Origin of the sequence: Vibrio sp. M260112 (assembly GCF_036533775.1) — a bacterium.
Classification (GTDB): domain Bacteria; phylum Pseudomonadota; class Gammaproteobacteria; order Enterobacterales; family Vibrionaceae; genus Vibrio.
The window spans coordinates 1-47,013 of record NZ_JATABH010000025.1; the positions used below are offsets into that span (position 1 = coordinate 1).

The 47,013-nt window shown below is 45.1% G+C and carries 37 protein-coding genes and 5 tRNA genes; 14 read left to right on the forward strand and 28 right to left on the reverse strand.

Translation table 11 applies throughout. The features are described from left to right. Nucleotides 1–183 precede the first annotated feature (183 nt). From fre to trxA, 6 genes are all read right to left on the reverse strand, one after another. The gene (gene fre / locus QTN95_RS11925) at nt 184–897 is read right to left on the reverse strand and encodes an NAD(P)H-flavin reductase (RefSeq protein ID WP_331417624.1); all 714 of its coding nucleotides are present in this window, start codon (nt 895–897) and stop codon (nt 184–186) included. 14 nt (nt 898–911) lie between these two features. Further along, nucleotides 912–1,181 (reverse strand): 2Fe-2S iron-sulfur cluster-binding protein, encoded by a 270-nt coding sequence (locus tag QTN95_RS11930; RefSeq protein WP_269378092.1) that lies wholly within the window; start codon nt 1,179–1,181, stop codon nt 912–914. Beyond that, nucleotides 1,178–3,034: a 4-hydroxy-3-polyprenylbenzoate decarboxylase gene (gene ubiD / locus QTN95_RS11935; protein WP_331417625.1), complete on the reverse strand. Its 1,857-nt coding sequence runs from the start codon at nt 3,032–3,034 to the stop codon at nt 1,178–1,180. The genes QTN95_RS11930 and ubiD overlap by 4 nt, the downstream gene beginning before the upstream one ends. A 93-nt stretch (nt 3,035–3,127) precedes the next feature. Continuing rightward, nucleotides 3,128–4,123 carry a hypothetical protein gene (locus tag QTN95_RS11940; RefSeq protein ID WP_331417626.1) on the reverse strand — a complete coding sequence of 332 codons (996 nt, stop codon included), beginning with the start codon at nt 4,121–4,123 and terminating at the stop codon, nt 3,128–3,130. A gap of 105 nt (nt 4,124–4,228) precedes the next feature. Beyond that, nucleotides 4,229–5,488, reverse strand: a complete 1,260-nt coding sequence (rho, locus tag QTN95_RS11945) for a transcription termination factor Rho (protein ID WP_138971480.1) — start codon at nt 5,486–5,488, stop codon at nt 4,229–4,231. A gap of 201 nt (nt 5,489–5,689) precedes the next feature. Beyond that, on the reverse strand, nt 5,690–6,016 hold the full coding sequence (gene trxA / locus QTN95_RS11950) for a thioredoxin TrxA (protein WP_138971474.1): 327 nt from the start codon (nt 6,014–6,016) through the stop codon (nt 5,690–5,692). 112 nt (nt 6,017–6,128) lie between these two features. Here trxA and rhlB point away from each other — a divergent pair, with 112 nt between their 5' ends. Next, entirely contained in the window at nt 6,129–7,433 is a 1,305-nt protein-coding gene (gene rhlB / locus QTN95_RS11955) for an ATP-dependent RNA helicase RhlB (protein ID WP_331417627.1), read from the forward strand. A 7-nt stretch (nt 7,434–7,440) separates the two neighbouring features. Beyond that, nucleotides 7,441–8,931, forward strand: a complete 1,491-nt coding sequence (gene gppA / locus QTN95_RS11960; RefSeq protein WP_331417628.1) for a guanosine-5'-triphosphate,3'-diphosphate diphosphatase — start codon at nt 7,441–7,443, stop codon at nt 8,929–8,931. A 68-nt stretch (nt 8,932–8,999) separates the two neighbouring features. Here the strand turns inward: gppA and QTN95_RS11965 are convergent, their stop codons facing one another. The 3 genes from QTN95_RS11965 to recQ all read right to left on the reverse strand — a co-directional run bounded on the left by QTN95_RS11965 (nt 9,000) and on the right by recQ (nt 12,040). After that, nucleotides 9,000–9,668: a 7-cyano-7-deazaguanine/7-aminomethyl-7-deazaguanine transporter gene (locus tag QTN95_RS11965; protein ID WP_138971471.1), complete on the reverse strand. Its 669-nt coding sequence runs from the start codon at nt 9,666–9,668 to the stop codon at nt 9,000–9,002. A gap of 208 nt (nt 9,669–9,876) precedes the next feature. Beyond that, on the reverse strand, nt 9,877–10,209 hold the full coding sequence (locus tag QTN95_RS11970; protein WP_269378098.1) for a DUF3630 family protein: 333 nt from the start codon (nt 10,207–10,209) through the stop codon (nt 9,877–9,879). Beyond that, a complete protein-coding gene (gene recQ / locus QTN95_RS11975) occupies nt 10,202–12,040 on the reverse strand; it encodes an ATP-dependent DNA helicase RecQ (RefSeq protein WP_331417629.1) in 1,839 nt (612 codons plus the stop codon). Before recQ ends, QTN95_RS11970 begins: the two co-directional genes overlap by 8 nt. A 163-nt stretch (nt 12,041–12,203) precedes the next feature. Here recQ and rarD point away from each other — a divergent pair, with 163 nt between their 5' ends. From rarD to QTN95_RS11990, 3 genes are all read left to right on the forward strand, one after another. Next, nucleotides 12,204–13,124 (forward strand): EamA family transporter RarD, encoded by a 921-nt coding sequence (gene rarD / locus QTN95_RS11980; protein ID WP_331417630.1) that lies wholly within the window; start codon nt 12,204–12,206, stop codon nt 13,122–13,124. Between the two features lie 71 nt (nt 13,125–13,195). Continuing rightward, entirely contained in the window at nt 13,196–13,990 is a 795-nt protein-coding gene (locus QTN95_RS11985; RefSeq protein ID WP_331417631.1) for an AraC family transcriptional regulator, read from the forward strand. A 74-nt stretch (nt 13,991–14,064) separates the two neighbouring features. Continuing rightward, entirely contained in the window at nt 14,065–14,733 is a 669-nt protein-coding gene (locus QTN95_RS11990; RefSeq protein WP_331417632.1) for a LysE family translocator, read from the forward strand. A 710-nt stretch (nt 14,734–15,443) separates the two neighbouring features. On the opposite strand, the gene uvrD is transcribed toward QTN95_RS11990, so the two are convergent. Both uvrD and prlC read right to left on the reverse strand, forming a co-directional pair. Continuing rightward, complete coding sequence (uvrD, locus tag QTN95_RS11995) at nt 15,444–17,615, reverse strand: DNA helicase II (protein ID WP_331417633.1); 2,172 nt, start codon at nt 17,613–17,615, stop codon at nt 15,444–15,446. Nucleotides 17,616–17,912: 297 nt separating this feature from the next. After that, nucleotides 17,913–19,955 (reverse strand): oligopeptidase A, encoded by a 2,043-nt coding sequence (gene prlC / locus QTN95_RS12000; RefSeq protein ID WP_331417634.1) that lies wholly within the window; start codon nt 19,953–19,955, stop codon nt 17,913–17,915. A 184-nt stretch (nt 19,956–20,139) separates the two neighbouring features. Between prlC and QTN95_RS12005 the strand changes: the two genes are divergently transcribed. Together QTN95_RS12005 and gorA are read left to right on the forward strand one after the other, a co-directional pair. Beyond that, nucleotides 20,140–20,979 (forward strand): 23S rRNA (adenine(2030)-N(6))-methyltransferase RlmJ, encoded by an 840-nt coding sequence (locus QTN95_RS12005; RefSeq protein WP_331417635.1) that lies wholly within the window; start codon nt 20,140–20,142, stop codon nt 20,977–20,979. Nucleotides 20,980–21,163: 184 nt separating this feature from the next. After that, nucleotides 21,164–22,519, forward strand: a complete 1,356-nt coding sequence (gene gorA, locus QTN95_RS12010; RefSeq protein WP_331417636.1) for a glutathione-disulfide reductase — start codon at nt 21,164–21,166, stop codon at nt 22,517–22,519. 56 nt (nt 22,520–22,575) lie between these two features. Here gorA and QTN95_RS12015 read toward each other — a convergent pair whose 3' ends face one another. Then, nucleotides 22,576–23,436: a response regulator gene (locus QTN95_RS12015; RefSeq protein ID WP_443088869.1), complete on the reverse strand. Its 861-nt coding sequence runs from the start codon at nt 23,434–23,436 to the stop codon at nt 22,576–22,578. A 28-nt stretch (nt 23,437–23,464) separates the two neighbouring features. Here QTN95_RS12015 and QTN95_RS12020 point away from each other — a divergent pair, with 28 nt between their 5' ends. Continuing rightward, nucleotides 23,465–23,641: a hypothetical protein gene (locus tag QTN95_RS12020; protein ID WP_206208564.1), complete on the forward strand. Its 177-nt coding sequence runs from the start codon at nt 23,465–23,467 to the stop codon at nt 23,639–23,641. 21 nt (nt 23,642–23,662) lie between these two features. On the opposite strand, the gene QTN95_RS12025 is transcribed toward QTN95_RS12020, so the two are convergent. The 10 genes from QTN95_RS12025 to QTN95_RS12070 form a co-directional block, all read right to left on the reverse strand. Further along, a complete protein-coding gene (locus QTN95_RS12025; protein ID WP_331417638.1) occupies nt 23,663–24,601 on the reverse strand; it encodes an SPOR domain-containing protein in 939 nt (312 codons plus the stop codon). Between the two features lie 169 nt (nt 24,602–24,770). Further along, a complete protein-coding gene (locus tag QTN95_RS12030) occupies nt 24,771–25,709 on the reverse strand; it encodes an ABC transporter permease (RefSeq protein ID WP_331417639.1) in 939 nt (312 codons plus the stop codon). Between the two features lie 2 nt (nt 25,710–25,711). After that, nucleotides 25,712–26,689 carry an ABC transporter permease gene (locus tag QTN95_RS12035; RefSeq protein ID WP_138972067.1) on the reverse strand — a complete coding sequence of 326 codons (978 nt, stop codon included), beginning with the start codon at nt 26,687–26,689 and terminating at the stop codon, nt 25,712–25,714. Between the two features lie 184 nt (nt 26,690–26,873). Further along, complete coding sequence (locus tag QTN95_RS12040) at nt 26,874–28,427, reverse strand: ABC transporter substrate-binding protein (RefSeq protein ID WP_331417640.1); 1,554 nt, start codon at nt 28,425–28,427, stop codon at nt 26,874–26,876. A gap of 91 nt (nt 28,428–28,518) precedes the next feature. Continuing rightward, the gene (locus tag QTN95_RS12045) at nt 28,519–30,234 is read right to left on the reverse strand and encodes a dipeptide ABC transporter ATP-binding protein (RefSeq protein ID WP_138972065.1); all 1,716 of its coding nucleotides are present in this window, start codon (nt 30,232–30,234) and stop codon (nt 28,519–28,521) included. 805 nt (nt 30,235–31,039) lie between these two features. Then, a tRNA-Pro gene (locus tag QTN95_RS12050) sits at nt 31,040–31,116 on the reverse strand. Nucleotides 31,117–31,170: 54 nt separating this feature from the next. Continuing rightward, nucleotides 31,171–31,246, reverse strand: a tRNA-His gene (locus QTN95_RS12055). Between the two features lie 47 nt (nt 31,247–31,293). After that, nucleotides 31,294–31,370: transfer RNA gene (locus QTN95_RS12060), tRNA-Pro, on the reverse strand. 9 nt (nt 31,371–31,379) lie between these two features. Next, nucleotides 31,380–31,455, reverse strand: a tRNA-His gene (locus QTN95_RS12065). 34 nt (nt 31,456–31,489) lie between these two features. Then, nucleotides 31,490–31,566, reverse strand: a tRNA-Arg gene (locus QTN95_RS12070). Nucleotides 31,567–31,864: 298 nt separating this feature from the next. Here QTN95_RS12070 and QTN95_RS12075 point away from each other — a divergent pair. Further along, nucleotides 31,865–32,278, forward strand: coding sequence for a c-type cytochrome (locus tag QTN95_RS12075; protein ID WP_331417641.1), 414 nt, complete (start codon nt 31,865–31,867; stop codon nt 32,276–32,278). Nucleotides 32,279–32,337: 59 nt separating this feature from the next. Here the strand turns inward: QTN95_RS12075 and rep are convergent, their stop codons facing one another. After that, nucleotides 32,338–34,353 (reverse strand): DNA helicase Rep, encoded by a 2,016-nt coding sequence (gene rep / locus QTN95_RS12080; protein WP_331417642.1) that lies wholly within the window; start codon nt 34,351–34,353, stop codon nt 32,338–32,340. Between the two features lie 174 nt (nt 34,354–34,527). Between rep and QTN95_RS12085 the strand changes: the two genes are divergently transcribed. The 4 genes from QTN95_RS12085 to ubiK all read left to right on the forward strand — a co-directional run bounded on the left by QTN95_RS12085 (nt 34,528) and on the right by ubiK (nt 39,775). Continuing rightward, complete coding sequence (locus QTN95_RS12085; protein ID WP_331417643.1) at nt 34,528–35,112, forward strand: TetR/AcrR family transcriptional regulator; 585 nt, start codon at nt 34,528–34,530, stop codon at nt 35,110–35,112. 18 nt (nt 35,113–35,130) lie between these two features. Then, entirely contained in the window at nt 35,131–36,237 is a 1,107-nt protein-coding gene (locus QTN95_RS12090) for an efflux RND transporter periplasmic adaptor subunit (RefSeq protein WP_331417644.1), read from the forward strand. 11 nt (nt 36,238–36,248) lie between these two features. Beyond that, complete coding sequence (locus QTN95_RS12095; protein ID WP_331417645.1) at nt 36,249–39,371, forward strand: multidrug efflux RND transporter permease subunit; 3,123 nt, start codon at nt 36,249–36,251, stop codon at nt 39,369–39,371. A 149-nt stretch (nt 39,372–39,520) separates the two neighbouring features. Then, a complete protein-coding gene (gene ubiK / locus QTN95_RS12100) occupies nt 39,521–39,775 on the forward strand; it encodes a ubiquinone biosynthesis accessory factor UbiK (protein ID WP_138972059.1) in 255 nt (84 codons plus the stop codon). Nucleotides 39,776–39,937: 162 nt separating this feature from the next. Here the strand turns inward: ubiK and ilvC are convergent, their stop codons facing one another. Then, nucleotides 39,938–41,422: a ketol-acid reductoisomerase gene (ilvC, locus tag QTN95_RS12105; protein ID WP_138972058.1), complete on the reverse strand. Its 1,485-nt coding sequence runs from the start codon at nt 41,420–41,422 to the stop codon at nt 39,938–39,940. Nucleotides 41,423–41,567: 145 nt separating this feature from the next. Between ilvC and ilvY the strand changes: the two genes are divergently transcribed. Beyond that, entirely contained in the window at nt 41,568–42,458 is an 891-nt protein-coding gene (gene ilvY / locus QTN95_RS12110; protein WP_138972057.1) for an HTH-type transcriptional activator IlvY, read from the forward strand. A 128-nt stretch (nt 42,459–42,586) separates the two neighbouring features. Here ilvY and QTN95_RS12115 read toward each other — a convergent pair whose 3' ends face one another. The 4 genes from QTN95_RS12115 to QTN95_RS12130 form a co-directional block, all read right to left on the reverse strand. Next, nucleotides 42,587–43,588 (reverse strand): tetratricopeptide repeat protein, encoded by a 1,002-nt coding sequence (locus QTN95_RS12115; RefSeq protein ID WP_331417646.1) that lies wholly within the window; start codon nt 43,586–43,588, stop codon nt 42,587–42,589. Nucleotides 43,589–43,591: 3 nt separating this feature from the next. Next, a complete protein-coding gene (locus QTN95_RS12120; RefSeq protein WP_331417647.1) occupies nt 43,592–44,155 on the reverse strand; it encodes a hypothetical protein in 564 nt (187 codons plus the stop codon). 96 nt (nt 44,156–44,251) lie between these two features. Continuing rightward, on the reverse strand, nt 44,252–44,953 hold the full coding sequence (locus QTN95_RS12125; protein WP_331417648.1) for a hypothetical protein: 702 nt from the start codon (nt 44,951–44,953) through the stop codon (nt 44,252–44,254). Beyond that, nucleotides 44,950–47,013: lipase family protein (locus QTN95_RS12130; protein ID WP_331417649.1), on the reverse strand; the 2,064-nt coding region annotated here is incomplete at its 5' end. The genes QTN95_RS12130 and QTN95_RS12125, both read right to left, overlap by 4 nt.

Genomic DNA, 47,013 nt, shown 5'->3' on the forward strand with positions numbered 1-47,013 from the left:
AGAGTTGCTCAACAGAGAATTGATGAACTTGGTTAAGTGCTTGTCTTAGAAACATAAAAAAATCCGAGTGTCTGGAATACACTCGGATTTTGACACCTTGAAAGGATCGTTCAACCGATCATTTAAGCCTTAACTGATCGGCATTAAGCGAAACGCTCCCTTTTTAACCATCTTATCTAGGTTTTAGATAAAGGCATACGCATCAGCAAACATGTTTTCAGCTAACGCCTGCTTGTTAAGCGTGAATTGTTCTCGCGCTGCGCCTGCCATTTCAAAGCGTCCCGCTATATAGATGTCGTACTGTGCAAGCGACTCGAAGTCTTGAGCAACTGCTTGTAAGACATTACCAACCTTCCCTTGCCACTCTTGCCCAGCGTCTTCTACAACAGGGATAAAGTGAACATGGCTGTTCTTGCTAGCAATCTCTTCTAATTCTTGTTTTGCATAAAGTTGGCGTTCATCACGCCCACCCCAGTATAGATGGATTTCGTTCTCTCGATTTTGAGCCAAGCAATGATCTAGGATTGAACGAACGTAACTAAAGCCTGTGCCACCAGCAATGAGCAATATTGGTCGTTCACTCGCTTCTCTCACCCACGCATCACCATGAGGCGCGTCTATTGTCACTTCGCCATCATTTTCCATTGCTGCTTTCATTGCTTCGACAACTTCCTGGGCATAAGCATTGTGCTCGGCAGCACCAATATGAAGTTCTAATTCTCCTTCATGTCGGCATGGGCTGCTGGCGATTGAAAATGGGCGTTTGTCTTTTTCTCCCATTACAACCATTAGATATTGGCCAGCTTTAAAGCTAACAGGGCTCTCTGGATGTAATAAGATCTGGTAAGTATTGCAAGCCAACGGCTGAATTGACTTTACTTTGCATTGAATAGTCATGGTCTTCCTCTCGCTTACTCTTCAAAAGTAAGCACTAATCTACTTTCTGCGAAGGCTTGGCAGGCAAATATCCAACCCTGCTGTTGCTCTTTCTCTGTGAGCATTGGTTCCAGGTGATAAGAGACTTTCCCTTCGAGTTTACGACATAAACAGGCGGCGCATGCGCCAACCTGGCAGCGGTGGGGGAAGCGAATGTTATTGTTGAGCGCGGCTTCCAACACCGTTTGTCCATTCTGTACTTCAAATTGTATATTGTCTGGAAGCAGAATGACGGAATGGCTCATAGAATACTCAACTTATCCCAAAACGCATCGATTTTCGCCACAAGTTGTGGATCTTTCTTGATAGGTGTACCCCATTCTCGCACGACTTCCTCACCTTCAATCTTATTGGTTGCATCAAAAACAAGTCGAGAAAGGTGTTTATCCGTTTGCTGAACTTGTTTGGTATCACGAGCAGGATCCATACGTGTCGTGACAGCCCAAATAATATCGTTCCAGTCTTTGGCGTTGACATCTTGATCGCAAAGAATGACAAACTTAGGTTCCCCATGCTGCAATAAGTAGTCTTCTACTTTCTGGACGAGTTCTTGCGATTGGCCTGAACGGGTCTTTTTCATCGTTACGATGGCAAAGCCGTTGTTACGTGCTTTCTCTGGAATATAGAAATCAACGACTTCAGGGTGGCTGTCGATAAATGCGGCAATCGCCGCCTCATCAAGTGCGGTATGCTGACTCTCGCTACCCTGCGATGACGCAAGTTCTGCATCCCATTTAATTGTTGCGTCGAGCCCCATCTTAGAGCCTAGGCCAACAACCGGAGACGCAAAATCTAATGAGTCGATGGGTGTATTTTCGATAAACAAGGTATCACGAGTCGGCTCCATATGCTGCGTCATCGCTTCAACGACTTGATTCCAGTCGCGTGCGTTCACCTTTTCATCGCATACAATAACGAATTTGGTATACATGAACTGACGTAGGAACGACCATACTCCCATCATGACTCGCTTAGCATGACCTGGATATTGTTTCTTCATCGTCACTACTGCCATTCGATATGAACAGCCCTCAGGTGGCAGATAGAAATCTTCTATCTCAGGGAACTGTTTTTGCAGTATCGGTACAAAGACTTCGTTGAGAGCGACACCTAATACGGCAGGTTCATCTGGCGGACGACCTGTGTAAGTACTGTGATAAATGGCGTCTCTGCGCATACTGATATGAGTAATGGTAAAGACGTGGTGCTTTTCCTTTTCGTTATAGTATCCAGTATGATCACCGTACGGCCCTTCATCGGCAAACTCGTTCGGATCAATGTAGCCCTCCATGACGATTTCAGCACTAGCAGGAACTTCAAGATCATTGCTGAGTGATTTCACCACTTCTGTCTTCTTCCCACGTAGCAGACCGGCAAACGCATACTCAGATAAAGTATCTGGTACAGGCGTTACCGCACCTAAGATAGTCGCAGGATCTGCACCAAAGGCAACGGATACAGGGAAGGGTTTACCTGGATGAGTTTCCATCCAATCACGTAGGTCTAAAGCACCACCGCGATGCGCTAACCAGCGCATGATAATTTTGTTCTTCGCTATTTTCTGTTGGCGATAGATACCTAAGTTTTGGCGTTTTTTATTTGGCCCTTTAGTAACGGTCAACCCCCAAGTAAGCAATGGCGCCACATCATCTTGCCAGCAACTCATTACTGGAATTTTATCAAGATCAACATCGTCACCCTGCCAAACGATCTCCTGACACGGTGCCTTGCGCAAGCGTTTAGCGGGCATATTCAGAACTTGTTTGAAGACCGGCAACTTATCGAGTGCGTCTTTAAAGCCTTTAGGCGGCTCAGGCTCTTTTAGATACGCAAGCAACTTTCCAACTTCTCGCAACTCTTTGACATCCTGACGTCCCATACCAATAGCCACTCGTTCCGGTGTGCCAAATAGGTTGGTTAAGACTGGCATGTCATAGCCAATGGGATTTTCAAACAACAGTGCAGGACCACCCGCTCTAAGCGTTCGATCGCTGATCTCTGTCATTTCATAGTGAGGGTCAACAGGATGGTAAATTCGTTTCAGCTTCCCTTCTTGCTCTAGATGAGCGATAAAATCGCGTAAATCCTTAAAACTCATAGGCCTACTAATGGGCTGGTTAATCTGCATGCAGTATAACAAAAAAGAGGAATCGACCGATCCCTCTTTTTTATGTGGTTATTTCATCAATGATTACTGGCCGATAACAGTTAAAATTGCTCGACTGTTTACTTGTTGGTTGGTACTAGCCAACTCTTCTAGCCAAGATGAGTAGCCCTGACGAGCTAACTCGCCAGCAATAAATCTCGCATCATCAGAAATCGCCATTCGAGTAATTAAAAACTCTTTTACCTCTTTAGACATCGGTCTTATCTTGGTCAACTCTGTAATTGCAGCTTCTTTCAAGCTCGGATTCTGCGTAGCTTGGATCACCTGATTTAGCGAAAAATCATTACCAACCTTAGCTAAGCGAACCAATTCAGATTCACTGTTAAAGTCTGCCTTCATTAACCAGAGCAACTTATACACTTCTGGATCTTCACTTACTTGCGCTAGACGAACCATTACTGCCGAAGATGGCAGCCAGCTGATTACCGCTTCACGAGTCAGCTGTTGGCAAAGACGAGTAATGGCTTCTGGTGATAGGCTATCGAGCTCTCTAATCAGCAAAGCTTCTCTAGCCTGAACCTGATATTCACTTCCTTGTAACCATTGCTTAAGAACCAACTCTCCTCTTTCTGCCTCTAATACGAATGCCAGTGTGGATTGGTCTTGGTGCCATTGTTTTAACAGTCGATTGGCGATGGCAGGATAGTTGAAAGCAGGCACCGTAAACTCATAGCCCTCACCTCTTTCTAGGAGCTGATAGGTAGGCACCATTGATTTTTGTTGCTCAACAAACAGTGCCATTTTAGGCGTCATGATCAGGTTTTGGTCTTCAATCTTTTTGAGCAATAGATAACGAGACACTTCTTGGACAGGAAGTGAGAGTCTTTGTAGAGCGAAGTTAAGGCCATCAATATCATCTTCGATAGCCAAAGAGAGTAGCTCAGCCACTTTATCATGCACTTGTGGCTCTTGAAGCCATTGTTCTATACGCTGCGGCTGCATCTCAGTTGCAGTGACAGGCGGAACCCCAAGCAGTATCAAGACAGACAGGAGTACCGACGACAACATTCCTTGTTGCATGTTAACCTCCTTGTAACATTTCAATCCATTGTGCTCGCAATCACTGGATAATGCAAACAAAAACGCCACCTAGCAAAGGTGGCGTTTATCAAGATCATTTAATGCTTATTGACGACGCATCGCGTCAAAGAATTCATCATTCGTCTTGGTCATAGCAAGCTTATCGATTAGGAATTCCATCGCATCGGTTTCACCCATTGGATGAACAATCTTACGTAGGATCCACATTTTCTGTAGCTCTTCGTTCTTAGTTAGCAACTCTTCACGACGAGTACCTGAGCGGTTGAAGTCAATCGCTGGGAAAACGCGTTTTTCTGCAATCTTACGGTTCAGGTGTATTTCCATGTTACCTGTACCTTTAAACTCTTCGTAGATAACTTCGTCCATCTTAGAACCCGTATCCACAAGTGCCGTTGCTAGAATAGTTAGGCTTCCGCCCTCTTCTACGTTACGAGCTGCACCGAAGAAGCGCTTAGGACGGTGCAATGCGTTAGCATCAACACCACCAGTCAGAACTTTACCTGATGAAGGAACAACTGTGTTGTACGCACGTGCTAGACGAGTAATCGAATCAAGCAGGATTACAACGTCTTTCTTGTGTTCAACAAGACGTTTCGCTTTTTCGATAACCATTTCAGCAACCTGAACGTGACGAGACGCTGGCTCATCAAACGTTGATGCAACCACTTCACCTTTAACTAGGCGTTGCATCTCAGTTACTTCTTCTGGACGTTCATCAATAAGAAGAACCATCAGCACACACTCTGGGTGATTGTAAGCAATGCTCTGTGCAATGTTTTGCAGCAGCATTGTTTTACCCGCTTTAGGTGGCGCTACAATCAGACCACGCTGGCCTTTACCGATTGGCGAAGCAAGGTCTAGAACACGAGCAGTAATATCTTCTGTCGAACCGTTACCACGCTCCATCACCATACGCTCGTTAGCGTGTAGTGGCGTCAAGTTTTCAAATAGAATCTTGTTACGCGCGTTGTCTGGTTTGTCATCGTTAACAGTATTGACTTTTAAAAGTGCAAAATAACGTTCACCGTCTTTAGGTGGACGAATTTTACCGGCAATAGAGTCACCTGTACGTAAGTTAAAGCGACGGATCTGGCTTGGTGATACATAAATATCGTCTGGGCCAGCTAAGTACGAACTATCCGCACTACGTAAGAAACCAAAGCCGTCTTGAAGTATTTCCAGAACCCCGTCGCCAAAAATATCTTCACCGCTTTTCGCGTGCGCTTTAAGGATCGCGAAGATAATGTCTTGTTTTCTTAGGCGCGCAAGGTTTTCAAGGCCTAAGCTCTCGCCAAGTTTGACAAGATCAGACACAGGTCTGTTCTTCAGTTCTGTTAGATTCATGGTGGTGGATACTTGTTTAGTCAAAATAGGATCTGTTTTTTTGGTTAAGATGGATTTGGTCACAGGATCGACCAAGAAGAGAAACTTGTTTATTTAACGTGCGATAAACTAGCACTAAATACTAGCCTAGTCTAGATTTTGTTGGTGTTCAAAAACAAAACCGTGCATTAGATAAAATGCACGGCCTTATTGGGTAACTGATTATAGGTTTGCGTCCAAGAACTCTTTTAGTTGAGTTTTTGATAGCGCACCTACTTTCGTTGCAGCCACGTTACCATCTTTGAATAGAAGCAACGTTGGGATACCACGAATACCAAACTTAGGTGGAGTACCTGCGTTTTGGTCGATATTTAGTTTACCGATAGTGAGTTTGCCTTCGTACTCGTCAGCGATTTCGTCCAAAATAGGCGCGATCATCTTACATGGACCACACCATTCTGCCCAAAAATCTACAAGAACTGGGCCTGCAGCGTTAATTACATCGGCTTCAAAACCGTCATCAGTTAGCTGCAAAATCTTATCACTCATCTTCCACTCCAATGTGTTTTTTCGGAACTGGTTGGATGATAACCAGTATTTAGATGCCCTATTGGAATGTATTTACTTCCGTATTGCAAGTGTAAGCTGATATTCTATAGCAATGAAAAAGACGCATATCACAGAGCAAAAGTTCGCCGATTTAGGTTTACACCCTAAAATTACTGAAGGTTTGGAGAAAAAAGGGTTCGATTTTTGTACCCCAATCCAAGCTTTGGCGTTGCCGGTACTGCTCACCGGCCAAGACATCGCAGGACAAGCCCAAACGGGTACAGGTAAGACATTGGCTTTCCTTACTGCTACTTTTAACCACTTACTGACGACGCCTGAACATGAGGGTCGCAAGCCAAATCAGCCTAGAGCAATTATTATGGCTCCAACGCGTGAACTGGCTATTCAGATTTACAACGATGCAGAACCTTTGATCGCTAGTACTGGTATCAAAGCTGCACTCGCTTATGGTGGCGAAAGCTACGATAAGCAATTAGCAACGCTTGAGAATGGTGTCGATATCCTGATCGGTACAACCGGTCGTATTATCGATTTTTACAAGCAACGTGTATTTAACCTAAACAACATCCAAGCTGTCGTTTTAGACGAAGCTGATCGCATGTTCGATCTTGGTTTTATTAAAGATATTCGTTTCTTGTTCCGTCGCATGCCTGAGCCAAAAGAACGTTTGAATATGCTGTTCTCTGCAACACTGTCTTACCGTGTTCAAGAGCTGGCGTTCGAGCATATGCATAATCCAGAGCACGTTGTTGTTGAGCCAAATGTGAAAACAGGTCACCGTATTCAGGAAGAACTGTTCTACCCATCCAACGAACACAAAATGGCTCTGCTTCAGACGCTTATTGAAGAAGAGTGGCCAGATCGTGCAATCATCTTTGCAAACACTAAACATAAGTGTGAATCAGTCTGGGGCCATCTTGCAGCAGACGGACACCGAGTAGGCCTGCTAACGGGTGATGTTCCTCAGAAGAAACGTGAGCGTATCTTAGAGCAATTTACGCTTGGTGAAGTTGACTTACTTGTTGCAACCGACGTTGCTGCACGTGGTCTTCATATTCCACAAGTGACGCACGTATTCAACTTTGATCTACCTGACGACTGCGAAGATTACGTACACCGTATCGGTCGTACTGGTCGAGCAGGCGCAAGCGGTCACTCTATTAGTTTCGCGTGTGAAGATTACGCAATTAACCTTCCACCAATTGAAGAGTATATCGAACACTCTATTCCTGTTTCTGATTACGACCCTAGTGCTCTGATCCAAGATCTACCAGCACCTATTCGCATGCGTTCAAACCGTCCGCAGCAGCAACGTCGTACGAACACTGGAGGTTCGAGATCAGGAAATCGTCGTTCGAACCATCGCTCTCGTCCACGTCAACAAAAGGATTCTTAAGTCGTCTATGAGCCAAGCAGTTTCATCTCCGCTATACGCAGCCATCGACCTCGGGTCGAACAGTTTTCATATGCTCGTTGTGCGTCACATTGATGGCAGCGTTCAGACTATGGCTAAAATAAAACGCAAAGTTCGTCTTGCGGCTGGCTTAAGCGACAATAACTCGCTAAGTCTAGAAGCCATGCAACGCGGATGGGACTGCTTGAGTCTTTTTGCTGAACGACTTCAAGATATCGATAAGGAAAACATCCGTATTGTTGGAACGGCAACACTGCGAACAGCGACGAATGTGGATGTTTTTCTTGAGAAAGCCAACCAGATCCTCGGCCACAAAATCGAAGTCATCTGTGGTGAAGAGGAAGCTGCAACAATCTATAAAGGTGTTGCGCACACGTCAGGGGGGAGCGGCCGTCGCTTAGTGGTAGATATTGGCGGTGCCAGCACCGAGCTCATTATCGGAGAAGGCTTTGAAGCCAAAGCATTGACTAGTCTGAAAATGGGCTGCGTCACTTGGTTGGAGCGTCATTTTAAAGATCGCCAGCTGACGGTAAGCAATTTCAACAACGCGATTCAAGCCGCTAAAGAGACCTTACAACCTATCTTGCAGCAGTACACGCAAATCGGATGGGATGTTTGTGTTGGTGCTTCAGGTACTGTTCAAGCTCTTCAGGAGATTATGCTGGCGCAAGGTATGGACGAAGTCATCACCCACTCCAAACTCAAGCGTTTGCAGAAACAAGCCATGATGGCAGATCACCTCGAAGAGCTAGAAATTGAAGGATTAACTTTAGAACGCGCCTTGGTATTCCCAAGTGGTCTATCGATCTTGATAGCAATCTTCGAGCTGTTAGAAATCGAGTCCATGACGCTTGCTGGCGGTGCTCTACGCGAAGGTTTGGTCTATGAGATGGTGGATGAACTAAAGCAAGACGATATTCGTGCACGCACTATTTGCAGTGTTCAAAGTCGTTATCAGCTTGATGTTGATTATGGTCAGCAAGTTGCCGACATGGCAGCAAGACTACTGGCAGAATGTCAGCCTGACTGGATAACTGAGGCACAAGCAAAAGTCCTATTAGAGACAGCCGCCAAGCTACATGAAATCGGTTTGACCATCGACTATAAGAAAGGTGGTGAGCATAGCGCTTATCTACTTCAGCAACTTGACCTACCTGGTTACACTCGAGCGCAAAAACACCTATTAGGTGAACTGGCACGACGTTATCGTGAGCAGCTAACTTCTTTGCCAGAGCAACACGCTCTTTCAGGTTCAAGCGCCAAACGGGTATTGCGCCTGTTACGCTTAGCGGTCTTGCTTACTCATCGCCGTAATCCTGATCTTGAGCCAAACATTACCTTTGGTTCTAATGATGACCAGCTAACACTGACTATCAAATCTGAATGGCTAAAAGCCAACCCACTGACCGCCGCAGAGCTTGAGATTGAAGCTAACCGTCAAAGTGATATCGGCTGGCCTTTATCGATTGTTGAATACTGAACTTCGAATCAATAAAAAGCCCGAGAGACATCATCACTCGGGCTTTTTTTTATCTTTCCAGACTGAAATCAGTTGGCTCCAACCACTTTAAACTCAGGGTTAACCGCCGTCAGTTTTTTCACTAGGTAGTTAAGTAGCACACCATACATTGGAACAAACAGACCTAAACTGATCACCAGCTTAAATCCATAATCCACCAGCGCAATTTCAGTCCAGTGTTCAGCCATAAATGGATCAGGGCTTTGGTAAAACGCAATCGCAAAGAAGGCAATGGTATCGAGCGCATTACCAAACAAAGTCGAACACGTAGGAGCAACCCACCACTGTTTCATCTGACGCAGACGATTGAACACATGAACATCTAAGATCTGACCGAGTAGATAAGCCATAAAACTCGCAATCGCGATACGAGCGACGAATAGATTAAACTCGCCAAGATGTGCAAGACCTTGGAACTGCCCTTCAAAGAACAATACTGACAAAGCGTAAGAGACCGCTAACGCAGGAAGCATCACTAGAAAAATAATTTTTCGGGCAAGCTGAGCACCGAAAACGCGCACAGTGAGATCCGTTGCCAAAAAGATAAATGGGAAAGTGAATGCACCCCAAGTGGTATGGAAACCAAAGACGGTGAAAGGTAGCTGAACCAAGTAATTGCTGGAAGCAATAATCACTAGGTGGAACAGGACTAATAATAAAAGGGCTTTGCGCTGCTGCGCAGGGGTAAAGTTACTCATGCGATACCTTTTTAGTTTGGTTTGGGGGTGAGGGAACCCAAATCGACCACTTACGTAATAACGAAAGTCGCCTTACCAACAATGTAATGAAAAAATTCTCGATATTGACCATATAAAACGTGAACAATATCGCGGCGGGCGATTATACATTAACCAATCATCGCCGCAAGCATGAGTTTTCGAGCAATCGTTGACGTGTTCTTTTTTCTTAGAAACCACGTTCAAATAGTGAAGCGAGGAAATCCAACTCTTCTTTGCTCTCTTCGATAGAAAGCGCTTCTAGCCATAGACTTTCGCTGTAGTGTTCAGACTTGAGGAACAATTGACAACCTTCAAAATCAATCAACCAAGAGTGAATGTCCGCATCCCACTGTTTTTCAACCACAGTAGCCGAGAGTAGCTGGAGCATTCGCTGAGCTAAATCGGGAAAACTATCAAAATCAAAGCGAGGAGAACGAATGATAATACGACCTTCATCGGCCAGATAAGTATGCAGGCCAAACTCCGTTTGTTGCTCATTAGTGATGAGATTTTCAGCCATGGTGGGTCAAATGCTCCTGAATTAAATCTAAAAATGGATCTGCATATTTCTCTAATTTGCGTTGCCCTACCCCATTTACCGCCAACATTTCGCCATACGACGTCGGTAATATTTCCGCCATATCAATCAAGGTGGCATCGCTAAAGACAACATATGGCGGTAAGCCATCTTCGTCGGCAATGGACTTACGTAATCTGCGTAATTTAGCAAACAGCTTTTTATCGTAGTTTTTGCTCGATAATTTATCGGATTTCGCCGCGCGAGCGGCGGTATCAAGACGCGGAACGGCCAACTCCAAGGACATTTCACCGCGTAGCAACGGACGAGCTTCTTCAGTGAGCTGCAACGTCGAATTACGGGTGATATTTTGAAATAGCAATCCTTTGTGAATCAGTTGACGAAAGACACTGACCCAGTAGTCATGGCTATTTTCTCGTCCCAGACCATAAGTTGACAACTTATCGTGGCCATTTTCACGGATACGAATATTCTGCATACCGCGTAATACCTCAACCACGTACCCCATCCCAAAGGATTGGTTGACTCGGTAGACACATGACAAAGCTTTCTGAGCCTGCTCTGTGGCATCAAAGTGTTTAGGTGGATCAAGGCAGATATCGCAGTTTCCACATGGTTTGTCGCGGTACTCACCGAAATAGTTGAGCAATACCTGACGACGGCAGGTTTGCGCTTCAGCGAATGCACTCATGGCATTGAGTTTATGAGCTTCAACCTGCTTTTGCGGGCCTTCATCCTTTTCATCAAGCATACGGCGCAGCCAACTGATATCCGCAGGATCATAAAGCATCATCGCTTCAGCAGGTAAGCCATCACGGCCAGCTCGCCCCGTTTCCTGATAATATGACTCGATGTTTCTCGGAATATCAAAGTGAACAACAAAACGGACGTTAGGCTTGTTGATACCCATACCAAATGCGACTGTCGCCACCACAATTTGAATATCATCGCGTTGAAATGCATCTTGGACATAGGCGCGTTCATCGGCCTCTAAACCTGCGTGGTAGCTTGCCGCACGAAGACCGTTATTGCACAGTTTCTCCGTTACCATTTCGACTTTTTTACGGCTGCCACAATAAATAATCCCACAATTACCGCGCTGCTCTTCAAGGAAACGCACCACCTGAGAAATCGGTTTGTGCTTCTCTACCAAGGTATAACGAATATTTGGTCGGTCAAAGCTACCTAAGTAAACATGGGGGTCGTTGAGTTGAAGTCGCTGCGTAATATCAGAACGTGTCGCATCATCCGCTGTTGCGGTCAGAGCCATCACCGGCAGATGAGGAAAGTACTGTTTCAGTTGACCCAGTGACGCGTATTCCGGTCGAAAATCATGTCCCCACTGAGAAATACAGTGCGCCTCATCGACCGCAATCATAGATAAAGGTAAGCCTTCTAGACGCTCGATAAAATCTCGCATCAATACTCGCTCGGGTGACACATAGATAAGTTTAATCGCGCCAGAGTTCATGCGATTGTAGACGGAGATCAATTCTTCACGCGGCATCGTTGAGTTAATACACTCAGCCGCCACCCCGTTGGCTTTCAGTTGGTCAACCTGATCTTTCATCAAGGAGATCAACGGCGAGATAACTAAGGTTATTCCACTGCGCACTAGAGCGGGGATCTGGTAACACAAAGATTTACCGCCACCCGTAGGCATAATCACTAAACTGTCTAGCCCTGCGACCGCAGCATCGATCACTTCTTGCTGACCATCACGAAAGCTCTGGTAACCAAAGACATCTTCTAGGATGCTCTGTGGCGTCGGCTGTTCGGCTGGAGATTGCTGGGCTAAAAGAGTCGAGGTCATGAATTATCTCAATAGAATTGCAAGGCAAAGGCGTGTCAAACGCGAGGGGCACATTGTAGTGGGGTTTAACGGTGAATAAAACCGCAAATTGTTAGGTGATTTTGATAGTCATTCGTATACTGCTTGTTTCAATTTGTAAATTTCCTGATTACGAGTAATGTCGATGACTCCAGAAGAACAGCAAAGAGCCAAACAGGGTGTCTTTCTTGCCATTGGTGCTTACACCATGTGGGGTATCGCCCCAATCTATTTCAAGGCTCTGGCAGATGTATCTCCACTAGAAATTCTCAGCCATCGCGTCGTTTGGTCGTTTTTCTTACTTGCCGCCCTGCTCCATTTGGGTCGCCGCTGGCGCAATGTCCGAGATGTCATCAAATCGAAGCAAAAACTCCTCTATCTGGTGACGACTGCACTTCTTGTTGGAGCCAACTGGCTTATCTTCATCTGGGCTGTCAATGCTGATCATATGCTCGATGCAAGTCTCGGGTACTACATCAATCCTTTGATTAACGTGTTACTTGGAATGCTATTTCTGGGAGAGCGTCTTAGAAAGCTTCAGTGGTTCGCCGTTGCTCTTGCTGCATGCGGTGTGCTAGTACAGCTCTTTGTCTTTGGTTCTATTCCAGTCGTTGCGATTGCGCTAGCTCTGAGCTTTGGCTTTGGCTTTTACGGTCTATTGCGCAAAAAAGTCAGCCTAGAAGCACAAACAGGACTGTTTATTGAGACCTTGGTTCTACTACCTGCTGCAGCGATTTATCTGCTGTGGATTGCTGATACGCCAACATCCAACATCATGGAAAATCCACGAAACCTTAATGTATTGCTGATTTCCGCAGGCGTTATTACCACACTGCCCCTGCTCTGCTTTACTGGTGCTGCGACTCGACTAAAGTTATCGACACTGGGCTTTTTCCAGTACATTGGACCAAGCCTGATGTTCTTGCTTGCGGTATTGGTTTACGGAGAAGCATTTACCGTCGATAAAGCGATTACGTTCGCCTTTATTTGGGGAGCTTTGGTGATCTTCAGCGTCGATGGATTAAGAAGCAATCAACAGTCAAAACGAGCTCTTAAAGCCAACTGATCGTTTTTTACAAGACAATCTCTACCACTAACTATAAGCTTGGTGAAATAATCACCAAGCTTTTTTGTTCTATGGATAAGGTCAACTACCACACGACGCAAAATAAAGAGATAAGCCTGATAGAAGCAAATTATCAGTCATTTGCTTTTTCGCGCCACTATCATCTTGATTTTCATATTGGTCTTATTACTGGTGGAGAACAAAAATTTCACTATCAAGGCGAAAAACATCATGTCGGCAAAGGCCAGCTAGTCATCATGCCTCCCGATGAACTGCATGATGGTCAATCCACCCTTGATTCCGGTTATCAAGTTCGAGTGTTCTCGCTAGAGCCTCAATGGTTGAGCAAGCTTGCCCAACTTAAACAACCAAACAGTTTGATTCACTTCAACCGACTCGTCGTATCGGACACTCAAGTATTTCAGTCACTCTCGCAGCTTCATCAATTATTAGCGAATGACGATGTCAGCCAACTCGCGAGAGATTGCTTGCCATACGAAGGATTTGAACGGCTCTTTAGTCACTACGGCAGCCTAGAACAAAAACGCGCTGTACCACTTGGCAATCAGTCGATGGCGACGCTCAAAGAGTATTTAATGCATAATCTTGATCAACCCGTTCGACTCGAACAGTTGTCTCAGTTGTGCCAACTCAGCCCGACCCAGTTTCAACGCCATTTCAAAGCAAAAGTGGGACTCACACCCTACGCTTGGTTAAGTCGTTTACGAATGGAACAAGGAATGAAACTCCTCAAGTCAGGTATCAGTGGAACCGAAGTGGCTCATCAGGTCGGGTTCTACGATCAAGCTCATTTCAGTAAAGCCTTCAAAGCAACTTTTGGTGTTCCACCTTCACAGATTAACTAGTGTCAGTTTTTTACAATCCTCGCTAAGAATTTGTTGGCACACTGGATGTATTAATCACGAATCAATTTACCGTCATGAATGAACTCACCATCCTATCCACTCTTGCCATCGTACACTTCATTGCGCTGATGAGCCCAGGGCCTGACTTTGCCTTAGTGGTCCAAAATGCCACTCGCTATGGCCGACAGACTGGCTTTTACATCGCTCTCGGCCTCTCTTTTGGCATCTTGCTGCACTCCATTCTCAGCCTAACTGGTGTCAGCTATTTGGTTCACCAGCAGCCGGCTCTGTTCGCTCTGTTGCAACTGGCTGGTGGCAGCTATTTAACCTATCTCGGTTACGGTGCTCTAAATGCGACAATCGTTGCCTTTCGTAGAAACCATTGCGAAGGCGAGAAGGACGAGTCTTCCTCTTTGTTGCTCACCAACAAGCGCGAAGCTTTCTCTCGTGGTTTTGCAACCAACATTCTTAATCCCAAGGCGCTGGTGTTTTTTGTCAGTTTAATGTCGAGCCTAGTTCCTGCCGGCATGTCTTTAGGTGGCAAAGGTATTGCCCTAGTGATTCTTTGGAGTTTGTCGTTATTTTGGTTTTCTTTTCTTGCTTGGGCGCTATCCACACAGCGTATGCAACGCAAAGTTAAAGCATTTGCTGTCTACATTGATGGCTTATGTGGTGTTATTTTTAGCGTGATTGGTTTAAGTATTTTGTGGCAATCAGCATCAAATTTACTGGCGCAGCTTTGAGTCATCCTCACAATTGTTTGAGCAACCTCACACCTTGCTATCAGACTCATATCGAAAATAGTACCGAAATGCCCACCACCTTGTGCGAGATCTCTTATGCATAAGTAAGTAAAAACAACTTTCTCATTAAGAAAAATACACCACAACCAACTCAAGTCATTGATAAATAAAGATACGTACAAATTTCGAGCGAATTTTTATGTGGAAAAACGTTTGCGTAGTATTGCTGAACATCTACGAATCGGTAATATGAACCTTGTCGGAAGGATGCTGACACGGAACAGGAAATTACCACGGATTAGGTAATCTTCAGGAAGAAGATACGGTTATTCAGGATGAATAGTCGGCATGGAAAGCAAATTGGACATTGAACGGACGCAATAGTAACTAGGATGGTTGCTACTAAGGATGGGAAATGGACACCTCTGGATGAGGCAAGGACTGATCATCAGGATGATGAAAAGGACACCGCTCAGGGAACAAGCGAAGTGAGCTAACGAGGATTGTTAGCAGACCAGGATAGGGTCAAGGACACCGCTAGGATGGCGATGAATGGACTAAGCTGAAGGATGTCAGCATACTATCAAGGATTAGATGCATGGAGCACCTATAGTAGCCGGATTGCTGCGAGTAAGACTATAACCCCGATGGGCGTAAGCCCTCGGGGTTTTTCTTTATTCTTCAAAAGATAAATGAAGTTAACGCCACCTTTACAGCTTTTCTAACTTAGCGTAAGCAGTGACTAACCATTTGATCCCTTCACCATTAAAGGCGACCTGAACTCGGCTCTGCGGGCCACTGCCTTCAAAGTTGATGATCGTTCCTTCACCAAACTTAGGGTGAAGCACTCGAGAACCTAGGCTAAAGCCTGTTTCATTAAAGTTCTCTTTGACCACGGTTTGACTAAAGCGTCCCGAGCTTGCTGGGCGGCTCACTTGCGCTTTCATACGCACTTCATCAAGACAGGTTTCCGGTAGTTCGCGAATAAAGCGCGATGGTTTATGGTACTTGTCTTGACCATATAAGCGGCGCATCTCTGCATAAGTGATGTAAAGCTTCTCCATTGCACGGGTCATACCCACATAGCAAAGACGTCGCTCTTCTTCTAAGCGACCCGCTTCTTCTACCGACATTTGGCTTGGGAACATACCCTCTTCGACACCAACCATGAAGACAAGTGGAAACTCCAGACCTTTCGCACTGTGCAGCGTCATTAGCTGCACGGCATCATCAAATTCATCAGCCTGACCTTCACCAGCCTCTAGAGCGGCGTGCGTCAAAAAGGCCGTCAATAGCGTCATTTCTTCCGCTTCTTCTGGCTTTTCAAATTGGCGTGTTGCCGTGACAAGTTCTTCCAAGTTCTCAATACGAGCCTTGGACTTCTCGCCTTTCTCCTGTTCGTACATTGCGAACAGACCAGAGTATTTGATGACGTGGTCGGTTTGCTCATGGAGCGACATCTCACATGTGTCATCTTCAAGCGCAAGAATCAGCTCGACAAAGCGACTTAATGCCCCCGCAGCTCTTCCTGCCAGTACTTTTTCGTCTAGCAAAGCGATACTCGCTTCCCACATGGTGCAACCACGGTCGCGTGCAGCAAAGCGAATTGTCTCGAGTGTTTTATCTCCAAGGCCACGCGTCGGTGTATTGACCACTCGCTCGAAGGCTGAGTCATCATTTCGATTACTCATTAAACGCAGGTAGCTAAGTGCATCTTTGATCTCTTGGCGCTCGAAGAATCGCATACCTCCGTAAATACGATACGGGAGCCCCGCCTGAATTAACGCTTCTTCTAACACACGCGATTGGGCGTTATTGCGGTACAGCATAGCGGCATCGTTGAGTGCTCCGCCTTTGTCTTGCCACTCTTTAATTTTGTTGACGACAAAACGGGCTTCATCCAGCTCGTTATAAGCGGAGTAAACAGAAATAGGCTCACCTTCAACCCCATCCGTCCACAACTCTTTGCCCATACGCTCGGTATTATTGGCGATCAGAGTATTTGACGCTTCGAGAATCGTTTTTGTCGAACGGTAATTCTGCTCAAGGCGAATGGTATTAACGCTAGGGAACTCACGAGTAAATTTTTCAATATTTTCGATTTTAGCGCCACGCCAGCCATAAATGGACTGGTCATCATCACCAACAATCATTACATGAGCTTCAGACCCTGCCATCATGCGTAACCACGCATACTGAATGTTGTTGGTATCCTGAAATTCGTCGACCAGAATATGCTTGAAACGAGCCTGATAGTGTTCACGGATATGCTTTTTATCCCGCAGTAACTCATGCGCTCGCAGCAATATTTCGGCAAAGTCGACCAATCCTGCTCTATCACAAGCCTCTTGATAAGCGGTATAGAGTTGCAGATACGTTTTTGTCACGGGGTCATGGTACGCATCAATGTGATTAGGACGTAGACCCTCATCTTTTTTGCCATTGATCCACCAGCCTACTTGGCGAGCTGGCCACTGCTTCTCATCGAGATTCTGTGCCTTGATTAAGCGACGCAATAAACGTTGCTGATCATCACTATCAATGATCTGAAAATCTTCAGGTAGCTGAGCATCCAAATAGTGAGCACGTAGAATACGGTGACAAATTCCGTGGAAAGTCCCATTCCACATTCCAGATGCGCTGCCCATCATCAGTTCTTCGATACGCCCACGCATTTCTGCTGCCGCTTTATTGGTAAAAGTGACCGACATAATTGAAAAAGGCGAAGCTTGCTCAACCGACATCAACCATGCAATACGGTGAACTAACACACGTGTTTTACCACTGCCCGCACCGGCTAGGACAAGTAAATTTTCTAGGGGGGCGGCAACAGCCTCACGCTGTTTATCGTTCAGGCCATCGAGAAGTAATGAAGGATCCATGGGGGCTCAGCTACTGGTTATCTATACATGAAAAACCATTATACCCGAGTGACTTCAAGATGCTAGCAGCAGTAGACCCAAGTCTATTGATTGAACCTTTACGGATTCACGACGAAATGCGACCCATTTCACCATAAAAATATCTCAAATTGACCTCGCTCAACAGCGGCATAACCAAGTTAAGAATCCCCAAGACTTGCTGCCTCCATGTGACGAGTGCCGACATAGTAACAAAAAAAGCATCGCTGCAGCAGCGATGCTCTTCATTATTGATACCGTTGTTATTTTTGAGATCTATTAAGCAGAAATACCCGCATGACGAAGTAATGCGTCAATCTGCGGCTCACGGCCTCGGAAACGCTTAAACAGTTCCATTGGCTCTTCGCTGCCACCCATCTCTAGAATATTGTTCAGGAAGCTCTTACCCGTTTCAGTGTTGAAGATTCCCTCTTCTTCAAAACGAGAAAACGCATCCGCTGAAAGTACTTCTGCCCACAGATAGCTGTAGTAACCCGCACTATAGCCACCAGCAAAGATATGACTGAAGCTGTGCGAGAATCGGTTCCATTCTAAGCTCGGTAGAACGGCAACTTTAGATTTTACGTCTGCCAATGTTTCAAGCACTCGTGGACCGATATCTGGATCAAATTGAGTATGAAGAGTGAAATCAAACAAACCAAATTCTAGCTGACGAAGAATAAACATCGCAGACTGGAAGTTTTTCGCTGCTAGCATCTTCTCTAGCATCTCTTTTGGTAAGGGTTCACCCGTTTCAAAGTGGCCAGAGATAAAGGCGAGTGCCTCTTCTTCCCAGCACCAATTTTCTAAGAACTGACTTGGCAGTTCCACAGCATCCCAAGGAACACCATTTATGCCAGAGACCGCGCCAGTCTCAACCTGAGTCAACATATGATGGATACCGTGGCCAAATTCATGGAACAAGGTGACGACTTCATCATGAGTAAATAGTGCAGGTTTATCACCAACTGGACGGTTAAAGTTACAAGTCAGGTAAGCAACCGGTGTTTGCAGCTCACCCTGCTCATTGATGCGACGAACACGACATTCGTCCATCCAAGCACCGCCACGCTTATGCTCACGAGCATACAGATCGAGGTAGAAGCTACCACGAAGCTGGTCATCAGCGTCAAAAATATCAAAGAAGCGCACTGACTCATGCCAGGTGTCGACACCGTCACGCTCTTTAACTGTCATGCCGAAGACTCGATTTAGCACTTCAAACAGACCACTCACCGCTTTTGCTTCTGGGAAGTAAGGACGCAGTTCCTCATCAGAAATCTGGAACAAATGCTGTTTCTGTTTCTCACTGTAATAAGCGATATCCCATAAATTCAGCTCATCTACACCAAATTCACTTTTCGCAAACTGGCGTAACTCTTCAACCTCTCGCTCACCCTGAGGTTTTGCTTTGCTTGCTAAATCGTTGAGGAAGCCAAGGACTTGCGACGGACTTTCTGCCATCTTGGTTGCTAACGACTTTTCACTGTAGGTATTGAAACCCAGCATACGTGCAATTTCAAAACGCAGCTTCAATTGCTCATTGATGATTTCAGTGTTATCCCATTCACCCGCTTTCGGTCCACGGTCTGATGCTCGGGTCACATAGGCTTCATACAACTCTTTGCGTAGCTCTTGATTGTCGCAGTAGGTCATTACCGGAAGATAAGATGGAATGTCCAACGTCAGTAAATAGCCATCCAGCTCTTTCGCTTCAGCAGCGGCTTTGGCTGCCGCCAGTGCCGACTCAGGCATACCTGCCAACTGTTCTTCATCTTCAATGTGCTTAGTCCAGCCCATAGTGGCATCAAGCACATTGTTGGAGAACTTCGACCCTAACTCAGACATGCGCTTACTGATTTCGCCGTAGCGATGCTGTTCATCGGCTGGTAAACCAATCCCAGACAACTCAAAATCGCGTAACGAGTCGGTGATCGTTTTCTTCTGCGCTTGAGTTAACGAAGCAAAAGCTTCACTCGATTTCATCGCTTTATACGCTTCAAACAGACCTTTGTGCTGACCAACCCAAGTACCATATTCGGATAAAAGCGGCAGACAGCTCTCGTACGCGTCACGAAGCTCATCACTGTTCATGACTGAGTTCATATGACTGACAGGAGACCAAATACGACTTAAGTGATCATCCACTTCTTCAATCGGCGCAACAAGGTTGTCCCATGTTGGTTCCGTATTACCCGCCAAAACCTGTTCAATTTTAGCGCGGCAATCAGCAATCGCCTTTTCTACCGCTGGCTTAACATGTTCCGGTTTAATCTGAGAAAATGGCGGCAAATCGGTAAAGTTAAGAAGTGGGTTCGACATAAATCATTCCTTTTTTTGGATAACGCAAACCTAGATAAAATTGGTTATCTAGAGCATGTTGGTCTGTGTTAATTCTTATTGGTCTTAAATAGTAAATATAGGTAGGTTCAGCAATTTTCAATAGTAACGTATACTAACTGCCATCATTCATCATGCTCTTTGCACCTATTCTGAGAGAAATATTTTGTTAAGTTACCGCCATAGCTTTCACGCAGGCAACCATGCCGACGTCATTAAGCATATTGTTCAAAGTCTTATCCTCGACTCTTTGAAGCAAAAAGAGAAGCCGTTTGTCTATCATGACACCCATTCAGGTGTAGGTCGCTACGATCTAACCCACGAGTGGTCAGAGAAAACTGGTGAGTATAAGCAAGGCATTGCACGCGTTTGGCAACAAAATGATATCCCAGACGAAATTCACAGCTATTTAGATTCGATTAAAGTGCTGAATAACGGTGACACGCTACGTTACTACCCGGGTTCACCTCGTGTTGCTCGTGCTCATTTACGTCAGCAGGATCGTATGGTACTGACTGAGCTGCACCCAGCCGATCACCCATTGCTTGAGCAAGAATTCCATCGTGATCGTCAAGTGAGCATCTACAAAGAAGATGGCTTCAAACGACTAAAAGCCAGTTTGCCACCGCAAGAGCGACGTGGTTTGGTGTTAATTGACCCTCCCTATGAGCTGGCTAAAGAGTACCGTGATGTAGTGCAGGCAATTTTCCAAAGCTATAAGCGTTGGGCGACGGGTATCTATGCCATTTGGTATCCCGTGGTTAACCGTTGCGATATCGAAGATATGATTGAAGGTTTACAAGGTCTTGGCATTCGTAAGATTCTTCAAATCGAACTCGGTGTTGCGCCAGATACCAATGAACGCGGTATGACTGCCTCTGGCATGATTGTCATTAACCCGCCTTGGAAACTGGAAAGCCAAATGCAGGAAATTCTGCCGTTTCTAAAGCAAGCAATTGCGCCTGCGACGGGTCACTATAAAGTGGAATGGATTGTTCCTGAATAACTCGACTGGCGGCGTAACCGCACCAAGATAAAAGCAAAACAACGCAGAAAAATTAAGCAGGATAGATTGAGTTCAACCGATCTATCCTCCATATCTACAATAACAAATTATTATTTGCAGGATGCTTGCGACCTGACTCGCCAGAATGAGCCGAGTCGCTGCACCTCAGAACATGGAGAAAGTCATGGCGACTCATTTTGATTACATCTGTATCGGCGGCGGCTCAGGCGGCATTGCATCAGCAAACCGTGCGGCAATGTACGGCGCAAAAGTAGCCCTAATTGAAGCTCAAGACCTAGGTGGCACGTGTGTTAATGTTGGCTGTGTTCCTAAGAAAGTGATGTGGCACGGAGCCCAAATTGCTGAAGCAATGCATTTATACGCGGAAGACTATGGTTTTGATGTTGATGTAAAAAGCTTTGACTGGAGCAAGTTGGTTGAAAGTCGTCAAGCATACATCGGTCGTATTCACGAATCTTACGATCGCGTTCTTGGCAACAATAAAGTTAATGTCATCAAAGGCTTTGCTAAATTTGTCGACCAGAAAACCGTTGAAGTGAACGGTGAACACTACACTGCCGATCATATCCTGATTGCTGTGGGTGGACGCCCAACGATTCCGAACATCCCTGGTGCAGAATACGGCATTGACTCTAACGGTTTCTTCGAACTAAACGAGCAACCAAAACGTGTTGCTGTTATTGGCGCAGGCTACATTGCAGTTGAGATCGCAGGGGTACTGAACGCTTTAGGGACAGAAACGCACCTATTCTGCCGCAAAGAATCTCCGCTACGTAGCTTCGACCCAATGATCATTGATACTTTGGTTGAAGTGATGGCAGCAGAAGGTCCAACTCTGCATACTCACTCAGTACCGAAAGAAGTGGTAAAAGAAGCGGATGGTAGCCTGACTCTGCACCTAGAAAATGGCAATACACAAAACGTTGACCAATTAATCTGGGCTATCGGCCGTCATCCTGCAACCGATGCGATCAATCTTGCATCGACTGGCGTACAAATCAATGATCACGGTTACATCAAAGTAGACGAATTCCAAGCCACTAACGTTCCTGGCATCTACTGTGTTGGCGACATTATGGAAGGTGGTATCGAACTCACTCCTGTCGCCGTTAAAGCGGGTCGTCAGCTTTCTGAGCGCCTGTTTAATAATAAACCAAACGCTAAGATGGACTATGAACTCGTACCTACAGTTGTATTCAGCCACCCACCAATCGGTACTATCGGCCTAACGACTCAGGAAGCCGAAGAGAAGTACGGTAAAGAGAACATCAAGGTCTATACTTCTGGCTTTACAGCGATGTACACCGCCGTCACTCAGCATCGTCAACCATGTAAAATGAAGCTGGTATGTGCTGGTGAAGAAGAGACAGTCGTTGGCCTACATGGTATCGGTTTCGCGGTAGATGAAATGATCCAAGGATTTGGCGTAGCGATGAAGATGGGTGCAACTAAAGCAGATTTTGACTCTGTTGTGGCTATTCACCCAACGGGCTCTGAAGAGTTCGTGACAATGCGTTAATCCGCATAAGTCTTGAAAAGGATGCCTCGGCATCCTTTTTTATTACCCTATATCATTTAGAAACCAACTAAAGTCACTTTCCCCAACGCCATATCGCCAAACTGACAAGCAAAATCGATTCGTTTACCGGCTTCTTTGCCATACAGTGTTTTTAGCTTATCAAATACTTCAGGTATGTAACTGACGTTCTTGAGGCGTAAGCTCTTACGCGTTTGGCTATCAAGAAAGGCAAGAGCGGAAAGCGATAGCACCTTTTGGCAGCCATCCAGCATCGCTTTACCAACCAGTTTACTCTGCAAAGCCTGAGAAATTTCCTGAGTCGAAACTCCATTCTTCGCTTGTGACATGATACATATTGCTGGCAAATCTAGCATAGCAACCGCTCTTGGACGCTGCGTGGCACTATCCTCATACACGGCCAACAAACAGGGAATTTTACTTTCATCGAATGGCTCTGGAGGCAGCTGACACAGTACCAACTTTTCACCCAGCTCGCGTTGCAACAGCTTTTCGAGTTGAGAGAGTTTAGGTAATGCCAACTCTTTGTGGACTTCACCAATAGAGTCCAAGGTTTTCTTACTTTCCTCCACACCTTGAACCAAAGGCAGTAAGAGCTTATGCAGATCGGCATCTTCAAATGGCTTTGTAAGAACAAAACTTGCTCCTGCCTCTTTGGCTTGTCGGATTTGCAACTGGTCATCGACCGTCGTGATCATCCCGATTTTTATCGCATCACCCAGCTTCATCAGTTCGTTAATCAAGGTAAGGCCGGACATTTCAGGCATATACCAATCGGTTAGCACAATCTCAGGATGCCACTCCTGAGCAATCTTTACTGCTTCGCGAACATCGCAGGTTTTTTTGATCGATAGACGGCAGTAACCAAAGCTTTCTAAGCCTCGCCTGGCAATCTCCAATAAAGAGCTGCAAAAAGAGAAACAACAGATGCTAGCGACCATCGAAGCTTACAAACAGAAGTTAGCCGAAAAAGGCGATGTCGATTCTCTCACCGCAAAACTAGAAGCATCTCAACAGCAATTGCATCATATGACAAAAGAGAAGGACTTTGTTGAAAAGAAATATCTCGAACTGGTGCAAGAGTCGCAAACGAAAAATCAGTAGCGCACACTACTGATTTTTCCTCTACTTCACACAAACCACATTGAGCAGCGACGTTCCTTTCAATTGGTTGACCTTGCCACTGCTAAATAAGCCTGTTTTTTCGGCGCCCCAATAAGGTAAATGGACTGGCCACTCATCTTTTGTCATCACATTAGAGTCGAGGAGAGCCTGCCATTCTGACGCTGTCGCCATACGCATTTTCATACGGTAACAAATTTTGTACGCACCTTCATAGTCTAAGCGATTCCAAGGGATCTCATGTTCCATATAAAACTGTTCGTCTTTAAGCATCCAATATGGAACGACATACTCCACTCCCGCTATCGATGCTGAACGACGAACAGTAATGGATTTATCTTCTGCTGGTTCATTCGTCGCTTTAGGTTGAGGAACCACCGTTGGCTGAGCTTTGGCTGGAGCGGGAATCACTGTCGTGGCTTGACCTTTACCCTGACTCAACTCACTGACAACCGGTTTAGGCTTAGATGGCTGAGTTTTTGGCGTCGCACTGGGCTTTTTAGCGGGAGCCCCTTTTACAATTTCACGAATGAATGATTGCTGATAACCAGATTGCTTCTGAACCTTATCTAAATCTTGTCTAGCCGTGGTGAAATCCTTATATGGACCAATGAGGCAGCGGTAGGCTTTTGCCTCCGGCTTATTCCATACATCCATCGTAATATGAGGATAGATTTTCTTAGCATGGGCAACCGAAAATGGCTGACTAAAAACACCACACTGAATCCAAAATGTCGATTCTTGGCCTACCGGCTTGGATTTGCCCCACAAACCTTTCCCTATTGGACAAGTCTGATCCAAAAGCGGCAACTCATTCGCCGATACCTGAATTGCATCGCAAAGGATTTCTTCTGCCAAGGTCGGTAATGACACGGTAGGCAACGCCAATATTGCGAGAAAAGACCAATACTTGAAAAATGATTGCTTCGGCTTTGAGGCCATATCTATACCCATACTATCTAAACTAATCTAAGTGTACTCACCTAGGATGATAACTATAGTGACGCAGTAGAGGTTTTACTGCCCTGAAAGTGAGAATGCAAAAAAAGAGCCGTAATAGATTACGACCCTTAGTTTAGTGAGTTTTTTATCGCCAAATCTTAGGCTTGGATCACCCTTTGTAGATTTTTGGGTTAAATACATCACGTAACCAGTCACCAAGCAGATTGATAACTAGAACCAATGTGATCAGCACAACACCAGGGAATGCTGTAATCCACCATGCACCAGAGAAAATGTAGTTAAATCCAATACTAATCAAGGCACCCAGTGAAGGTTGGTCTACCGGCAGACCCAAACCTAGGAACGAAAGTGCCGCTTCAGACATGATAGCATTTGCCACCTGTACAGTAGAGATAACCAAAATCGGCGACAGACAGTTCGGTAGGATGTGACGGAACATGATACGTGGTGCTTTAAAGCCCATTACACGTGCCGCTTCTACATACTCTTTCTTCTTCTCGGCAAGCACGGAAGCACGAATCGTACGCGCATACTGAGGCCACTCAGCCACACCGATGATAACCACCAGCATCACCACCGCATATTGGCTATAAAAGTCACTACCAAAACTCGCCTTAAAGATAGCAGAAACGATGATAGCAACCATCATGGTTGAGAAAGATAGCTGCACATCAGCGAAACGCATCAAGAAGCTATCAATACGTCCACCGAAGTAACCTGCTGATAGACCAATGATGATACCAAGAACTAACTGCAAGCCTACAGCTAGAAAGCCGATAGTCAGCGATAGACGAGAGCCGTATAGGATTGTAGAAAGGATGTCACGCCCCTGCTCATCAGTACCAAGAACAAAGCGCTCGTCACCACCGTCCATCCAAGATGGCGGCAGTTCAGAATCCATGATATCGATGGAGGCAAGATCGTAAGGGTCTGTCGGTGCCAATACAGGTGCGGCTAACGCCATGACTAAAAACATCATAAACACAGTAAAGCTCGCCATCGCAACTTTATCGCGTTTGAAGTAATACAAGAAATCCGATTGTTTGAAACGCTCCCAATGAGAAGGAGCAGCTGCTGTTTGACTCATGATTATGCTCCTTTACCTGTCAGGTTTACCGTCGGGTTGATGATGCCATACAGCAAATCAACAATAGTGTTGGTTACCACGAAAATCAGACCAACAAAAATGACGTACGCTGTGATAAGTGGTGTATCAACGCGGTTGATTGCCTCTAGGAAAAGGAAACCTGTACCTGGCCATTGGAAAACCGTTTCAGTCAAGATGGTATACGCAACCATAGTACCAATCTGTACACCACCTACGGTAAGTACAGGTAGCATGGTGTTCTTCAATGCGTGCTGGTAATAAATTTTATTCAGAGCCAGACCTTTCGCTTTGCCAAACTTGATGTATTCCGAGCTTAGTACTTCAAGCATTTCAGAACGTACAAGACGAATAAACAGAGGTAGCATGATTGATGCGAGCGCGATACATGGCAAGATCAGGTGCGCTAAGCCGTCGAGAGTAAAATATCCAGACTCCCAGCCTAGAACATTTGCCGTCTCCCCTCGACCATAAGATGGTAACCAGTTTAGCTCTATCGAGAAGACGTACATCAGCATAATTGCGGTCAAGAACACCGGAATCGATATGCCAATGCTACTGAAAGCCATCACCACTTTGGTCAATATACTTTTTGGGTGAATGGCAGAGTAAACGCCCAATGGAATCGAACAAGCAACGATAATCACCGTTGCGCCAAATACCAGCTCAAGCGTTGCAACCAGCTTATCTAGAATGACTTCAACCGCAGGGCGTTTGAAGAAATAAGAAGTACCTAAATCACCTTGTAGCGCAGAGGTTACAAAGCGAGTGTATTTTGTAATGAAGGGATCATTCAGACCCAGCTCGTCACGCAGAGCTTGACGCTCAGCTTCCGAAACTGATTGACCAACAAGCTCACGCAATGGGTCGCCGAGGTTATCCTGAATGGCAAACGCCACTAGACTGATCACAAACATCACTATCAGTGCCTGAAACAGGCGCTTGACCAGAAACGAAAACATTCCTTGCCCCTTAACTTTCCATAGATTTCAGTCTGCGAACCCGAATCCCTTTCACCGACTGGGCGAAGAGGGCTGCTGGTCGCAATCTTCAGTCTTAAAAATGGCACTTAACCCGACTGAAACAAAGTTAAGCACCAAAAATTAGCGGGCATCTGCATGACGCAGATGCCCTACTTACTTCAACTTATTTAACGACTAGGTCACCGAAGTAAGGGAAGTCCATCGCATTCACGATTGGAGCGATATCTACATTAGATTTCGCACCCCATGCTAGGTTCTGCCAGTGTAGAGGAACAAACGCAGCTTCGTTGTACAGAGTCGCTTCCACTTTCTGAAGCATTTGCGCACGCTTAGCTGGATCCGTTTCTACGTTTGAATCCATAACCAGCTTGTCAACTTCAGCGTTTGAGTAGTGGCCACAGTTGTACTGACCTTTACCTGTTTCTTCGTTGCGAGTCATTGTTAGGAACTCAGAGAAGTTCGCTGAATCTTCTGTATCTGAGTGCCAACCAATCATCAGCATGTCTGCCGCACACTTATCAAACTCTGGCCAGTATTGCGCTTTAGGCATAGTTTTTAGATCAACCTTAATGCCAATCTTAGATAGCATAGCTGCCGCAGCCTGAGCAATTTTCGCATCGTTCACGTAACGGTTGTTTGGCGCCATCATCGTTAGCGTAAAGCCATCTTCGTAGCCCGCTTCCTTCATTAGAGCTTTCGCTTTCTTCAGGTCATAACGAGGCACTAGATCTGCACTGTAACCTGCGTAGCCTTCAGGGCCTTGTTGACCAGCAACAGTCGCGAAACCTTTCATGATTTTCTGAACAATGCCTTCGTTGTTGATTGCATGAACAATCGCCTGACGAACGCGAACATCTTTAAGTGCTTCGTTACTGTTTTGGTTCATTTGGAAGGTGATAATACGTGTACCTGGTAGTGTTACTAGGTTTACGTTTTTCGCCTCTTCTACACGCTTGTGGTCATTTGGTGCTACAGGCGCGATCATATCTACGTCACCAGAAAGAAGAGCCGCTACGCGAGTTGCATCTTCCTTGATTGGAACAAGAGTTAGCTTATCAACATTACCTTTAGACTCTTTGTCCCAGTAACCTGGGAAGCGTTCAAACTCAACTTTTACGCCTTGCTCACGAGAAGTAACGATGAATGGACCTGTACCAGAAACGTTGGTCGAAGCGAATGAGTTACCGTGCTTCACAACTTCGCCTTTATCTTTACCGTCAACCGTTGTACCTGAGTAGAACTTGCTGTCCATTGGGAAGATGTAAGTCGCAGTTTGAAGAACCAGTGGGTAAGCACCCTTAGAAACAAGTTCAACTGTGTAGTCGTCTACTTTGACCATCTTTTCATATGGTTCAAAGATAGCTTTAAAGTCTGGAGAATTTTTCAGACGCTCAAACGTCCAAACCACGTCATCTGCCGTTAGCTCGTTACCAGAGTGGAACTTAACGCCTTGACGCAATGTGAAACGGAATGTTGTCTCATCAACACGTTCCCATTTTTCAGCAAGACGAGGTTCAAAATCTAACTTTTGTGTGTAACGAACTAGTGGATCAAACACCATGTGAGACATTTGCAGTGTGCCGCCAGATAGCTGCTCATGCGGGTCAAGTGATACTGGATCTGCGTCATACGCGACGGTGATATCTGCTGCAGCTGCGCTAAAGCTTAAGCCTGCTGCCATCAAAGCCACTGCTAGTTTGCTTTTCATGGTTTTCATGCATAACTCCTTATGCGGGATTCATCCCTAGTTGTTGTATTTGCTTCTGTTTATGTCCCGTCAACCGATGTAGACGGGAAAGACTTACGACTTACGCCGTTTTTACTTCTTCTCTTAAGCCTGTAAATTCAGGCATTAAAGAAATCAGTTGTTTACTGTATTCGTGCTGAGGTGTTCTAAACAGCTGCTCAGTTGGGGCAACTTCCAATAATGTCCCCATTTGCATCACACCCACTCGATCGCACATCTGGCGAATGACTGGCAAGTCGTGACTGATAAACAGCATGGTTAGATTCAACTCATCTTGTAAATCTTTAAGTAGGTTGAGTATCTGTGCCTGTACCGACACATCGAGTGCCGATGTCGGCTCATCACAAATTAGCAGACGCGGGCGCGTCGCAAGTGCACGGGCAATCGAAATACGCTGACGCTGACCGCCTGAAAATTCATGTGGGTATTTCACCCCAGCCATCTGACTCAGACCAACGTGATCAAGTAGATCGTTAACGATCTGTCTGGTTTCTGCTTCACTGTTAGTCAACTTATGGAAACGAATCGGCTCTGCGATGATATCGAAAATCTTCATACGCGGATTCATTGAAGTGTATGGATTCTGAAACACCATCTGCATCTGACGGCGTAAAGGACGACGCTCTTTCTCTGATTTCAGTGATGTTAAGTCGATCCCTTCGAATGTTACCTTGCCTGAGTTAGGCGCATACAAACCAGCGATGACACGTGCAATCGTCGATTTGCCCGAACCAGACTCACCAACGAGACCAAATGTTTCACCTTCAAATACTTCAAAACTGACGTTGTTAGATGCTTGAACATATTCACGACGACTTTCAAATAACGAATCTTTCGTCACAAAACGTAGATTTACGTTTTCTACACTAAGCAGAGAGCCAGTGTATTCACGGTGATCCTGACTTTGACCTAGCCAGTGATTTTTCACATCTAGCGGCTCCATTTCTTGAGCTTCTTCGATGTAACTTACCAATGGAAAGCGATCCAGCTTCATATCTGAACGTGGAACCGCAGAAATCAAACTGCGTGTATAGGCGTGATCAGGGTCGCCAAGTACTTTTGTCGTAGGACCAAACTCAACCAAGTCACCACGATACATAACCGCAACGCGATCAGTCACGTTGGAAACCACACCCATATCGTGTGTTACCAACATACAACCAACGTTGTTCTTGATACACAACTCACGAATAAGCGATAGGATCTGATCTTGAATAGAAACGTCTAATGCCGTCGTTGGTTCATCGGCAATGATCAAGTCTGGCTCACCCGCAAGCGCAATCGCAATCACAACGCGCTGACGCATACCACCAGAGAACTGGTGCGGATACTGTTTTAAACGGTTTTCTGGTTGTGGAATACCCACCTGCTGCATTAGAGAAAGCGCACGCTTATAGGCTTCCTCATCCGTTACCTTCATGTTGGCATGAATGGTTTCTTTCAACTGCTGCTCAACGGTAAATAGTGGGTTTAGAGAAGTCATTGGATCTTGGAAAATAAATCCAATTTTTGAACCGCGAACACTGCGCATCTGCTCCGGACTTAGTCCAGAAATCAACTCACCATCGAGATAAACATCGCCGCTTGCAATTCGCCCAGGGGGGCTTAATAGATCGATAACCGCATTTCCAACGGTCGATTTGCCCGCGCCTGACTCGCCCACTACGCCGACGATTTCACCACGTTCGATATTGAATGAGAGAGATTTAACTGCGGCATGAACACCATGACGCGAAGGGTACTCTATTCGAAGGTTTTTAACTTCTAAAAGTGACATTACCAGACCTCTACTGCTTTGGCAGCTTTCTGCCCTGTCTGAAAAGTGAATCCATTCATACCAGTCCTATACCTAGGTTTCGATACCAAAATTAGGTATAGCGTTCTGGTAATTTATAAGCTCATCAATTTGGCAAATAATTCACAGAAAAGCAACAAATATAGGATAAAAAGTCGAAATAGAACAAGAAGCAAGCAGTTTTAAGAAATAAATATGCAATCACACTGGATCATTGCTCAATTCAAAAATCTTAAACACGCGCTAAAAAGGCTTATTTTTAAATGCCTATAGTTATTTGATACAGCTTTTGGTTATAAGAAAGCCAAAACAACAATAGAATAAAAATTCACGCAATCAACCTTTAAGTGCTTTAACAAAATAAAAACAAAACACCAGCCAAAGAATAAAAAACCGAATCAAATCACAAATTAAAGCCACAAAGACGAAGCTTATAATAAATAAATCACACAAACTCAGACTAAAACACTGCTGTTTTTGTGCGAAATTTACTCACATTAAAATAGGAATAATACAAACTGATGAGTTGGGGTATATAGCGGTAGTTTGTTGGTTTACTCACTATTTCTCTGAGCTCTATTGAAGGCAATGTTAAGGGATGAAAAACAATCTTTGAGATGCAAAAAAGCCCTAGTCTTTCGGCGCGGACGGCCAGTCTAGGGCTTCTCAATAGTGGTCGGTAAAGAGCCATATTCTGAACATCGGACGAACCCCCACTCGGGTTCGATACAAAGTTCAGACATCAGAAAGTAAAAAAGCCCTAGTCTTTCGACTAAGGCTTCAATAGTGGTCGGTGAAGAGGGATTCGAACCCCCGACCCTCTGGTCCCAAACCAGATGCGCTACCAAGCTGCGCTATTCACCGACTTGTGTTTTATCTCGACTTTCATCAAGAATGGAAGCAAAGCTACCATAATAATGGGGTGGCTAACGAGACTTGAACTCGCGACAACCGGAATCACAATCCGGGGCTCTACCAACTGAGCTATAGCCACCATCAATTTTAGGTTTACCGCTTTAATGTAGCCATAAACTAAGATAGTGGTCGGTGAAGAGGGATTCGAACCCCCGACCCTCTGGTCCCAAACCAGATGCGCTACCAAGCTGCGCTATTCACCGAGCAAATAATGGGGTGGCTAACGAGACTTGAACTCGCGACAACCGGAATCACAATCCGGGGCTCTACCAACTGAGCTATAGCCACCACTGAAATTTTTACCGATACACCTTTAGACGAATGGCACGCCCGAAAGGATTCGAACCTTCGACCTTTGGCTCCGGAGGCCAACGCTCTATCCAACTGAGCTACGGGCGCATGCCCTATCGGCGGAGTGGAATAATACGTATATCACACAATGTCGTCTAGTACTTTTTCAACTTTTTTTATCGTTTGGTGCCTTTTTGGGCAATTAAAGTGTGATAAACCCCTATTTCCCACCAGATATACCCCTTGATGCGGTTAACTTGTTGTTTATTGCAACAAGTTATCAGGATATAATCACCCATTATTTACATTGATTTAACAGCAAATCATCTTATGAAGGGCTGTTGGTCAGTCACAATCTAATAATAGGTAAGCACGAACTTACCTTCAGGAATGTAAAGTGAGTTTAATGGATATGTCTCGAAAATTATTAACCGCTTTGGTCGCTGCGATTACTTTTTCTAGCGCCTCTTTTGCAGCCAGCGTAAGCCAAGAAGAATATGATGCAATTGCAGAACGTATCAAACCTGTTGGTGATGTCTATCTTGCAGGCGCAGAGCCAGTGAAAGCTGAACCTACTGGTCCACGCGATGGTGCGACAGTGTACGGTACTTTCTGTATCGCTTGTCACTCTTCAGGCGTAAGTGGTGCACCAAAAACCGGTGATGCTGGTGACTGGGCTCCGCGTATCGCTCAAGGTAAAGACGTGCTAACTAACCACGCAATAAATGGCTTCAATGCGATGCCTGCTAAAGGTTCATGTATGGACTGTTCAGATGACGAAATCATCGCTGCAATTGAGCACATGATTAAAGATCTATAAACCGTTCTATATCGATAAGATGGAAAAGGCTTGGATTGTCCAAGCCTTTTTTGTTTTTGCTACTTTTTGAACATCGCTCTTAGATTGGCGATATGTGCTTGGCCTTTTGCCATCCGTTCTTCGGCAGAGACTGGTTTCTTCGTTTGTTCCCACTCAACGTCGTCAAAAGGTAGTTCATCTAAGAATCGACTTTGAGTCGGCTTAATCAACTCACCAAACTGACGGCGCTCCTTACACATGGTAAAAGTCAGCTCTCGCTGAGCTCGAGTAATACCTACGTACATCAAACGGCGCTCTTCCTCGACATTGTCTTCATCTATGCTGGTTTGATGTGGCAGTATCCCCTCTTCACTACCAATTAAGTAAACATAAGGAAATTCCAGACCTTTAGAGGCATGCAATGTCATCAGTTGAACCGCATCGCTATCATCGTCCTCTTCACCACGCTCCATCATGTCGCGCAGGGTCAAACGCTGAACCACCTCTTTAAGGCTTTTCTCTTCTTGGTCATAGTTGTCACCTTCAAGATCCGCCACTATCCAAGAGTACAGATCGGAGACGTTCTTCATGCGCATTTCTGCCGCTTTCGGACTCGACGACGTTTCGTATAACCAATCTTCATAGTTAATGTCTCGAACCAAAGAGCGTACTGCCTCGACGGTATCGCCACGCTCAGCCTGATCCGCAATTTTAACCAACCAAGTCGTAAAGCGACGTAGGTTTTCTAGCCCTCTCCCTGAGAGCGTTTGCTCTAAGCCCATTTCGAAACTTACGTCAAATAAGCTTTTGCCGCGCATGTTGGCATAACTGCCCAGTTTTTCTAAAGTTACTGGACCAATTTCACGTCTTGGCGTATTCACAATGCGCAAAAATGCATTGTCATCATCAGGATTCACCAACATTCTCAGGTATGCCATGATGTCTTTAATTTCTGCGCGGGCAAAAAATGACGTTCCTCCCGAGAGCTTGTACGGCACACGGTTTTGCATCAACGACTTTTCAATTAAGCGTGACTGGTGATTACCACGATAAAGAACAGCATAGTCCTTGTAATCGGTCCGATTAAGAAACTTATGAGCAATCAGTTCGCCCGTGACACGTTCCGCTTCATGATCTTCATTCTTAGCCAGTAGGACTTTGAGTTTTTCCCCATCTGGAATTTCAGAGAACAACGATTTTTCATAAACGTGTGGATTGTTGGCGATTAAAATATTCGCCGCTCTCAGGATGCGGCTCGTTGAACGGTAGTTTTGCTCTAACTTAATCAAACGAAGATTCGGAAAGTCTTCACCAAGCAGGACAAGGTTTTGAGGCTTTGCTCCACGCCATGAGTAAATTGACTGGTCATCATCACCAACCACGGTTAAGCGTCCACGTTCACCTACGATAAGTTTGACCAAATCATATTGGCTAGTGTTGGTGTCTTGGTACTCATCCACCAACAAGTAACGAATTCTATTTTGCCAACGCTGACGAACTTCATGATTGGTTTTTAGCAGCAATACTGGCAATGAAATCAGATCATCAAAGTCGAGCGCGTTATAGGCTTTCATCTGTTTCTGATACATCTCAAAGCAGAACGCAAACAGTTGTTGCTGCTCACCTTTCGCCTGAGCTTTTGCTTGCTCCGGCGTCAACATGTCGTTCTTCCAATTCGAAATAGTGCTCAACAATTGGCGTAACAGGTCTTTATCACCATCGAGCTGTTTCTCTGTCAGCTCTTTCAGTAATGCCATTTGGTCCTGATCATCAAACAGAGAAAAACCTGCTTTTAAACCGAGCGCTTTGTATTCGCGTTTAATGATGTTGAGACCAAGGGTATGAAAAGTCGAGACCATCAACCCCTTTGATTCTTGCTTACCCAATGTCTGGCCAACCCGTTCTTTCATTTCCCGGGCGGCTTTATTCGTAAAGGTCACAGCGGCAATGTTACGAGCCTTGTAGCCACACTGCTGGACCAAATAAGCGATTTTATTGGTAATCACGCGCGTCTTACCTGAACCCGCGCCCGCTAATACTAGGCATGGACCAGATACATACTTTACCGCTTCGTCTTGATTTGGATTCAGCTTCATCGTGTTCTCAGGTGAATAATTCAAATGGTGACTATAATAATGCTGCAACACAGTGATTGCTATGCTCTCAACAACAAGAATTTTGCTTAGTTAGCTAAATAATTTGTTGCATATAACCATCCCTTTTGCATTATAATGAATGAACGTTCATTCACAACCAGATCAATGTAGAATATGTCTGACTCTGAACTCAACGTAGATAAAAGGCAAAAGATCATGGATGCCGCTGAAAAACTGATTGCAGAATCAGGATTTCAGGGACTATCCATGCAAAAGCTAGCTAAAGAGGCTCGTGTAGCTGCGGGCACAATTTATCGCTACTTTTCAGACAAAGAGGATCTCTTGCTGCAAGTTCGCCTAGCTGTCGTTCAACGCAATGCCGAGACTATTCAGCAAGGTGTTACGAACGAAATGACTCTCAAACAGCGTTTTCGAAAAATGTGGTTAAACATTTTCGATTTGTCAGGGTCGAATATCAGCACTTTGAAAAATCGAGCTCAATATGACTCTTTACCATGTGTTCGTAGCCATGAAACTAAAGAGCTTGAGCGCGCGATGTTCAGCAAAGTCGAACAACTGTTTGAAGAAGGGCGTGAACAAGGGATATTTAAACCTTTGGAAAATCCAGTACTTGCTGCTCTCAGTCTTGAGGTTAGCGTCACTCTGGCACGTAAACAATCTCTCGGATATTACCACCTGGATGAAAAAGCGATTGAAGCCGCTATTGAAGCCAGTTGGGATGCGATTACAAAACACTAATTTGGAGTTCTTATCAGAATGAAAAAGTGGACATTCTTTATGCTTCTTATCGCGGTACTGCTGTTTGGCAGCGTGATAGGTTTCAACTTATTTAAACAACAGAAGATTGCCGAGTATATGGCTAATCGCCCCGAGCCAGAGTTTCCTGTCACCGTTACAGAAGTCAAACCGGTTGATTGGGTTCCTGTCATTGAAGCCATTGGTTTTATTGAACCTAACCAAGGTGTTACGGTTGCCAATGAAACCAGCGGTGTCATTGATAAAATCGCATTTGAATCCGGTACTCAAGTTCAAGAAGGCCAACCACTGGTGTTACTCGATTCTGCGGTAGAAAAAGCGAATCTAAAGAGCTCTCAGGCTCGCTTACCTGCGGCTGAAGCGAAATACAAGCGCTACAAAGGTCTATTCACTAAAGGTTCTATCTCTAAAGAAGCCTACGATGAAGCAGAAGCTAACTACTTCTCTCTTCAAGCAGATATTGAAAGTCTAAAAGCTTCAATTGACCGCCGTGAAATCAAAGCGCCATTTGCTGGTGTCGTAGGTATTCGTAATGTTTACCTAGGTCAATACCTGCAAGCTGGTACTGATATCGTACGTTTAGAAGATACTAGCGTTATGCGTCTGCGCTTTACGGTTCCACAAACGGACATTTCTCGTATTTCACTTGACCAAGAAGTCGATATCTTTGTTGATGCTTACCCTGAAAAACCATTTAAAGGTTCTATTTCAGCAATCGAGCCTGCGGTAAATATCCAAAGTGGTCTGATTCAAGTTCAGGCAGATATTCCAAACAGTGATGGCCAGCTACGTAGCGGTATGTTTGCTCGTGCAAATATCATCCTGCCTAAGCTTGAAAACCAAGTGACTCTGCCTCAAACCGCAATCACATTTACGTTATACGGCGACAACGTCTACATCATTTCAGATAAAGATGGTGAAAAGCGCGTAATACAGCAAGTCGTAAAAGTGGGTGAACGCACTCAAGATATCGCACACATCCTTGAAGGTGTTAAACCAGGTGATGTTGTGGTTACTTCAGGTCAAGTGCGTCTAAGCAACCACGCTAAAGTTCGTGTAGTAGAAAGCGATGCAACTACTCCACCAGCTGAAACACCAATGCTGTAACTGGAGGCCTCATGCGCTTTACTGATGTTTTTATTAAACGTCCAGTTTTAGCGGTATCGATCAGCTTTTTGATTGCGCTGCTTGGTTTACAAGCAATCTTCAAAATGCAGGTCCGTGAATACCCTGAAATGACGAATACGGTAGTTACGGTTTCGACCAGTTACTACGGTGCGAGTGCAGACCTAATCCAAGGCTTTATTACTCAGCCTTTGGAGCAAGCGGTCGCACAAGCAGACAATATCGACTATATGACTTCACAATCGGTTTTGGGTAAATCAACCATTACCGTCAACATGAAGTTAAATACGGATCCAAATGCGGCACTGTCAGATGTTCTAGCAAAGACTAACTCGGTTCGTTCTCAGCTTCCTAAAGAGGCCGAAGACCCAACCGTTACTATGTCTACGGGTTCAACAACCGCGGTTCTTTACATCGGTTTCACCAGTGATGAACTCTCTTCAAGCCAAATCACTGACTACCTTGAGCGTGTAATTAACCCTCAGTTGTTCACCGTAAATGGTGTATCTAAAGTTGATTTGTACGGTGGTATGAAATACGCACTGCGTATCTGGCTAGATCCATCAAAAATGGCTGCGTTGGGTCTTACCGCTACGGATGTAATGGCCGTACTGAATGCCAACAACTATCAGTCAGCGACAGGTCAAGCAGTTGGTGAATATGTTCTGTACAACGGTAGCGCGGATACTCAGGTATCAAACGTTGATGAGTTGTCGAATCTTGTTATTAGTACAGACGAAGGCGATGTAACTCGCCTAAGCGATATCGCTAAAGTAACGCTAGAGAAAAGTCACGACGTTTACCGCGCAAGTGCTAACGGTCAGGAAGCGGTTGTTGCAGCAATCAACGCAGCACCAAGTGCTAACCCGATCAATATTGCTGCAGATGTACTAGACCTGTTACCTCAGTTAGAGCGTAACCTACCAAGTACAATCAAGATGAACATCATGTATGACTCAACGATTGCAATCAATGAGTCCATCAATGAAGTAATCAAAACGATTGTTGAAGCAGCGGTTATCGTACTTATCGTGATCACCCTGTTCCTAGGTTCGTTCCGTGCGGTCATCATCCCTATCGTGACTATCCCGCTTTCACTAATCGGTGTAGCGATGGTCATGCAAGGTATGGGTTTCTCGTGGAACCTGATGACACTACTGGCAATGGTACTGGCGATCGGTCTGGTAGTAGATGATGCGATCGTTGTTCTGGAGAACGTCGACCGCCACATCAAGTTGGGTGAGTCTCCGTTCCGTGCAGCCATCATAGGTACGCGTGAAATCGCAGTGCCTGTTATTGCCATGACACTCACGCTAGGTGCGGTATATGCGCCAATCGCGTTAATGGGCGGTATTACTGGCTCACTATTTAAAGAGTTCGCATTAACTCTGGCAGGCTCGGTGTTCGTATCTGGTATCGTGGCACTAACACTATCGCCAATGATGTGTTCAAAAATGCTCAAAGCTAACGAAGAGCCAAGCAAGTTTGAGCAGAAAGTTCACCACATACTGGATGGTATGACTAATCGCTACGCGAAGATGCTTGCAGCAGTTATGCAGCATCGTCCTGTTGTCATTGGCTTTGCTGTCATTGTATTCGCCAGTCTGCCTATGCTGTTCAAGTTCATCCCAAGTGAACTTGCACCATCGGAAGATAAAGGCGTTGTGATGTTGATGGGTACTGCGCCGTCTAACGCAAACTTAGACTTTATGCAGAACACCATGAATGACGTGAACACGATTCTATCTGACCAACCAGAAGTTGCGTTTGCCCAGGTGTTTACTGGTGTACCTAACTCGAACCAAGCGTTTGGTATTGCATCAATGGTACCTTGGAGTGAGCGTGAAGCGAGTCAGTCTGAAGTCGCAAACCGCGTAGGTGGCCTAGTTAAAAATGTCCCAGGTATGGCGGTTACTGCTTTCCAGATGCCAGAACTACCAGGCGCGGGTTCAGGTCTACCGATTCAGTTCGTTATCACCACACCAAATGCGTTTGAAAGTTTATTCTCTATCGCGACAGACGTACTGACTGAAGTGAAGTCTAGCCCTATGTTCGTTTATTCAGATCTCGATCTGAACTACGACTCTGCAACGATGAAAATCAACATCGACAAAGACAAAGCGGGTGCATACGGCGTCACAATGCAAGACATTGGTATTACGCTAAGTACTATGATGGCTGACGGTTACGTAAACCGTATCGACCTGAATGGTCGTTCTTACGAGGTTATTCCTCAGGTTGAACGTAAGTGGCGTCTAAACCCAGAGTCGATGAACAACTACTACGTACGCTCGGCCAATGGCAAAGCAGTACCTCTAGGCAGCTTGATTACTATTGATGTTGTGGCAGAGCCTCGCTCTCTCCCTCACTTCAACCAGCTTAACTCTGCGACTGTGGGTGCGGTTCCTGCACCAGGCACTGCAATGGGTGATGCAATCAACTGGTTCGAAGGTATCGCAGCCGACAAGCTGCCAAGTGGTTACAACCATGACTACATGGGTGAAGCACGTCAGTACGTAACAGAGGGTAGCGCACTTTACGCTACCTTTGGTCTAGCACTAGCGATCATCTTCTTGGTTCTGGCGATTCAGTTTGAATCACTAAAAGATCCATTGGTTATCATGGTGTCGGTGCCCCTCGCGATTTGTGGTGCTCTGATCGCTCTAGCTTGGGGTGCAGCAACGATGAACATCTACTCTCAGGTAGGTCTAATCACGCTGGTTGGTCTGATCACCAAGCACGGCATCTTGATCTGTGAAGTCGCGAAAGAAGAGCAGCTACACAACAAACTCAGTAAGACTGAGGCGGTAATGGAAGCGGCGAAAGTACGTTTACGCCCTATCCTAATGACAACAGCAGCGATGATTGCTGGTCTTATCCCGCTAATGTACGCAACAGGTGCTGGTGCTGCTCAGCGCTTTAGTATTGGTATCGTAATCGTTGCTGGTCTAGCAATCGGTACTATCTTTACGCTGTTTGTACTACCTGTTATCTACAGCTACCTAGCTGAGAAACACAAGCCACTGCCTGTGTTTGTAGAAGATAAAGATTTGGAAAAGCTGGCACGAGTTGATGAAGCGAAAGCGGCTCAGCGTGAACTGTCAGAAAGCAAATAATCTTGAGTAAATGAAAAAGGTCACTTCGGTGGCCTTTTTTTTTATTGGGCACATTCACTGATGGTCGCTTCGAAATTTTACTATCCAAATAGCGACTTTCCCGTATCAATTACATAGAATGAGGGCAAATTGAAAGGAGTTTTAGTCACATGTTTGATCCAAAGAAACTAGAGCAAATTGCTAAACAAATTCACGACTCTATGCCAACACCAGTAAAAGAGCTTGGCGCAGACGTTGACCAAAAAGTGCGTCAGGTTATTCAAGGCCAACTGAACAAACTAGACGTTGTTAGCCGTGAAGAGTTCGATGTCCAAACTCAGGTTCTACTGCGTACTCGTCAGAAGCTTACTGAAATGGAAAAAAAGCTGGCTGATCTAGAAGAGAAGTTAAGCGAGAAAGAATAGCGAGAAGCAAAGCGTTCTTAAAAAAAAGCTTGGTCTACGGAGACCAAGCTTTTTGATTAGATGTTGTGTTTTATGTTGTATTTATTGACCCCAGTCTACCCGGAGTTCTTGCCTAATTTACGTTAACAGATAACGCAAATTAGAGATTCTAAGCTAAACAGATCAGCCGCCTACCGCGATATTTTTCATATCAGTCATGTAACCACGTAGCTCTTCACCAATGTATTCAACTGGGTGGTTACGGATAACATCGTTAACTTCGATAAGACGCGCGTTATCGACTTGGTTAGATGTTTCACCTAAGCCACGACCGATTACGTCAGTACCAATTGAAGGCATGAATTTCTCACGCAGTAGCGGTGTTGCTACGTTTGCAAATAGGTAGTTACCGTATTCAGCCGTGTCTGAAATAACAACGTTCATTTCGTATAGACGCTTACGTGCAACCGTATTAGCAATTAGCGGTAGTTCGTGTAGAGACTCGTAGTACGCAGACTCATCAATGATGCCTGATGCTGTCATCGCTTCGAATGCGAGCTCAACACCTGCACGAACCATTGCAACCATTAGGATACCGTTGTCGAAATACTCTTGTTCAGAGATCTCAACGTCCCCTGCTGGGTAGTTTTCGAATGCTGTTTCGCCTGTCTCAGCACGCCAGCCAAGTAGGTTCGCGTCATCATTAGCCCAGTCAGCCATCATAGTACTTGAGAAATGACCAGTGATGATGTCATCCATGTGCTTGTTGTATAGCGGACGCATTAGCTCTTTTAGCTCTTCAGAAAGCTCAAATGCTTTGATTTTTGCTGGATTCGATAGACGATCCATCATGTGTGTGATGCCACCAAACTTCAGTGCTTCTGTGATGGTTTCCCAACCGTATTGCAGAAGTTTACCTGCGTAGCTCGGGTCAATACCGTCAGCAACCATTTTCTCGTAAGAAACGATAGAGCCTGCTTGTAGCATGCCACATAGAATAGTTTGCTCACCCATAAGGTCAGACTTAACTTCAGCAACAAATGAAGACTCTAGACAACCCGCGCGGTGACCGCCTGTACCAGCTGCCCATGCTTTCGCGATATCCCAGCCTTCACCTTTAGGATCATTTTCTGGGTGAACAGCGATCAGTGTTGGTACACCAAAGCCACGTTTGTATTCTTCACGAACTTCTGTACCTGGACATTTAGGTGCAACCATGACAACCGTTAGGTCTTTACGGATTTGCATACCTTCTTCAACTACGTTGAAACCGTGTGAGTAACCTAGTGCTGCCCCTTCTTTCATTAGCGGCATGACTGTTTCTACTACGTTAGTGTGCTGCTTGTCTGGCGTTAGGTTGATCACAAGATCTGCGTCAGGGATTAGGTTCTCGTAGCTGTCTACTTCAAAGCCATTTTCTTTTGCATTTTTGTATGACTGACGTTGCTCATCAATCGCAGCCTGACGTAGTGCGTACGCGACGTTGAGACCTGAGTCACGCATGTTGAGACCTTGGTTTAGGCCTTGAGCACCACAACCAACGATAACGACTTTTTTACCTTTCAAGTAATCCGCTTCAGTCGCGAATTCGCTGCGATCCATGAAACGACAACGACCTAATTGATCTAGCTGCTCGCGTAGGTTTAAAGTATTGAAATAGTTAGCCATATGGGCGCTCCTTTAAAGAATTTTTCCGTTGAGGTCGGTAGCTCTAGTACCGAATGAGTTCATACTAAAACAGACAGACTGTTGCCGAAAGTGATATATTCACAATTAGTAATTGCAATTAATGCAACAAAGGTGTGACCATTTCATGAACATTAAATGTCTCCAGCTATTTATTCACCTGTGTGATAGTAAAAGCTTTGCTAAGACGGCTTCTGCGATGCATATCAGCCCTTCAGCGCTAAGTCGCCAGATTCAAAAGCTGGAGAGTGATACCAATCAGGTTCTTTTTGTGCGTGACAACCGTAGTGTCGAACTCACTCCTGCGGCCAAGAAGCTTCTCCCCGTCGCACTTAAAATTCTCGGTGAGTGGCAAAACTATAACGCTCAGTTAAAAGGCCATGAGCAGGAGCTTAGAGGAGAAATTCGCTTATTCTGTTCAGTAACCGCCAGCTATAGCCATTTGCCAGAACTGTTGTCTGAGTTTCGTCTGCAACACCCATTTATCGAGTTTAAACTCTCTACCGGCGATCCAGCACAAGCCATAGAGAAAGTTCTCGCCAACGAAGTAGATATTGCTATCTCTGCCAAACCGGAACAGCTGCCAGCTCGAATCGAATTCGAAACCATCAGTGAAATCCCCCTTTCAGTTATTGCACCAGCCGGGATCAGTAACTTTGCCGAAGAATTACAGAAGGACCAGCCAGATTGGTCCGCGATCCCTTTTATTGTTCCAGAATCAGGAACGGCACGTGACCGTGCCAATGCGTGGTTTAAGGCGATGAAGATTAAACCGACCATTTACGCACAGGTATCGGGGCATGAAGCGATTGTTAGTATGGTGGCCTTGGGGTGTGGTGTTGGCATAGCGCCGGATGTTGTCATCAACAATAGCCCGGTGAAAGAGAAAATACAGCGCCTCAAAGTCGCCTCTATCAAGCCATTTAAACTCGGAGTGTGCTGCAACCGTTCACAATTAGACAATCCCTTGGTGAAGGCGTTGTGGGAAATGGCACACGATACCTACATCGCACCATAAACTGATGGCAGCGACAAAAAACGACCCAAATCAAGGACCGTTCGTATAACTAAAACTCGCTACCCTGTTTTCGTTCCAAACACGTTAAGTGATAGGAGTTAGCTTCGATGAGCGGCTTTGTAGGGGGACTAAAAGAGCTCTAGAGACGTTTCATCTAAGAACATGTTTGGCGTAATGTCTTTAACAAACTCTGCCACTTGCTTGTCTAATTCAGCTTGTTCTTCTTTAGTGATGAGTGTTTTAAACACAGGGCGACCTTCTTCATCTGCTAATGGTGAGCCATATTCATCATATACATGTTCCTGTGTAATTGAGTAAGCCATTTTCTCTTCCCCCCCTAATGCGCCAGACAGACGATTGTAGTAATAGGTTTTTTTAACATCACGTTGGATGATTATGTTGCCATTACTATCTTTTTTGCCTTGAGAATAGGCATAGTAAAGACTGGTTGCAGCAGCAGCGTAACCCAATTTGATTGCTTTGAGGTTCCACTTTAGCGCTTCATCCAAAGTCTCAGGCTCCAACAAAAAGTAGTACAAGGACAGCATCGCGGGGGCGTGGCCTTGGTTGGCTGCGAGTTTTAGGTATTTTATTTTTTCTTCAGTCGATTCCCAAACCACGCTAGAATTTAAAAACCGATACCCACCATTAGGTATAGCTTTGGAGTATATTTCCCTATATTTCTTATATTTATAGATGGGGACTATTTCCCACCAAGGTTTACCTCGTAGAATTAGTTGGTACATTGCTTTTCCATTCCCTTGGGATGCTTGTTTTTCCCATTGGGGAATAGCTTTATCTGTCCAAGCTTCATCACATGGCCATCCAAGATACTTACAAGGGCTATTGCCATTTCCCGCCAATACGTCCATAGCCCAAGGGTCGCCCATATTGGCGGCTTTTAAAAAGGTCTGCCCCGCTTCAAACTGCTGGCGGTTTTTATACTGTGTAACACCTAGCCAGTAAGTCGCGTAAGCACTGCCTTGGTCTGATTGTTGTTGAAAAATCTGCTCGGCTTGTGGGTACTGTTTTTGGTTAAACAGTCGGATCCCTTGTTCAACAGGTGTCATCGCCCACACTTTGCTGCTGCAAACGACGAGGAGAATAAAGATTGATACACATTTTTTCATGGTTTATCTCTCTGGTAACCAATTACTTAGCTGATAGCCACGCAGTTTAAATTGTTCAAGTTGCTCGATATCATCCTCAGGGAGCACCGCATATACCGCTTTCATTCGCGCTCGGGCTGGGTACGATTTTTCTAGGATTTTATGTTCCTTAGTTAACCAGTGAATGTTCTCGCGCAAGCCTGCGTAATCATCGTCTAATGTTTCCATGTATCTGTCTTTATTTTTATCATTTGGGTTTTCATAAGGCTGTGAAAAGGCCTTGGTAAAAAAATCTCTTAAGCTCAGGACATTTTTGGCGTAGCGTTGCCATTGCTCTGCTTTATTAAGCTCAGTGGGGTGTGGTAAGCCCATACGTTGCAAGGCATTTTCAAAGCGCTTGATTTGCCCTGTATCGGCTCGGTTTGCTCCTAACCAATTGAGTATTTGATTGATCGCTTTGCGCTGATTTTGATTTCTGATTGCAGCGATATTTCTGCTCTCATTAAAACTTTCGCCCCAGCCAATACTTGGAATATCATTGTAATAAATCAACACCGACAATAACTTAGCCAATGTTTCCACTGGCATATTGGTGATCCACTGCTGATTTTCTTGTTGGTGCTGTTCTGAAAACAAAAAGTTAGCAACAAAGTAGGCACTTTCTTGGTCGGTGGCTAGACCGCGTCACTTGCCAGTCTCTGGATCTAATGGCGCAGTACGATAATTCTCTCCAGCTAAAATATCGTAGTGAATCACCGTATCGCTATTAAACTGAGAAAAATCAAAGTAGACACTTTCTGCATTGTAATTTGGTTTTTGAGATATTTTTTCGTCATCTACAAACAAATAGCAGCCAAGCGAGCCAGACCAAACTTTCCCTAAACCCTTAAATATATAAGAATTACAATTTCTCGATTCTATTTTGGAAGCTAAATCTCTCGGTTTATTGCCATACTCAGTACCGGATCGATAGATGCGTAGGTTCGCAAACCCTACCGTATCGAAGGCATTGATTAGCTCCACTTCCATATTAGATAGGTAAGTTATGCAGCCTCTCTCTGGTTGTCTTGGTTGGTAAGGGATCCTTAGTTCATAATAATTTTCATCTGCTGAGAAGTTGTGTTCAAACTTAAAACTCTCGTTGTAAATTCCTGTATTTACTTTTCCACTGCCTGCATTCCATGACCATCCGGAGCAGCTTTCCCCACGGCCAAAGTAGTTTACGCGAACACTGATATTGGCATCTGCTGGCTTTTTCCCGGCTATCACCATATACGGCTCTTCGCCCGCGCCCCATATTCGCTCCGATGGCCCCAAATAATACACAAATAGAATTACTGTAATGATGATAAGCACAATCGATAATATTCGCTGTTTGTTACTCATTGTAATTGTTCCTTCACCGTCTGTATCTCTATGCTTTGATCGCCAAACAGTAACTCTTTATTAGGCAATAATTCTGGAGTTTTTACTAAGGCATCGAGTTCTTTTCTGATTCTCTGAACATTCAATGTAATTTTCTCGGTCAACTTCAGCTCTTGTCTGATCGCAAATAATGCTTGTGTGCGCTCATGCTCTCGCCGCGCATGCGCTGCAGGGTCCTTTCTTGATATGGCATGCATGACTAAAGCGTTCATTTCATCCTCTTTGAGTGCACGGTGAGCTTTCAGTAATTTTACTTCTGTCTGGTGGATTATTTGATGAGCTGATTGATAATTTTCAACCGCGGTATTGTTTAGCATCAACATCAGCTGTTGCTTAAGGTTAGGTATGTACTCACCAAGCAGGTGATCCAATCCGGAGTTCGTGATGGTATCAACGTAGCCATTGATGTCAATATGGTCATTGCTTAGTGTCTTGGCTAGCCGATAAGAGTCTTCGGTTTTGTTAGATGCTAGTGTCAAGCTGGTCACGTGTGTCTGCTTTTCCGTTAGCATAACTTGCTTAACATCATCAGGTTGATGTTTTGTTTGGCTATAAGTGAGCAATTGAATTAGGTTGCCATGGTGCTGATAGTTATCCTCGTCACAATCGGTTGTGCGCTCTTTAAGAGAGTCCCAAAGGTACAATGCAGGTGACAAATATTTCCATGACGTTGATGAATCACATTTGTTATCGGAGTTAGTATTCATCCAGCGCATTGGGACTTGTGGAACAAGATCGTGATTGTTAACATGTCGATAATGAACAATTGAGCCATATCGGCGAACAAAGCTGTGTGTCCCCGTGCGCGGCATACCGTAAGTGTAGAGACGCAATGTGGATGGTGAGTAGGTATCTTGAATAAGGCTGCTCAGCAGTAACGCCCCTGCACCTCCGAGGCTATGACCACAAATGTAAAACTTCTTATTTTTGTGCTCTGTATCTAAATGTGTTTTCATACTTTTAGAAAGAGCCATCGTATACTTATAAAACCCCTGATGGACATACGTTCCCCCAAACTCTGGTGGTGCAACTTGAGATGCATTAATGTCAGTCGCCACATCTTGATAACCCGGTGATCCAACTGCCGCAAGTACCCCATCCATGACCTCAGTCACTTTCATTATCGGTAGCCTAGAGCTTATATCTGCCATCAACACCGATTGTTTGTTGTCAGCAAACTGAAACGAATCTTTATTATAAAAGTACGTTTCTGTCCCTCTGACACCAATTATAGCGATCTCATCGTTACTTAAAATATAACCCTCAGAGCCAATAGTGTCATCATGGTAAAACTCCCCTTTCAACGCTTTTGAGTATGGCACTTCATCGAGTAACCAAGTCACTTCCCTATCCGCTGAATAAGTCGGACGTAGCTTTGCTTGGAATGATCTTAAAATTTCATCATGCCCACCTTGCGGCACCTTTTCATCTCTTGGGTCACCATATTTATCACTGGCGTACGCCAATTGAGATAGCAATGCGAACGTATAGCTGTTCACTAAGCTAAACCCATCGGTATCAACAATCATTGGCATATAGCTGCGTAGGGCTTTTATCTCGAGCACATGGGTGGTGTTGTGTGAGGCACGAACCCCTTTAATATCTTTACGTGCATTGGCTTTGAGTGCGCTATGGTGCTCGGTCAAGAACGAATCTTGAGGTGGGGTTGACCACAAATCACCCACGCTCACTAAGGCGTATTTTTTACGGTTTTGATGAACCGCACCCAGCTCTGACTCTGCTCTTGATTCAACTGGCGACGGGGTCTGTTCGTTGCGACTCTTATATTGTTCTACCGTGGCTAACAGGTTTTCTGTTTCGACGCTGATCACCCACTCCCCTGCGGCCAGATTGGCAAAATTACAGTTCCCTTGACGACTGGTCTGTTGATGCGTTTCTAGCGTGCTGGGGTTAGTAATGGTCACCTTTAAGTCATTTATCGGTTCATCGTTTTCGCTACGAAACTCAACCTCTAACCAATTGACTGCGGGGTTACACAATACGCAGTGATTGTACATTTC

Coding starts and splice junctions, on each gene's coding strand:
- rhlB (WP_331417627.1), top strand. CDS start 6,129: ATGAAAAAGACGCATATCACAGAGCAAAAGTTCGCCGATTTAGGTTTA.
- gppA (WP_331417628.1), top strand. CDS start 7,441: ATGAGCCAAGCAGTTTCATCTCCGCTATACGCAGCCATCGACCTCGGG.
- QTN95_RS12040 (WP_331417640.1), bottom strand. CDS start 28,427: ATGAAAACCATGAAAAGCAAACTAGCAGTGGCTTTGATGGCAGCAGGC.
- QTN95_RS11990 (WP_331417632.1), top strand. CDS start 14,065: ATGAATGAACTCACCATCCTATCCACTCTTGCCATCGTACACTTCATT.
- QTN95_RS12030 (WP_331417639.1), bottom strand. CDS start 25,709: ATGAGTCAAACAGCAGCTGCTCCTTCTCATTGGGAGCGTTTCAAACAA.
- ilvY (WP_138972057.1), top strand. CDS start 41,568: ATGAACATTAAATGTCTCCAGCTATTTATTCACCTGTGTGATAGTAAA.
- ilvC (WP_138972058.1), bottom strand. CDS start 41,422: ATGGCTAACTATTTCAATACTTTAAACCTACGCGAGCAGCTAGATCAA.
- QTN95_RS12045 (WP_138972065.1), bottom strand. CDS start 30,234: ATGTCACTTTTAGAAGTTAAAAACCTTCGAATAGAGTACCCTTCGCGT.
- QTN95_RS12020 (WP_206208564.1), top strand. CDS start 23,465: ATGCTAGCGACCATCGAAGCTTACAAACAGAAGTTAGCCGAAAAAGGC.
- QTN95_RS11940 (WP_331417626.1), bottom strand. CDS start 4,123: ATGCAACAAGGAATGTTGTCGTCGGTACTCCTGTCTGTCTTGATACTG.
- prlC (WP_331417634.1), bottom strand. CDS start 19,955: ATGTCGAACCCACTTCTTAACTTTACCGATTTGCCGCCATTTTCTCAG.
- QTN95_RS11985 (WP_331417631.1), top strand. CDS start 13,196: ATGGATAAGGTCAACTACCACACGACGCAAAATAAAGAGATAAGCCTG.
- rep (WP_331417642.1), bottom strand. CDS start 34,353: ATGAAGCTGAATCCAAATCAAGACGAAGCGGTAAAGTATGTATCTGGT.
- QTN95_RS11965 (WP_138971471.1), bottom strand. CDS start 9,668: ATGAGTAACTTTACCCCTGCGCAGCAGCGCAAAGCCCTTTTATTATTA.
- trxA (WP_138971474.1), bottom strand. CDS start 6,016: ATGAGTGATAAGATTTTGCAGCTAACTGATGACGGTTTTGAAGCCGAT.
- ubiK (WP_138972059.1), top strand. CDS start 39,521: ATGTTTGATCCAAAGAAACTAGAGCAAATTGCTAAACAAATTCACGAC.
- QTN95_RS12085 (WP_331417643.1), top strand. CDS start 34,528: ATGTCTGACTCTGAACTCAACGTAGATAAAAGGCAAAAGATCATGGAT.
- rarD (WP_331417630.1), top strand. CDS start 12,204: ATGACTCCAGAAGAACAGCAAAGAGCCAAACAGGGTGTCTTTCTTGCC.
- QTN95_RS12115 (WP_331417646.1), bottom strand. CDS start 43,588: ATGAAAAAATGTGTATCAATCTTTATTCTCCTCGTCGTTTGCAGCAGC.
- fre (WP_331417624.1), bottom strand. CDS start 897: ATGACTATTCAATGCAAAGTAAAGTCAATTCAGCCGTTGGCTTGCAAT.
- rho (WP_138971480.1), bottom strand. CDS start 5,488: ATGAATCTAACAGAACTGAAGAACAGACCTGTGTCTGATCTTGTCAAA.
- QTN95_RS12125 (WP_331417648.1), bottom strand. CDS start 44,953: ATGAGTAACAAACAGCGAATATTATCGATTGTGCTTATCATCATTACA.
- QTN95_RS12025 (WP_331417638.1), bottom strand. CDS start 24,601: ATGGCCTCAAAGCCGAAGCAATCATTTTTCAAGTATTGGTCTTTTCTC.
- QTN95_RS12075 (WP_331417641.1), top strand. CDS start 31,865: ATGGATATGTCTCGAAAATTATTAACCGCTTTGGTCGCTGCGATTACT.
- QTN95_RS12120 (WP_331417647.1), bottom strand. CDS start 44,155: ATGCCAGTGGAAACATTGGCTAAGTTATTGTCGGTGTTGATTTATTAC.
- QTN95_RS12090 (WP_331417644.1), top strand. CDS start 35,131: ATGAAAAAGTGGACATTCTTTATGCTTCTTATCGCGGTACTGCTGTTT.
- QTN95_RS12095 (WP_331417645.1), top strand. CDS start 36,249: ATGCGCTTTACTGATGTTTTTATTAAACGTCCAGTTTTAGCGGTATCG.
- recQ (WP_331417629.1), bottom strand. CDS start 12,040: ATGACCTCGACTCTTTTAGCCCAGCAATCTCCAGCCGAACAGCCGACG.
- QTN95_RS11930 (WP_269378092.1), bottom strand. CDS start 1,181: ATGAGCCATTCCGTCATTCTGCTTCCAGACAATATACAATTTGAAGTA.
- ubiD (WP_331417625.1), bottom strand. CDS start 3,034: ATGAGTTTTAAGGATTTACGCGATTTTATCGCTCATCTAGAGCAAGAA.
- gorA (WP_331417636.1), top strand. CDS start 21,164: ATGGCGACTCATTTTGATTACATCTGTATCGGCGGCGGCTCAGGCGGC.
- QTN95_RS11970 (WP_269378098.1), bottom strand. CDS start 10,209: ATGGCTGAAAATCTCATCACTAATGAGCAACAAACGGAGTTTGGCCTG.
- uvrD (WP_331417633.1), bottom strand. CDS start 17,615: ATGGATCCTTCATTACTTCTCGATGGCCTGAACGATAAACAGCGTGAG.
- QTN95_RS12035 (WP_138972067.1), bottom strand. CDS start 26,689: ATGTTTTCGTTTCTGGTCAAGCGCCTGTTTCAGGCACTGATAGTGATG.